The sequence below is a fragment of the Streptomyces sp. NPDC021093 genome (genome assembly GCF_044333135.1).
Classification (GTDB): domain Bacteria; phylum Actinomycetota; class Actinomycetes; order Streptomycetales; family Streptomycetaceae; genus Streptomyces.
In genome coordinates this window covers 1-57,074 of record NZ_JBIRQJ010000011.1, presented here as the reverse complement: position 1 = coordinate 57,074, position 57,074 = coordinate 1, and the positions used below count along the sequence as shown (strand labels likewise).

The window sequence follows — 57,074 nt, the reverse complement described above, 5'->3', positions numbered from 1 at the left end:
GCAGGCGCTCGGAGTCCCGGCAGGCGCCCGCGAGTTCGGTGAGGACGGCGGGGTCCACGGGGTCGGCGCGGCCGCTGTGCAGCATCGGCACGGTGAACGCGGTCAGGGCCCCGACACGGCGGCGCAGCCGGTCGGGGAGCACCTGCTCCAGCTTGGTGAGGGCACGCACCGAGGTCTCCCCGATGCCCTCGATGCCCTGCCCCGCCGCCGTGCGCAGGCCGACGGCGACGGCCACCGCCTCGTCGTCGTCGAGGAGCAGTGGCGGCAGCCGGGCGCCGACGCCCAGCTGGTAGCCGCCGCCGGTGCCGGGGCTGGCGTGGACGGGGTAGCCGAGTTCACGGAGCCGGTCGACGTCGCGCCGCACGGTGCGCGGGGTGACGCCGAGCCGGTCCGCGAGGTCGGGGCCCGTCCATTCGCGGTGGGCCTGGAGCAGCGAGAGCAGACGCAGCAGCCTGGCCGAGGTCTCCAACATGGAACGGAGTCTGCCAGGCGTTGCGGACAGCTTCGGTCCGCGGTGCGCCGCCCTCCTGAGGCGGCCTCGGGGTGCTGAGCCTCACCTCAAGAGGTGCTGATGCCTCAGGGGGTGATGCCTCAGGTGCTGATGCCTCAGGGGGTGCTGATCTGCACGGCGAGGTCGTTGTCGAGCGTGTAGTACGGGAAGGCGACGGTCTTGCCGGTGTCGCCGACGGGCAGCACCGGGTACTTGAGGACGGTCTGCTTCTCCGCGATGTCGTCGAGGAGCCTGGCCAGCCGTATCGGCGGGGTGTCGTCGGCCACGGTCAGCCACAGGTCCCAGACCCAGGTGGCACCGTCGCGGCCCTCACTGAGGGAGGCGTACGGCAGGGTGAACGCGAAGCCGTGCGCGCCGCCGTCGCTCCCGGAGGCCGTCACGGGCTCCCGGTGGACCCTGTCCCGGTCGCCGCGCAGCCGGGCCTCGACGACCGTGTCCCGGCCCGCCTCGACCCCGTACAGCCGCCCCTCGACGGTCATCGTGGCGCCGTCGGGGGCGAACGCGATGTCGCCGGCCTCGGCGTGCGGGGAGCGGCGCCAGCTGCGGACGGCGAGACGGCCGTCGGGCGTCGCGTACGGGATGCGGACGGCGACGGCCTCGGTACGCGGGTCCGGTGTGCGGTCGACCAGGGCGCGCAGGTCGCGCAGCCCCGGCCGGACGGTGAGGTCGGCCCCGCCGCCGTACACATGGGCCTCCCAGCGGCCCTCGGGGAGGTCGACGGTGCTGGGCAGCACGGCCCGCAGCCGGCCGTGCGCGACCGGCGTGAGCGGCAGCCGTACGTCGCCGCTCCCCGACCCGCCGGTGCGCCGCAGCACCAGCGCCGCGTCGGGCGCCGCGGCGGCCGCCACGTCGAAGGTGACCCCGCCCGCGGAGTCCGCGGTGCAGTCGGCGCGCGGATCCGCCGGGGTACCGGCCCCGTCGGCCTGGGCCGTCGAGGGCCGGGAGGAGGGAGAGCTGGTCATGCGGTACGCCCTTTCCGGAGCGTGGCGAGGACCTTGCGGCGCAGGGTGAAGGCTTCGTCGATGAGGACACCCGGCGCGCGGTGAAGGTTGTCCCGCAGCGGACTGCGGGTGCGGTCGTTGGTGCCGCGGGCGACGAGGTCGGCGTAGAGCGCCGCGTGCCGTTCGGCGATCTGTCCGGGGTCGAAGCGGGCGGAGTTCTCCAGCGCGGCCCTGCCCATCCGCTTGCGCAGCTCCTCGTCCGCCATGAGGGCGAGGAGGGCGCGCGCGACGGCGTCGGCGTCGCCCATGGGGACGAGGCGGCCGTCGACCCCGTCGCGGATGATCTCGCGGGGGCCGTGCGGGCAGTCGGTGGAGACCACCGGGAGGCCGCAGCGCATGGCCTCGACGATGGTCATGCCGAACGCTTCGAGGTCGGAGGTGACGGCGGCGATCGAGCCCTTGGGCCACTCCGCCTCAAGAGGGTCGGCGATGCCCATCAGGAAGACGTGGTTGTGCAGGCCCAGCTCGTGGACGAGTGCGCGCAGCGCCGGGGCGCTGACGCCGTCCCCGTAGATGCGCAGCTTCCAGTCGGGGCGGGCGGCGACGACCTGGGCGAAGGCCCGTACCAGCAGGTCGTAGCGCTTGCCCGGGGTGAGCCGTCCGGCGGCGATCACCCACTTGCTGTCGCCGTCGGCGGGCGGCAGGGAGGCCGCCGGGATGCTGTTGGCCATGGCCTCGATGCGGACGCCCGGCAGCTTCAGCCTGGTGCGGTACGACCGGGCGTCGGCCTCGGTGACGGTGGTGACCGCGTCCAGGAGCGCGTACCGGTAGCGCAGCTCGCGGCGCAGCCGGAAGCGGTGGCTGTCGAGGGTGAGGTGCTCCTGGCCGATCCGTACGGTGTCGCGCCGGGCCTGCCGGGCGATGTGCACGTTGAGGCCCGGCCGGGTGCCGACGACGACGTCGGTCTTCAGGCCCTGGAGGTGGGCGCCGATGCGCTGGTCGGTGAGCCGGCTGTACTGGTAGTGGCGGCTGTCGCCGGCCGGGAAGACACGGGCCGGGCGGGCGTGGTCGGGCAGGTCGCCGTCGTAGTCGGGGCTCTTCTTGCGCAGGTCGACGAGGTGTCCGATGCGCACTCCGGCGGGGGCGCTCATGGAGGGTTCGTCGCGGTGCCGGAACACCGATGTGATCTCCACGTCGTGGTGCTCGGCCAGGGTCTGGGCGAGGTTGAACGTGGTGCGGATCGTGCCCCCGACGGCATAGGCGTTGTGGAGCAGAAAAGAGATGTGCATGCGCCGGTACGTCCCCCTGGTCTTCGACGGCCCCGGACGGCCCCGTCACGGAGCCCTCCGCCGTTCCTTCGGTTAGGGACTGTACTTGTCCCTTCGTCGGCCGCGCATGTGCAGAGGCCCCTCACGGACGGTAGGGCAGCTGCGGGACGGTGAAGCAGTTGCGGTTCATCTCGCCCTGCGTCACCCAGCCCGTGCCGTCCCTCCAGCGTGCCACGGAAAGGCAGGTGCGGCGCTCGGCGGGCGGGGCGGGTGCGGGGGCGTACCCGACGGGGAGGAGCAGGCCGCGGGCGGTGTACGGCTCCTTGCGGTCGAGGTGGCGCTCGACACATGAGCGGGTGAGGGCGTGCGCGGGGGCGTCCCCCGAGGTGTTCCCGAGACAGGTCACGGCGGCGTCGGTGAACCACATGGCCGCGGCCCACCCTTCGAGCTGCCACTGCGACAGCGCCTGCTCGTTCCGCCCGCTCCTCTTGAGGCTGCCCTGCAGGGCGGTACGGAACTCGCGGACCTGCGGGTCGTCCTTGTCGTCGTAGTTGCGGCTGCCACCGGTCACCCACAGGGCGTTGCGGCAGCGGGGTGCGTCCTTGTAGTCGTCGGCGACGGTCGCGGACCAGTTCTGTACGTTCGTGACCTTGGCGGTGACGTCGGCGCCGACGGCGTCCATCGCCTTGCACAGCTGGGCGTTGCCGTGGGTGTCCATGGCGTCGAACACGAGGTCGGCGCCCTGCTCCTTCAGGTCGGCCGCCACGGCACGGAAATTGGGCAGCGCGAAGTCGACCTGTTCCTCGACGACGCTGTACCCCTCGGCCCGCAGCCCCTGGACGGTGAGACGGGCGTACGAGGCGGAGGACGCCTGGTTGTACGAGACGACGGCGGCGGTGCGCGCCCCGTGCGCCCTCTTGAAGTAGCGGTAGACCTCGGTGCCGCCGTAGAGGGTGCCGTTCCAGCCGGGCTTCTTGCCGGTGCGGGGGGCGAGGCTGCCGTAGATCCCGTACAGGTGGGGGTAGGTATCGTACGCGGTGCCGATGGGCTGGCCGCCGATGTCGGGGACGCCGGCGGCGGAGACCAGGGGGGCGCCCGCGTAGTCGAGGGCGGTGGTGGCGACGAGGGCGAACACCTTCTTCTCCTCGATCAGCCGGCGTACGCACTCGGTGTTGCCGATGCCGCTGCCGCCGTCGTCGCAGGTCTCCACCTGGACCTGGCGGCCGCCGATGCCGCCGCGGGAGTTGAGCACGTCGAAGTAGGCGCGGGCGCCGTCGCCGGGTCCTGTGAAGGTGTCGCCGCCGACCGGGCTGGTGGCGCTGGCGACGATGCCGACACGCAGGGGCGGGGCGGCGGCGGGGGCCGTGCTGGTGGCAGGCTGCTCGAAGTCGCTCTCGGGCAGCCGGCTGCCGCAGGCGGCGGCGCACAGCACGAGGAGCGCCGACAGGGCTGCGTACAGCGGGTGCCGGAACAGGGCCGGGGGCCGCTCGGTCTCAGCTCCGCAGGGCTGTTGGGCGGCCCGGGGCCGTTCGGCTGCCCCGAGCCGTTCAGCAGCCCCGGGCAGCCGCATTGCCGCTCAGCTTGACGAGGGCGCACAGGGACTTCACGGACACCTTCCAGATGTTGTCCTGGAGGACCGCGGTGCCCTTGGAGCCGGGGAGCACGGGGGTGCCGTCGAGGAGCAGGTCGTACGTCACCTCCGCCTGGGTGGCCGAGTTGAAGCGCACGTCCTGGACCTGCGCCGAGCTCTGGCCGCCGCGCTTGTCGTTGTTGAAGGCGGTCAGCAGCGGTACGAGGAGGGTGCCGTTCTCCAGGACCTTCGCCTTCTCCCTGGTGGGGACGGCCGGGTCGAAGAACGTCGTCCAGTTCTTCTCGACCTCCCGCTTGGCCGCCGTGGTGTCGGCGGGGCCGCTGGCGGACGCGGAGTCGGAGGGCTGGGGGTCGATGCCGCCCGTCGTCCCCGAACCGGCGCCCGGCGTCGAACTCACGCCGCTCGCGGGCGACTTGGGCGGGTCGCCGCCGCCGTCACCGCACGCGGTGGCACCGGAGGCCAGGAGCAGCACTGCTGCCGCCGCACACGCAGCGGTCCGGGAATTCCTGCCGACGAGCATTGCGCCCACCACCTTCAGGGTCGGTCCCACACAGGGCATAGTGCAAGGAATCGTCCGTGATGGACAGGGGGCGCGATGCGCAGAGCACCGTACGTGTGGGTCGCACTGGGCGCCGTCGGCTGCGGTGCGGTGCTGTGCGTGCTGGGCTGGTACGGGGTGTCCGGCGAGCGGTTCACCGCCCGGCAGGTCCCCTACCTGGCGTCCTGCACGCTGCCCGGCGCGGCACTGATCGTGGCGGGGGCGGTGCTGCTGGCCGGGCGGGACCCCGGCGGGTGGGGCCGGAACCCCGACGGGCGGGGCCGGGACGCCGTACCGGAACCGCCGGTGCCGCCCGAGGAGGGCCGACGGCCCTCCGCCAAGGGCCCGTTGCTGCATCTGCCCGGCGGCACGCTGGCCCACCGCCCGGACTGCCCGCTCGTCCTCGGCAAGCCGGAGGCCGCCCCGGCGGCGGGGGTCCGGGACCTGGCCCCGTGCCCGGTCTGCGAGCCCGAGCACCTCTTTGAGGGCGAGGGCGAGGGCGAGGACGGGAGCGAGGGCGCGGGCGAGGCCGGGGCGGGTGCGGACCGTGCGACCGGGGTCTCCGGTTCCGGGGCCGGCAGCGGGACCGGGTCCGGGACCTGACGCCCGGTGTCCTCCCTGACGTACGACCTCACCCTGGCCGGTCTGGCGATCGGCAGCGCCGCGGCCCTGTCCGGCATCGGCCTGATCGTCACGTACCGGGCGACAGGGGTGCTGAACCTGGCGCACGGGGCCGTGGCCATGCTCTGCGCCTATGTCGTGCGGCAGTTGGCGGTGGACTGGCACTGGCCGGTGCCGCTCGCCGCCGCCACCACTTTGCTGCTGGTGGCCCCGGCCGTCGGTCTTCTCCTGGACCGCGCAGTCTTCCGGCCGCTCTCCGTCCGCGGCACGGACCCCGCCCGCACCCTGGTGGCCTCGATCGGGGTGTTCGTCCTGCTGATCGGCGCGGCCGCCCTGCTGTGGGGCGAGGGCGCCCGCGCCGACGCGCCGGAACTCTTCGGCGACTCCCCCTGGCCGCCCCTGGCCGCCGTGCTGCTGCTGTCCGCCGCGGTGGGGGCCTTCACCCGCAGGACCCGCTTCGGCCGCGCGCTGCGCGCCGTGGTGGACAACCGGCGGCTGGCCGTCCTGGGCGGCATCGACGCGGACCGGGTGGCGGCGGCGGGCTGGGCGTTCGGCTCGTTCACGGCGGGCCTCACCGGTGTCCTCCTCGCGCCGTACGTACGACTCGACCCGTACGGGCTGCCCCTCCTGGTGGTGGAGGTGATCGCGGTCGCGGCCCTGGCCCGGATGCGCAGCCTGCCGGTCGCCGTCGCGGCGGCGCTGCTGATCGGCGTCGCCCAGGCCCAGCTGACCCGGCTGCATCCGGCGGGCTGGCCGGGCCCCCTGGTGCAGTCCGTCGGCGCCAACCTCTTTGTGGTGGCGCTGCTGGCGGCGGCCCTGCTGTTCCCGTCCCCGGGCCCGGGGACGCCGTCCGCCCACCCGGCGGCCGCGCCCGTGCCCGCCGGGCGGACCCGCCCCGGACAGGGAGCCCGCCCCGTACGGCAGAGCCGCCCCGGCCTGTTGTACCGAGCGGGCGGCGTCGGCCTGTTGTCCCGAGCGGGCCGCGCCGTACGGTTCCCGGCCCCGCGTCCCCTGCCCCTGCTCGCCGCGGTCCTCTTCCTGCTTCCCCTGGGCCTGGCGGGCGACGGGCTGCACACCGCCCTGCCGGTACCCGCTACGGCCGTGATCCTGTTGTCCCTGGTGGTGGTGAGCGGGCGCGGCGGGCAGATCTCGCTGGGGCAGTCGGCGTACGCGGGGCTCGGCGCGCTCTTCACCGCCCTGCTGGCGGGCGGCAGGCTCCCCGGGCTGCCTCCCCTGCCCGAACTGGCATCCCTGGCGCTCTCCGTGGCGCTGACGGCCCCTCTCGGCCTCCTCCTGGGGTGGCCCGCGATCCGCCGCCACGGGCTGGCGCTGGCGCTGACGACGCTCGCGTTCGGGGTGGCGGTGAGCCGCTTCGTGTTCGACCAGCCGTACGCGACGGCCGGCCTGACGCTCTCCCGCCCGGCGGGCTTCACTTCCGACCGGGCCTACTACGTACTGGAACTGGCCCTGCTCCTGGCCTGCCTCCTCCTGGTCTCCCGGCTCCGCAGGGGGCGTTCGGGGCGTGCGCTGGCCGCGCTGCGCGACCACGAGGAGGGTGCGGCGGCGGCAGGCGTGCGGGTGCCGGCCCTCAAGGCCTTCACCTTTGTCGCCGGAGCCGCCCTGGCCGCGCTCGGCGGCGGTCTGCTGTCCATGTCGGTTCAGACCTTCGACCCGACGGCGTACGACCCGGTCCGCGGCCTGCTGTGGTTCGCCGCGGTGCTGGTCCTGGGCGCGGACAGCCTGCTGACTGCGTGCACGGCCGCGGTCCTCCTGACGGCGCTGGAGGCGGGAACCACGGCCGGCCCTGCGGCGGTACTGATCGGCGTCCTGGCCCTGCTCCGCCCGTTCCTCCCACAGCCGCGCGGCCCGGGCGGCCCCCCTCGCCGCGGTGCGGTCCCCGAGCGCCCCGCCCTGCCCCGGGGCCGCCCCCGCCGCACGGGACCTCGCCCGCCCCAACACCCGCCCCGACACCCGCTCCGCGCCCACCGGGTCCGCCTCGCCTACGGCGCCTTCCTGGCCCTCGACTCCGTCGACCTCACCGTCCCGTACGGCAGCGTCACCGCCCTCGTCGGCGCGAACGGCGCGGGGAAGAGCACCCTCTTCCACTGCCTCTGCGGCACCCTGCGCCCGACCGGCGGCCGCGTCGAGCTGGACGGCACCGACATCACCCGCAGCGCCGCCCACGCCCGCACCCGCCTCGGCGTCGCCAGGACCTTCCAGCAGCTCGCCGTCTTCCCGTCCCTCACCGTCGAGGAGAACGTCCTCCTGGGCGCCGAACACGGCCACCGCCGCGACCTTTCCGCCGTCGAACCCGCCCTCCGGCTGCTCGCCCTCGACGGCCCGGTCCGCCACCTCCCCGCCGCCGGGCTTCCCACCGGCACCCTCCGCCGGGTCGAGCTGGCCCGGGCCCTCGCGGGCCGCCCGCACACCCTCCTCCTCGACGAGCCCGCCGCGGGACTGGACGCCGCCGAGACCGCCGCTCTCGCGCGCGTGCTGGCGGCGCTCGCCGCCGACGGCACCGCGGTCCTCGTCGTCGAGCACGACCTCGACCTGGTCGCGGACATCGCCGACACCGTCCACACCATGGCCGCCGGATCCATCGTCACCAGCACCGTCGTCACCGGCACCGTCACGGCCGGTGCCTCCCCCGCCGTCTCAAAGAGGATCCCCCGGTGACCGTCGAGATCGAACTGTGCGCCGCCCGCGTCCGCTACGGCCCCCTGGAAGCCCTCCACGGCGTCGACCTCTCCGTCCCTGCCGCCGCCCTGACCGTCCTCCTGGGCCGCAACGGATCCGGCCGTACGACCGCCCTGCGCGCCCTCGCGGGCACCGTCCCGCTCAGCGCCGGACACGTCCGGTGGCAAGGAGCGGACGTCACCCGGCTGCCCGCCCACGGCAGGGCCCGGCGCGGCCTGTGCTTCGTACCGGATCTGCGGGCGGTGTACGGGGGCCTCACGGTCGCCGACAACCTCGCCCTCAACACCCCGCCGGGCGGCGCCGCTTCACCCGCCCTGGAGGCCTACCCCGCGCTGCGCCCGCTCCTCCCCCGCCTCGCGGGCACCCTCTCCGGCGGCGAGCAGCGCATGCTCGCCGTCTCCCGGGCCCTGCTCGCCGCCGCGGCCCCCGCCACCGCCGCGCGCGCCCGCACCCGCGTGGTGCTCGTCGACGAACCCACCCTCGGCATGTCACCCGGCACGGCGGCCCGTACGTACGCGCTCCTGGCGGCCCTCAGCACGACGACAGCCGTCGTCCTCGCGGAACAACGGCTGCCGGCGCTGCCCGCCCCCGGCCCGGTGTTCGTGTCCGAACTTGACCGGGGGCGGGTCGCGTTCACAGGAGAAGCGTCGGAGAGCTCGCGGGCTCCGCGCTCTCGGGCTCCGCAAGGGCACGGCCCGGTCCCGAACCGCCCGGGAGGACCAGCCAGGTGCCGGCGTTGAGCCCGTCGGGGCGGGGCCCGATCATGTCCTTGTTGGCCTGGTAGAGGGCCTTCCAGCCACCCTTGACCTTGTACTTCGCGGCGATCGACGACAGCGTCTCGCCGGCCTTCACGATGTGGATGCGCCGGTCGCCCAGTCCGTACCGCTTCGAACAGTCCGGCCAGGCCGCCCAACCCTGCGTGGTCAGGACCACCTCGGCGACCTTGATCTGTTCCGCGCGGGTGGCGAGGTCGGCCCGGGGCGCGTATCCGAGGCCGCCGTGCTCCTCCCAGGTCGGCTGCTCGAACTGGAGGCCGCCGTAGTAGTCGTTGCCGGTGTTGGTCTTCCAGTCGCCGCCGCTCTCGCACTCGGCGATGCAGCTCCACGGCCACTGGCTCGCGGCGCACGCGTGGGGGCCGAACCCCCGGTCGCCCGGCGGTGGTTGGACGGTCGGGCAGGCGGGGGCCGCTGCGGTCGCGGCGGACACCGGGGAGAGGGCGAGCAGCGCGCCGAGCACGGCGCAGGACAGAAGACGGAATCGAGGCTTCAACACCGGGTCACCCCATCACCGTCCCGCCCACGCGCGCGCGTGCCGCGCGGGACGCCACCGGGCCCCACCCGGTCGGGCGACCGGACGGGGCCCACGCGCGGCACTCGGGAAGCGGTCCGGGCCACGGACGGCCAGGACCTCGGACGGCCGGACCAGGGAGGGCCCGGACCTCGGACGCTCGGACCTCAGATGTTGAGCCGCAGCCCCGGCACGATCAGGTCCGGGTTGCCGCCGACGACGGCCCGGTTGGCCGCGTACACCTGCTGCCAGCTCGTACGGTGCGCCAAGGCGATGCCGCCCAGGGTGTCGCCGGACCGCACCACATAGCTGCCGCCCCCGGACGCCGGGGTGCGGCTCTTGCCCCGGTCGGCCCGCTGCGGCCCCCGGTCCGCCTTCCCCGGCCCGGACTTCGCGGCCCGGGACCCGGGGAGCGCGGCAGCGCCGGGTGCGGCGCCCGCCGCACCCGCCCTGCGTGAACAGCTGGGCCAGGCGCCCCACCCCTGCGCGCGCTGGACCTTGGTGGCGACGGCGATCTGCTCGGCCCTGCTCGCCCGGTCGGCGGTGCGGGCGTACGCCCCGCCGCCGTGCGCGCGCCAGGTCCCGGCGGAGAACTGCAGCCCGCCGTAGTAGCCGTTGCCGGTGTTGATGTGCCAGTTGCCACCGCTCTCGCACCGGGCGATGCGGTCCCACACTCCGCGGTCCGCCGCTGCGGCCTGCGGGCCGGTGGCGACGATCAGGGCCAGCGGGGCCACCAGGGCGGCCCCGACGAGCGCTGCTGTCTCACGACGGCGGTTGCCGCGGCGTATCGCACTGGAACATGCGGTCATGGAATCCCTCTCGCAGGACCCGGACTCCCCCTGGGCGGTACGGCCGTGAGCGCGTCCGGCGCTCCCGTTCCGTGCCGCCCCGCCCACCGGGGTGTTGCTGGACGGTGCGTTCCGGCAGGCGTGTCCGGGCGGTGCTCGATGCACACGGCGGTGGAATCTATGGACCCGCACGCCCCGTTATCAACCAAGTCCTTGTCATTCGAGGCCAGTTGCCTACTACCCCAGGTAACAGCCAATTCCGGACACCCAATTGATTCACTCATATCATGATTTGTCGACCAACTGCCCGATGGACTTGTGACCCACCTCACGGCCCCAACTTGCGTGCAAACAGCAGGCACTGACATGGAGTGAGGGCTTCCGCCCCCCGGTTCACCCTCCGCGCCGGATGAGTCGATTCCGTTCCCCGTCGCGCGTGACCCCCGCCACAGATCGCCCGTTGTCTTCTTGAAGCTCCGGGAACCGCCCGGTGCCAGCATCCAGTTCGAGGAGCCACCCGTGTCGCGCATGCTCGACGTCAGCGACGACGTACGCGCCGAGATCGGCGACGTAGAAGCCGACCGGCTGCTCGCCGGCGAGAACGCCCCCGGCGGTTACGACTGCACCTCCTGCCGCACCCCCGGCGACTCCGCCCAGGAGGCCACCAGCACCGTGCTGTTCGTCGGCGAGGAGACCGCGGTCCTCGCCTTCGCGCACGCCACCTGCATCCCCTCCCAGGTCGTCCCGGTCTCCGAGGAGCAGCTGCAGGGCGCGGTCCGCTCCATCACCGCCAGCCAGGACGGCTCGGGCGGCGGCGCCGACGGCTCGTCCGAGCAGGCCGTGCTCGGGGTGACCAGCGGCCTGGTCCTCATCGAGGGCGAGCTGCGGCCCGCGCTCGTCGTCGAGCCGACCACGGCGATCTCCCGCCCCGGCTCGAAGAGCGGCGACGAGTTCCTGCCGCTCCTCGTCGAGCAGGGCTTCCGGCCGGTCCCGGACCTGAAGTCGGTGCCCGACCTGCTGCCCGGCTGGTCCGTGCTGCTCGCCATGGGCCAGCTGCACGCCGTGCTGCAGCCCGGCACTGCGGGCGGCAGCCCGGTCGCCTGGTGGCAGGCACACCGCCCGCTCCAGGTCACCGACTCCTGGCGGGCCGCGGCCAACAAGTCGCAGAAGGTCCTGGTACTGGCCGCCCCGACCGGCTCCATCGGCCACCAGCCGCGCGAGGACGTGCTGCGCACCGCCCTGGACAAGGCGGCGGCGAACGGCCTCCTGGTCGCGGCGACGATGCCGCTGGCCGGTACCTGACAGCCGGGGCGGGCCCCGGGTGAATCCGGACGCGGAAGTTCCGTACGCCCGCGCACCGGTCCCACCCGTACCCGCGTCACCCGCATCCGAGAGGCAGTGGGGTCGTTGGCACAGACGTGCACTCATACGACCCCACTCGCCCGTACCAGAGCCAGATCCCTGCCATGCGGCCGTCGCAGGAGGCCCCGCCGCAGTCCACGTTCACGCCGATCTACGACGCGCTCTACTCCGAGTACCGCAGGTCCTTCCGGGCCCTGCCCGGCGACCGGAGCGGCGAGGAGGACCTCGGCTTCACGGCCTTCAGAACGGGGCCGGGGATGGGCCACGGATACGGCGGCGGCTACCAGGCACACCCGCACGCTCCGCAGCAGCAGCACACGCCCTACCCGCAGCACCTCAGCACCTGGCAGAACCTGCACACCCAGCACAACCAAGGGCGGCAGTACACCGGGAACCATCTTCCCGCCGCACTGCCGCCCGGCCCCCGCAGGGGCTTCTAGCGCCCACGGGCGCCACCGTCACCTCATAGAGGCGTACTTCTCACAGAACTCACAGAGGTGTTGCAGCCACCTCATGGAGGTGCTGCCTACTTGTTCCGGCCGCGCTTCTCGCGCACCCGCACCGAGATGTGGATCGGCGTTCCCTCGAAGCCGAACTCCTCGCGCAGCCGGCGCTCCACGAAGCGCCGGTAGCCGGCCTCCAGGAAGCCCGAGGCGAACAGCACGAACCGCGGCGGCTTGGCACCGGCCTGCGTCCCGAACAGGATGCGGGGCTGCTTGCCGCCGCGGACCGGGTGCGGGTGGGAGGCGACGATCTCGCCGAGGAAGGCGTTGAGGCGGCCGGTCGGAACGCGGGTCTCCCAGCCCTCCAGCGCCGTCTCGATCGCCGGGACCAGCTTCTCCATGTGGCGCCCGGTGACGGCGGAGACGTTGACGCGCGGGGCCCAGGCGACCTGGGCCAGCTCGGTCTCGATCTCGCGCTCCAGGTAGTAGCGGCGCTCCTCGTCGAGGGTGTCCCACTTGTTGAAGGCGAGCACGATCGCACGGCCGGCCTCGACGGCCATCGTGACGATGCGCTGGTCCTGCACGGAGATGGACTCGCTGGAGTCGATCAGGATGACGGCGACCTCCGCCTTCTCCACGGCGGCGGCCGTACGGAGCGAGGCGTAGTAGTCCGCGCCCTCCTGGAGGTGCACCCGGCGGCGGATGCCCGCGGTGTCGATGAACTTCCAGGTGACGCCGCCGAGCTCGATCAGCTCGTCGACCGGGTCCCGGGTGGTGCCGGCCAGCTCGTTGACGACGACGCGGTCCTCCTTGGCCACCTTGTTCAGCAGCGAGGACTTGCCGACGTTCGGACGGCCGATGAGGGCGATCCGGCGCGGGCCGCCGAGCGCGGTGCCGCCCGCGAAGGTCTGCGCGGGAGCGTCCGGCAGGGCCTCCAGGACGGCGTCGAGCATGTCGCCCGTACCGCGGCCGTGCAGGGAGGAGACCGGGTGCGGCTCGCCGAGGCCCAGCGACCACAGAGCGGTGGCGTCGGCCTCGCCGGACAGTCCGTCGACCTTGTTGGCGCACAGCACGACCGGCTTGCCGGCCTTGCGGAGCAGCCGTACGACGGCCTCGTCGGTGTCGGTGGCGCCGACGGTGGAGTCCACGACGAAGACGACCGCGTCGGCGGTCTGGATCGCGTACTCGGCCTGGGCGGCGACCGAGGCGTCGAGCCCCAGCACGTCCTGCTCCCAGCCACCGGTGTCCATCACCTTGAAGCGGCGGCCGGCCCATTCGGCCTCGTACGAGACGCGGTCGCGGGTGACGCCGGGCTTGTCCTGCACGACGGCCTCGCGGCGGCCGATGATGCGGTTCACCAAGGTCGACTTGCCCACGTTGGGGCGGCCGACGACGGCGAGCACGGGCAGCGGTCCGGCAGCGGCTTCGCCGAGGGCGTCCTGGACCTCTTCGAGGTCGAAGCCCTCCTGCGAGGCGAGCTCCATGAACTCCGCGTACTCGGCGTCACCGAGCACGCCGTGGTCGGCGCCCTGCTCGGGTCCGTGCTCGTCGCCGGAGTGGATCTGGTCGTTCATGAAGTCCGTTCCTCGTTCATCATCGATGGGCCGCGTTTCTCCGCGACCCACTACTCAAGTCTCGCCCACCGGCGGGCGGGGCGCTAACGCCCGGTCGCCCCCGGTGGGACTCGGTCAGCGCCCGGTGAGGCGCCTGGCCCCGGCCAGGTGGGCGGTGAGCCGCTCCTGGATCCGTACCGTGGCCTCGTCCAGTGCCTTCCTCGTACGCCGCCCGCTGCCGTCTCCGGCCTGGAAGGCGTCGCCGAAGACGACGTCGACCCGGCTGCGCAGCGGCGGCAGTGCCGGTATCAGCCGGCTCTTGCGCTCCGTGCTGCCGAGTACGGCGACGGGGACGATGGGCGCCCCCGACCGTACGGCGAAGTAGGCGAGTCCGGCGCGCAGCGACGCGAAGTCGCCCTCGCCCCGGCTGCCCTCGGGGAAGATCCCCAGCACCCCGCCGCCGCTCAGCACGTCCAACGCCTCGGTGATCGCGTTCCGGTCGACGCTGTCGCGGTCGACCCTCAGCTGTCCGATGCCCCGCAGGAACGGGTCGAGCGGCCCGACGAAGGCCTCCGTCTTGATGAGGAAGTGCACCGGCCTCGGCGCGGTCCCCATCAGCATCGGTCCGTCGATGTTGTGCGCGTGGTTCACGGCGAGCACGACGGGGCCGGTGGCCGGCACCCGCCAGGCACCCAGCACCCGGGGCTTCCACAGGCCGTACATCAGCCCGATGCCGATGCCCCGCCCGACGGCGGCACCGCGCTCGCTGCCCTCCGTCACTTCCCGGCCCGCTTCTCCTCGACCAGGGTGACGACGCACTCGATGACCTGGTCGAGAGTCAGCTCGGTGGTGTCGACCTCGACCGCGTCGGCCGCCTTGGCGAGCGGGGAGGTCTTCCGGCCGGAGTCGGCCGCGTCCCGCTTGATCAGGGCTTCCTTGGTGGCGGCGACGTCGGCGCCCTTGGTCTCGCCGCTGCGGCGGGACGCGCGGGCCTCGGCCGAAGCGGTGAGGAAGACCTTCAGGTCGGCGTCGGGCAGCACGGTGGTGCCGATGTCGCGGCCCTCGACGACGATGCCGCCCTCGGCGCCGCGGGCGATGTCGCGCTGCAGCTCGGTGATCCGGGTGCGCACCTCGGGGACGGCGCTGACCGCGCTGACCCGGGAGGTGACCTCCTGGGTGCGGATCGGTCCTGCCGCGTCGACGCCGTCGACCGTGATGGTCGGGGCGGACGGGTCGGTGCCGGACACGAGGGTGGGCTTGGCCGATGCGGTGGCCACGGCTGCCGCGTCGTCGACGTCGACCCCGTTGGTCAGCATCCACCAGGTGATCGCCCGGTACTGGGCGCCGGTGTCCAGGTAGCTGAGGCCGAGCTTGGCGGCGACGGCCTTGGAGGTGCTGGACTTGCCCGTGCCGGAGGGGCCGTCGATGGCGACAATCACTGCGGCCGGGGCGGTCCGGGCGGCGGTTTCCACGGTGTCGGACACCTTCCTGGTACACGGGGCGGGAGGAGGCAGGCTGCATTGCTGCCAACCATCTACGGTACCGGCTCAATGGCGTACGCCTTACGGCCGGTGCCGCGGCGCCCCCTGCGACCGCGCTCGCCGTCGCGGACGGGGCCGCTACCGCCGCAGCGACCACCCCCGCTCCACCAGCGTCCGCGCCAGCGGGTCCGCCGCCGACGGCTCCACCATCAGCTGGACGAGGCCGGCCTGCTGCCCCGTGGCGTGCTCGATGCGTACGTCCTCGATGTTGACCCCGGCCACGCCCGCGTCGGCGAAGATCCGGGCCAGCTGTCCCGGCTGGTCGTCGATGAGGACCGCGACCACTTCGTAGGCGGTCGGCGCCGATCCGTGCTTGCCCGGCACCCGGACCCGCCCCGCGTTCCCCCGGCGCAGTATGTCCTCGATGCCTTCGGCGCCGCCGCGCCGCTTCGCCTCGTCGGCGGACTGCAGGGCGCGCAGCGACTCCACGGTCCCGTCGAGGTCGGCGGCCACCGCGGCGAGGACGTCGGCCACCGGACCGGGGTTCGCGGAGAGGATCTCCACCCACATCCGCGGGTCGGACGCCGCGATCCGCGTCACGTCCCTGATGCCCTGGCCGCAGAGCCGTACGGCCGTCTCGTCGGCCTCCTCAAGCCGCGCGGCGACCATCGAGGAGACGAGCTGCGGGGTGTGCGAGACGAGCGCGACGGCACGGTCGTGCGCGTCGGCGCCCATGACGACGGGGACCGCCCGGCACAGCGCGATCAGCTCCAGCGCCAGGTTGAAGACCTCGGTGTCGCTGTCGCGGGTGGGCGTGAGCACCCACGGGCGCCCTTCGAAGAGGTCGGCCGTCCCGGCGAGCGGCCCGGACTTCTCCTTGCCCGCCATCGGGTGCGTACCGATGTAGGAGGTGAGGTCGCAGCCCAGCGCCTCCAGCTCCCGGCGCGGGCCGCCCTTCACGCTGGCCACGTCGATGTACCCGCGGGCCGCCCCGCGCCGGATGGCGTCGGCGAGCGTGGTGGCCACGTACGCGGGCGGTACGGCGACGATCGCGAGATCCACGGGCCCCTCGGGCACCTCGTCCGTCCCGGCGCCCAGAGCGGCGGCGGTGCTCGCCCGGTCGGGGTCGTGGTCGGCGAGGTGGACGGTGACGCCGCGCGCGGCGAGGGCGAGGGCCGCGGACGTACCGATCAGGCCGGTGCCGATGACGAGTGCGGTCCTCACTGGGCGATGTCCTTGCGCAGGGCGGCGGTGGCGCCGAGGTAGACGTGCTGGATGTCCGGCTTGCCGAGGCCGGTCTCGACGTGCGCCAGGATCCGCACGACGCGCGGCATGGCGCCGTCGATGTCGAGCTCCTGGGCACAGATCAGCGGTACGTCGACGATGCCGAGGCCGCGCGCGGCGGCGGCCGGGAAGTCGCTGCGCAGATCGGGCGTGGCCGTGAACCAGATGCTGATGAGGTCGTCGCCGGTCAGTCCGTTGCGCTCCAGGACGGCTCTGAGCAGCGCGCCGACCTGCTCGCCCATGTGCCCGGCCTCGTCCCGCTCCAGCTGGACGGCTCCGCGGACCGCTCGTACCGCCACGTCGTGCTCCTCCGTGCAGTGGTGCAGTGCTCAAGTGCTGCGTGCTCAAGTGCTGCGTGTTCCAAAGATCTGTTCAGCGTAGTGGGCCCCACCGACAACGGCTCCGGCCGCCCGCTCCTTCGTACGTACGAGGGCGGGCGGCCGGAGCCGTCGCAGGTGCGTGCGGTGCTGCTCAGAGGCCCCGCTGCTCAGAGACCCTGCTGCTTGATGAGGTCCTCCAGTGAGGCGGCCTGCGGAAGCTGGCCCTCCGGGGTGAGCTTGTCGACCGCCTGCGGGAGCGCCTGCGCGAGGGTGTCGGCGGCCTCCTGCTGGGTCACGCCGGCCTGCGCCGCGGCCTGCGCCAGGGCCTCGTCGGGGAGAGCCTTGGCGACCTGCTCGCCGCTGACCGCCTGGTTGTCTCCGGTGCCGATCCAGGACTGCGCCTGGTCACCGAGGCCGGACTTCTGGAGCATCTCCATGAGGCCGCCGAGCGGATTGCTGCCGTCCTTGCCGCCACCGCCGAGTGCGCCCAGCAGGGAGCCGAGGATGTTTCCGGCACCCCCGCCTCCGGAACCGGAGTTTCCGCCGCCCAGGAGGCCGCCGAGGAGACTGCCGAGGTCGTTACCCGCCATGGTCCTGCCTTTCGAGAAGGTCGAGCCCGGTCTCAGACTCGTCAGACTCGTTCAATCTCGCCCAGATGGCGTCATGCTGCCACTCAGGCGGATCTGTCCCGCCCTGCCGTGCGCCCACCCCGTCCGTCCTGACTATGGACGGACGGGCCCCGGGTCCGCTTGCATGGTGGATCCGGCACCGCCTACCCGGTGCCGCGGGGAGGCCCTCGATGAAGCGCTCCGGTCCCCTCTACACGCTCCTCGCGGGGCTGGTCCTCGCTGTCCTCATGCTGTCGCTCAACGCGACGACGGGCACGAAGAGTTCGGGTTACGGAGGCGGAGGCGCGGCATCCGCACCGCCGGACGCGACGACTCCGCCGGGTACGACGACGCCGGCCCCACCGCCCTCGTCCGCGCCGCCCGCCGCCTCCCCCGCCCCGTCCTCGGTGCCGCCGTCCCCCACGGCCACCGGCCCCGAGACCGTCTACGCGGGGCGTACCGCCGACGACACCGCCGCCGTGTCCATCTCCGTACGGGACGGCAGGGCGGTGGCGTACTACTGCGACGGCCGCACCCAGGAGTCCTGGCTGAAGGGCACCGTCGAGGACGACGGCAGCATGCGCCTGACCGGCAAGAACGGCGCCAAGCTCGAAGCGTCGACCCGCGGCGGCAAGGTCGAGGGCGAGGTCGAAGTGGCCGACCGGAAGCACGACTTCAGCGCGGCGAAGGCGGTCCGGCCGTCCGGCCTCTACCGTGCGACGAACGAGGTGCGCGGCGCCAGGATCGACGGCGGCTGGATCGTCCTCCAGGACGGCCGCCAGGTCGGCGTCTACACCCGCGACGGCAAGCCCTCTCCCGCCCCCGAGATCGACCCGGCCACCGGAGCCGTGGCCATCGACAACGCCTGGCTCACCGCCCGCCCGGTCCTCCCGTAGAGCCGCCGGGTGACACGGGAACCGTCCCCGAGCACCGCCCAGGGAAGTGAGATCGACATGAGCAACGTCGACCCCAATGCTCCGACCGCCTCGTTCCCCTCCCCCGCCAACGGTCCCGGCCACGGCCGCCCGGGCCCGGCCCGCTGGCTCGTACCGGTGCTGGTGGCTGCGGCTGTCGCCGTCGCGCTCGGGGCGTACGGAAAGATCCACGACCCGGCCGGCACGGCGTTCAACCTGGCCGGGTTCAGCAGCACGGGCGCGGTGAAGTCCTGGCTGGCGACGGCCGCCTTCCTCCTCGCGCTCGTCCAGGTCCTCTCCGCACTGGCGATGTACGGGCGGCTGCCGGGGGTGCGTACCGCCCCCTGGATGCCGGCGGCGCACCGCTGGTCGGGCCGGATCGCGTTCCTGCTCGCCGTGCCCGTGGCCGTCCACTGTCTGTACGGCCTCGGGTTCCAGTCCTTCGGCAGCCGTGTGATGTGGCACTCTCTGGCGGGCTGCTTCTTCTTCGGTGCGTTCAGCGCCAAGATGCTGCTGCTGCGGGCCGAACGGCTGCCCGGCTGGCTGCTGCCGGTGGTCGGCGGCCTGGTCTTCACCGTGCTGACGGTGGTCTGGCTGACGTCGGCGCTGTGGTTCTTCCGTACGTTCGGCGTCACCACCTAGGCGTCCCCCCGGCCGCCCCCGCCTTCACCCTCGCCCCCACCCCCGTCCCCCTGTCCCCCGGCCTCGTAAGGGAGCCAGCCCCATGCACAAGCCCACTACCCGCCGAACGGTCCTCGCGGCGGCGGCAGGGACGGCGGCCGTACTGGCCACCGGCTGCACCAAGTACGGCGACGAGGGCGGCGGCGAAGCCCCGAAGCCCTCCGGCGAACCGGCCGCCCCGCCCTCCCCCTCCGGTGGTCAGTCGGCGGCGAAACCCGCACCGTTGGCGGCGACGTCCGACATCCCGGTGGGCGGCGGCAAGGTCTTCAAGGAGGAGAAGGTCGTCGTCACACAGCCCGTGGCGGGCAGCTTCAAGGCGTTCTCGGCTACCTGCACCCACCAGGGCTGCTCGGTGGCCGACGTGTCGGGCGGCACCATCAACTGCCCCTGCCACGGCAGCAAGTACCGGGTCGCGGACGCCTCGGTGGCGGGCGGCCCGGCACCGCAGCCGCTCCCGCCGCGCGCGATCACGGTGGAAAGTGGGTCGATCCGGCTGGCCTGACCGGCCAGAATCCCCGTATGACCACCCCCCTGTCCCTCACCACTCCTGCTACCCCTGCCACTTTGGTGCGCGACCACACCATCTACTCCTGCGTCATGGGCTCGCGCGCGTTCGGGCTGGCGACGGAGGAGAGCGACACGGACGTCCGGGGGGTCTTCGTCGCCCCCACCCCGCTCTTCTGGCGCTTCGACAAGCCGCCGACGCACGTCGACGGCCCCGCCGAAGAACACTTCTCGTGGGAGCTGGAACGCTTCTGCGACCTGGCGCTGCGTGCCAACCCCAACATCCTGGAGTGCCTGCACTCCCCGCTTCCCCTCCACACGGACGCCCGCGGCGAGGAACTCCTCGCGCTCCGCGGCGCGTTCCTCTCCCGCCAGGTGCACACCACGTTCGTCGGCTACGCGCAGAACCAGCGACGCAAGGTCGACGCTGACGTACGCCAGTACGGCGCCCCGCGCTGGAAGCACGCCATGCACCTGCTGCGCCTGCTCACCAGCTGCCTCGACCTTCTCCGTACGGGTGAATTGACGCTCGACGTGGGCGACGCCCGCGACGAGCTCCTCGCCGTCAAACGCGGCGAAGTGCCCTGGCCGGAGATCGAAAACCGCCTGAACCGCCTGGTCGCGTCCGCCTCCGAGGCCGAACCGAGCAGCCCGCTGCCGCCCCTCCCCGACCGTGCCCGGGTGGAAGACTTCCTGGTCCGTACGCGCCGCGAGTCGGCTCTCGCGTACGAGGAGTCGACGTAGGACGCCCCTGGGGAGGAACCGGCCCGTGGCCTGGAACGAGTGGGAACAGCTGAAGGCGAAGCCGCCCGTCGGCGGCAAGGCGGCAGGCGGCCCGGGCGACTTGATCGCCCACCAGGACGACCTGGGCGCGGTCGGCCACGAGGCGTACGTCCTCCACGACGCCCTGCTCAAGCGGGCCGACATCGCGGGCGCCGGCCTGAACGGATCCGGCGCCTGCACGTCGGCGCAGGCGGCGGCCGCCCTCAAGTCCCACCACTTCACGATGGGCACCGCGCTGGAGACCACCGTCTCCCTCTGGACCTCCCAGCTCCGGGCCCTCCTCCAGGCCTGCGCCCACATCTCCAACCACCTGGACCACACGAAGGCGTCGCACGCCGCGGACGACGCAAAGATCAAAACCCGGATCCGCGGCATCTCGACGCCCGAAGTACCCGTCTCCCGCCTCACCGAGTACTTCAAGTAGGGCGGGGACAACCACCCATGACCACCTCAACCACCCCAACCACCCTCACCCACGCGGACGTGGCGGAGGTCGACCTCGCCGGGCTAGGCCGCGCGGTCGCCGACTGGAAGCAGACGGCCGCCCACCTCAAGAGGCTTGCCGCGAACGCCCGTTCCGGCCTCCTCGCCAAGTCCGAGGGCGCCCGCTGGGGCGGCATCAACGCCGGTGTCACCCGGGACTTCATCCGCAGGACTACCAAGGAATTCACCGACGCCCAAGCAGAAGCGACCAGCATCACCAGGCTCCTGGAAGACGCCCACCTGGAACTCATCAAGATCCAGAAGGCCGTACGCCACATCCGCGAGGTCGAGGCCCCCCGGCTCGGCCTGCAGCTGGTCGGGCTGCCCGGTATGCCGGTCCCCTCGCTCAACCTCCGCAAGCCCGCCGAACTCGCCCTGAACCACCAACTGACCGTCCTGGTCGCGCACGCTGCCGAAATCGACGCCTCGGTGGCCCGTGCCCTGCGCAAGTCGCACGGCAACGACGCCTCGAACTTCGGTCACCGGACGTACCGCTCGCTGGACGACGCCCAGCAGGAGCGCGCGCTCGAACTGGCGAAGCTCGGCCCGATGATGACCGCTCCGCAATTCGCCGAACTCAACAACATCCTCAAGTTCAACGCCAAGGACTCCGACTTCTCCGCCGCCTTCTACCGGGGCCTGGGCGGCCCTAAGCAGGCCCTGGACTTCTACGCCCGGATGTCCCTCGACTGCACGGTCGGCGACCAGCCCGAACGCCTCGCCCTGGCCAAGGAGCTCCAGCGCGGCATGGGCACGGCCCTGGCCTCGGCCACCGACCCCGACAACCGCTCGCACCTCCCCGCGAGCTGGGCCACCGAATTCCGCAGACTCGGCACCCAGCACCTGAACGCGAACGCCCTCGGCTTCCACGACCCCTACGGCTACCAGGTCCTGGGCGGACTCCTCCGCTACGGCGACTACGACCCCCGCTTCATCAACCCCATCGCCGAGGACATCCTCAAGCTCCACAGAGAAGACCCCGAGATGTTCACGGCAAACATGCCCCGCACGAACACGGACTTCGACTTCGGCTTCAACCCCTCAGGGATCTCCGGAGCCGGATACGACCCCTTGACGAGCGTCCTGGAGGGCCTGGGCCACAGCCCGGAAGCGGCCAAACAATTCTTCGCCGACGGCAAACACCTGGACGACCTGACAAACGCCGACTTCAAGTGGCCGCCGGACACACTGGACCGGTCTGCTACGGAAACCCACGAGGGCGGCCCTGACGCATTGGGCCACGCCTTGGAGGCGGCGACGACGGGGCATCCGTGGGACGACACGAGGCCGGGCTTGCATCGCGACAAGGACACGGCCTCGATCATGAAGAAGGTCATCGACTTGTACAGCCCTACGTCGGAGGTGAAGCCGCCGGACGCGATCATGGACAGCTTGGGTCGGATGGGGGCGGCTTACATCGACGACTTGAACTACTCGACGCTGAACTTCGGCGGTGGTGGCGACGACTTGAACAGGGGCGAGCTCTTCCGCATGGGCGGAAACCCGCGCACGGACTTCGGTGAGTTCGAGGCACGGAACTTCATGAACGTGGTCGCGGGCAACGAAGAGGGCTACAAGATCCTTTCGGCGGCCCAGCAGGTGTACACGTCCAGCGCTCTGGCGTCGTTCGAGGACGACCGAGGCTCCGGTGTGGCCTTCGCGCACAACGCCGCCAAGGTGCACGGCATTCTGGACCAGTCGCGGATTACACAGGTCGAACTCGATTTCAAGGAAAAGGAGGAACAGGCGAATCTGAGCGAGGAGAAGAAGGGCGAGTGGCGCAAGTACGCCGTCGAGAGCACGGCCGCCGCAGTCGCCGGCGTCGGGAGCACGCTCATTCTCGGGCCTGCAGCCGGCGTGGCCGTGGCGACGGCTGTGCCCTTGGCGCTGGACGCTGGGGCGGGTGCTGTCGGCACCGCGTACGGGAATCACACGTTGCAGTACCTCAAGGACAACGAGGTCAAGAATGACGGCGAGGCCCTCAAGTCGATGCAGGAGATCGAGAAGTCCTGCGCGGCAGAAGCATGGCGTCCAGTAGCCAGGTACGCAGACATGGTGGGTATTTCCGAGGAGGAGCGGAGAGAGCTCTATCGGGAAATTGAGGAGTCACATTCTCTAGGCAGGTACAAAATGCAGTCAGCCCGTCAGGTCGGCTAAGGAACATGAAGAGAAACCGCGCACTCCATAGCACTCTCTTGGCATTCGCGCTCGTCGCAGGAGCCTGCTCACCCCCCTCCCGCAGCAACACACCCGCCGGACAGGAAATCTGCACTTCGCTCATTGGCGCGGGCAACGTGGAATCCGTAGCCAGATCGATGGGCATCAAGGATGTCGAATACGCCAACACCGGTATCCCGTTGAAGAGACTGCTCGCTGACCTGCCAACCGAGGGACGCGCGTGGCGGCCGGGAGACGACTATTACGCCCGTGAGTCCGCACCCTGTGTCTTCGGCCCCGCTGAATCCCGGAACTCCCTCGCCCTGGAAGTGGGCTGGTTCGGTGCGCCGCTCCGGGTACTGCAGAAGGACTGGCACAGGGCCGGCGGAGACGTCCTCTCCGGCTGGTGGCTGCACGAGGACGACTCCCGCTACGCCTTCCCCTGCAAGGTCAGCGGCTCCCACATCGATCAAGAGGAGCAGATCCCGCTCTCGGTGCGCCTCAACGCCAAGAACCTCGACGGCTTCACCCCCGAACTACGCAGCCGAGTCGCCGCAGCGCTCGCCCGCACCATGGCCGCCCAACTCCACTGCGTGAACAAGCCCAAGATCCCGGCCCGCCTGACCACCCCGCCCTACAACCCGATCCGCACCCCGTCCCACCTCTCCCCCAACCCCACCAACTCCCCCCGATACTCCACCCGCTCAACCCACTCCCCCGGCCAAGCCCCCACCCCCGCATAAGCCCCCGCGAACGCCCCCGCCAAGCAAGCGATCGAGTCCGAGTCCCCCTTTGTGCAGGCGGCCCGCCTCAGGGCCGTCACCGGTTCTTCCGGGAACATCAGGAAGCACAGCAGCGCCGTAGCCAGCGCCTCCTCCGCGACCCAGCCGTCACCCGTCACCAGACACGGATCCGTCTCCGGCGACAGCGACGGGTCGCGCAGTGCTCCCTCCAGCCGTTCCAGCACGCCCAGGCACTCGTCCCAGCCCCGCTCGATGAAGTGCTTCGGCGTCGGGTCCTGGGAGTGCGCCCACAGGTCCCCGAGCCACCGCTCCTGATAGACGCTCCGGCTCTCCAGCGCGTACGACCGCAACTGCCCGACCAGGCCGGTCGGTTCGACCCCCTGCGCGAGCAGATACACCGCCCGCGCCGTCAGATCACTCGCCGCCAGCCCCGTCGGGTGCCCGTGCGTCAGCGCCGCCTGCAACTGCGCCGCCCCCGCCCGCTCCCCCTCGCTCAGCCCCGGCACCAGCCCCACCGGCGCCACCCGCATGTTCGCCCCGCACCCCTTCGACCCGATCTGCGACGCCTTCTGCCACGGCAGATCGCTGTCGAGCAGCCGGCACGCGACCATGCACGTACGCCCGGGCGCCCGGTTGTTCTCCGGCGAGTGGTACCAGTCCACGAACTCCTCCCGGACCAGCCGCTCCATCCGCCGCGGTCCCAACGGCCCCCGCTCCATCGCGGTCCGCAGCCCGCGTCCCAGCGCCAGCGTCATCTGCGTGTCGTCCGAGACGAACGCCTTGTTGGGCAGCTCCATCTGCCGCCAGGGCCCGCACTTGGCGAGGATCGACGGCACGTCGTTGAACTCGGTCGGAAAGCCGAGCGCGTCCCCGAGGGCGAGCCCTATCAGGGATCCGGTGGCAGCCTGCTTGGCAGCAGCAGCGGCAGCAGTTGCAGCGGCAGAAGTCATGAGTGGGTTCCCTCCACGGACGGATCAGCAATCGGGTCGACGGACGAATCAGCAGCCGCATCCCCGGACGGCCGCAACAACGGCGGATGCAGCACCCTCGCCGTCCCCGCCCGATAGAGCGCCGCCGGCTTCCCCCGCCCCCCTGTACGCCTCGGCGCCCCGCCCACCGGCTCCACGAACCCCACCGTGGCCAGCACCTTCCGCCGGAAGTTGGGGCGGTCCAGGGAAACCCCCCACACGGTCTCGTACACCTGCTGCAGCTCGCCCAGCGTGAACTCCGGCGGACAGAACGCCATCGCGAGCGCCGTGTACTCCAGCTTGTCGCCGATCCGCCGCCGCGCATCGGCCAGGATCCGCCCGTGGTCGAAGGCCAGCGAGTTCTCCAGCTCTCCACCCACCTGCCCCAACGCCCCGCCGACCGGGACCCATTGGGCCTCCGCCGCGTCCCCGCCCCCGCGCGGTTCCGGCAGATCCGGTACGAGCGCGGTGAACGCCACCGACACCACCCGCATCCGCGGGTCCCGGCCCGGCTCGCTGTACGTACGCAGCTGCTCCAGGTGCAGCCCGGACGCGAGCGACTCCGACAGCCCCGTCTCCTCGGCGAGTTCGCGCAACGCGGCCCGTTCGGCGGACTCCTGCGGCAGTACGAACCCTCCGGGCAGCGCCCACGCCCCCGCGAAGGGCGCCTGCCCGCGCCGGATCAACAGCACGTGCAGCAGTGCCTCCCGCACGGTGAAGACCGCGAGATCGACCGTGACCGCGAAAGGTTCGAATTCTTTCGGGTCATAGCCCTGTGGGATGTCTCTTCCTGTCACGTTCCTGCTTCCGTACACCGCGCCCCCGCCACCCGACCGACCCACTAAATGGTCAGCTTGACTATAAATACCGAACGCCCACCCCGCAAGACAGCCCCGCAAGGCAGCAAAAAGCCCGGGGCCGGTACCCGCATGAGCGGGTACCGGCCCCGGGCTCACCTCAAGGAGCCTCAAAGAGGCGGAGAGGCGGCGAAGCCAGGCCGGTCTACAGACCGACCTCCTTCATCAGCATGCCGACCTCCGTGTTCGTGAGGCGGCGCAGCCAGCCGGACTTCTGGTCGCCCAGCGCGATCGGCCCGAAGGACGTGCGGACCAGACGCTCGACCGGGAAGCCGGCCTCGGCCAGCATCCGGCGGACGATGTGCTTGCGGCCCTCGTGAAGGGTCACCTCGACCAGGTAGTTCTTGCCGGTGTTCTCGACGACCCGGAAGTGGTCGGCGCGCGCGTACCCGTCCTCCAGCTCGATGCCGTCCTTGAGGCGCTTGCCGATGTCGCGCGGCAGCGGTCCCTGGATGGCGGCGAGGTAGGTCTTCTTCACGCCGTACTTGGGGTGGGTCAGACGGTGGGCCAGCTCGCCGTGGTTGGTGAGCAGGATGATGCCCTCGGTCTCGGTGTCGAGACGGCCGACGTGGAACAGCCGCGTCTCGCGGTTGTTCACGTAGTCGTTGAGGTTCTGGCGGCCGTCCGGGTCACCCATGGTGGCGACGACACCGGCCGGCTTGTTCAGCGCGAAGAACAGGTGGGACTGGGCGGCGACGGTGAGGCCGTCGACCTTGATCTCGTCCTTGTGCGGGTCGACCCGCATGCCCTGCTCGACCACGATCTGGCCGTTGACCTCGACGCGGGACTGCTCGATGAGCTCCTCGCACGCACGCCGCGAGCCCATGCCGGCGCGGGCGAGGATCTTCTGCAGGCGCTCGCCCTCCTGCTCGGCGCCCGGGAAGGTCTTCTCGATCTTCACGTCGGGCTTGCCCGCGTAGCGGTCCCGGTTGCGCTGCTCGATCTTGGCGTCGAGCTCGCGCGGGCGGGAGGCGCCGGCGTTGTAGTTGCCGCGACGACCCGGCTTCTGCGGGGTCTTCGGGGACTTCGGGCCGCCCTTGGCGCCGCCGCGCGCGGAGTCGCCACGGCCGCTGCGGGGGCCCTCGTGGGTGGCGGAGGGGCCTACGTCGTAGCGCCGCTCCTCGGGACGGGGACGCTTCGGCCGCTGCTCGCGGTCGTCGTCACGGAAATCGCGGGAGTCGCGTCCGCCGCCGAAGCCGCCCTCGCGCCCGCCACCGGACGTACCGCGGCCACCGCCGAAGCCCTGGCCGCCACCGGAGCCACCACGGCCACCGCCCGAGCCGCCACGGCCGCCGCCGAAGCCCTGCCCGCCGCCCGAGCCACCGCGGCCGCCGCCGGAGGCACCACGGCCGCCGCCCGCCGAGCCCGCGCCCGCGCCTCGTCCGCCGCTGCCCGCGCCGCCGCGCCCGCCGCCAGCGGGGCCGCGTCCGCTACCCGCACCCCGCTGGTTCCGGTCGTTGCCGCCGCTGCTGCCGCTGTTCCTGCCGTTGCTTCGCATCAAAAATCCGTCTTGTCGTCGTCTGCTGCATGAGTGCCCGGGGCGTACGGTGCGTCCGGATCGAACGACGGCACACCCTCCAGCGTCTCAGCCTCGATCGCATCTGCCTCGGGGAGGAAGGGCGCGAGTTCCGGGAGCTCGTCCAGGCCCCGCAGGCCCATCCGCTCCAGAAAGTAGTTCGTCGTCCTGTACAGGATCGCACCTGTTTCGGGTTCCGTGCCCGCCTCCCCGACCAGACCCCGCTGGAGGAGGGTCCGCATGACCCCGTCACAGTTCACTCCTCGTACGGCCGAGACCCGCGAACGGGAGACGGGCTGGCGGTACGCGACGACCGCCAGGGTCTCCAGGGCCGCCTGGGTGAGCCGGGCCTGCTGCCCGTCCAGTACGAACGCCTCGACCGCCTCCGCGTACCGCGCACGCGAGTAGAACCGCCAGCCGCCCGCCACCAGCCGCAGCTCGAATCCGCGCCCCTGGACGGTGTACTCGTCGGCCAGCTCGCGCAGCGCGTCCGTGACGTCCCGCTCCTCGACGTCGAGGACCTTGGCGAGGTGCTCGGCCGTCGCGGGCTCGTCGACGACCATCAGCACGGCCTCCAGCGCGCCCCTGAGGTGCTGCTCGCTCACTCCTTCTCCTCCACCACGAGATCGAATTCCCCGCTCACCAGAGACGTCACCAGGGACGTCACCGGTGTCTCGCCGGACTCGCCCGGTCCGCCGGGCTCCCCGCCCACCCAGGTCACCGTCAGCTCCCCCAGCGCCTGCTCCTGGTCCAGCTCGACGGCCTTCTCCCGGTAGAGCTCCAGGAGCGCGAGGAAGCGGGCGACGACGGTCAGGGTGTCCGGTGCGTCCCCGATCAGCTCCCGGAAGCTCGCCGCGCCCCGTGCCCGCAGCAGCTCCACCACCACCCCCGCCTGCTCCTGCACGGACACCAGGGGCGCGTGGATGTGGTCGACGTACACCTCGGGCCTGGGCTTCGGCCGCATGGCCTTCACGGCGAGCTTGGCGAAGCCTTCCGCGCCGATGCTGATGACGACCTCGGGAAGCAGTTCGGCCAGCTGCTCCTCAAGCCCCACGGTGCGCGGGTAGCGCCGCCCCTCGGCCTCCCAGCGCTCCTCGAAGATGCTCGCGACCTTCTTGTACGCCCGGTACTGCAGCAGCCGCGCGAACAGCAGGTCACGTGCTTCGAGGAGCGCCAGATCGGCCTCGTCCTCGATCTCGGCGGCGGGCAGCAGCCGGGCGGCCTTGAGGTCGAGCAGGGTGGCGGCGACGACCAGGAACTCCGTCGTCTGGTCGAGGTCCCAGTCGGCGCCCATGGCACGGATGTGCGCCATGAAGTCGTCGGTGACCCGGGAGAGAGCGACCTCGGTGACGTCCAGCTTGTGCTTGGCGATCAGCTGGAGAAGGAGGTCGAAGGGCCCCTCGAAGTTCGCCAGCCGCACGGTGAACCGCCCACCGGGAGCCCCGGCCTCCGATTCCACCGCCACCTCTTTGAGAAGCGGTTCCGGCACAGCTTCCGCTTCCACGCGGAGCGGTTCCAGCACAGCTTCGGGGGCGCCGTCCGGAACAGAAACGCCGTCCGCCCCCGGCCCCCGCCCCAGCGGGCGGCGGCGCGAGGGGCGGTCGGAACGGTCGTCAGGAAGGTCGGGCGGCATCAAAGAGGGTCCTGGTACGGGCGAAGAAACACAGTGAAGGGGCAGCCGCGAGGCTACCTCCGCACCGGTCAGCGCCCGCGCAGGCGCCGTACGAGGATGCTCGCGTCGCCCCGTGACTCCAGGTCGGCGAGGACGACGGCGACCGCCTCGCGGACGATCCGTCCGCGATCCACGGCAAGACCGTGCTCGCCGCGCAGGACGAGGCGGGCGTGCTCCAGGTCCATGAGCTCCTCGGCGGAGACGTAGACCGTGATCTTCTCGTCGTGGCGCTCCCGGCCGCTGGGCCGCCGGTTGGCGCCCCGGCCGCCCCGCCGGCGGGGCTGGGCCCCGGTTCCGGCCGGTGCGGCGTTACGCGGCGCTCCAGGAGCCTCCTGGGGCCGGTTGGCGCCGGCCTTGGGAGCCGCGGAAGCAGCCGGAGCCGCTTCCGCGCCCCGGGTCCGCTGCTGCTGCCCGGCCGCATCGGCGGCGGCGCCGTGCTCGGAGCCCTCGCCGTTGCCCGCGGCAGCGGGGTCGGCGGCCGCGGGGGCCGGCTCCCCCGCCGGTGCCGGTACCCGGGCCGCCTCGCCGTTGGCGCCGGACCTCCGGGCGGGCGACTGCAGCCCCATGCCCCCGGTCGTACGGAACAGTTCGTCGGCCCCCGGCAGACTCACTCGGCGTGACACCGGGCGAGCACCTCCCTGGCGAGCTGGCGATAGGCGGCGGCGCCGACGGAGTTCGATGCGTACGTGGTGATGGGCTCACCGGCGACAGTGGTCTCCGGGAAGCGCACCGTCCGGCCGATCACCGTGTGGTAGACGTGATCGTCGAACGCCTCCACCACGCGCGCGAGGACCTCGCGGCTGTGCACCGTACGGGAGTCGTACATGGTGGCGAGGATGCCGTCGAGCTCCAGGTCCGGGTTGAGCCGCTCCTGGACCTTCTCGATGGTCTCGGTCAGCAGGGCCACACCGCGCAGCGCGAAGAACTCGCACTCCAGCGGCACGATCACCTTGTGAGCGGCCGTCAGGGCGTTCACGGTGAGCAGACCGAGCGAGGGCTGACAGTCGATCACGATGTAGTCGTAGTCGTTCATCAGCGGCTTGAGCGCCCGCTGAAGTGTCGACTCGCGCGCCACCTCGCTGACCAGCTGCACCTCTGCGGCTGACAGGTCGATGTTGCTGGGCAGCAGGTCCATGTTCGGAACGGCTGTCTTCAGCAGCACCTCGTCGGCCGCCATGCCCCGCTCCATGAGCAGGTTGTAGACCGTGAGGTCGAGCTCCATCGGGTTCACACCGAGACCGACCGACAGGGCTCCCTGCGGGTCGAAGTCGACGAGCAGGACGCGGCGTCCGTACTCGGCGAGCGCGGCACCCAGGTTGATGGTCGAGGTCGTCTTGCCGACCCCGCCCTTCTGGTTGCACATCGCGATGATCTTGGCCGGACCGTGATCGGTCAGCGGTCCGGGGATCGGGAAGTACGGCAGCGGCCGTCCGGTCGGGCCGATCCGCTCGCGGCGCTGCCGGGCAGCGTCGGGGGCGAGGGTGGCCGCGTATTCGGGGTCGGGCTCGTACTCGGCGTCGGGATCGTAGAAGTGCCCCTGGGGGACCTCGTCGAAGTCGGCGAAGCCGGTGGTGGACTTATCGCCACTCTGGTCGCCGGCCATGGCGTTCACGTGTAGGCCGTCCATGCTCTGGTGGGATGTCGTCATGTGCTGATGGGTGGCGAAGGTGCGGACCGCGACCGAGCCGACAGCTTCGAGCCCTGTAGGGCTCTGGCCCTGCGCAGGCGTTCCCGATCGACCACCCCCGGGAGTAAATGTCGACTCATTCACAAGTCGTCTTACCTCCTTGGGACGTGACCAGGAAACATATCGATAGGTCAGCGTGGCACCATGCCGACGGTCGCCGACTCTATGGCGTGTCACCGCTCCGCAGCAACACAATCCACCGGACCCGGGTCGATGTGTCGGCAACCGAACACCTCTCTGTCAAGGGTGCGCAGGGGTGCACGCGAAGCACGCGGGCCGGGTTTCACGGGTGCGCGAAACGGTTAAAGGGTTACGTTCACGACGAGTTGAGCGAGCGGGGCAAAGTGACCGGATACACGTCCGGCCGGACCTCGCGGAGGCAAGGTCCGGCCGGGCGCGCGATGTTGACGACGCCTGTTGACGTGTCAGCCGAGAAGGGTGCTCAGCTCAAGGTGCGGAAGGTCGTGCGCCTCCGCCACCTCGCGGTAAACGACCTGGCCGTCATGGGTGTTGAGGCCCTTGGCGAGGGCGGCGTCGCGACGCAGCGCCTCGACCCAGCCGCGGTTCGCCAGCTCCACGATGTACGGCAGCGTGGCGTTGGTCAGCGCGTACGTCGAGGTGTTCGGGACGGCGCCCGGCATGTTGGCCACGCAGTAGAAGACCGAGTCGTGGACGTTGAACGTCGGCTCGGCGTGCGTGGTCGCGTGCGAGTCCTCGAAGCAACCGCCCTGATCAATTGCAATGTCGACAAGTACACTTCCGGGCTTCATCTTGGCGACGAGCTCGTTGGTGACCAGCTTCGGGGCCTTGGCGCCCGGGATCAGCACGGCACCGATGACGAGGTCGGCCTCGACGACGGCCTTCTCCAGCTCGAAGGCGTTGGAGACGATCGTCTGCACCTTGGTACCGAAGACCTTGTCGGCCTCGCGCAGCTTGTTGATGTCACGGTCGAGCAGGGTCACGTGGAAGCCCATGCCCACCGCGATCTGGGTGGCGTTCCAGCCGGAGACACCGCCGCCGATGACGACGGCCTTGCCGGCCGCCGTGCCCGGGACGCCGCCCGGGAGCACGCCGCGGCCGCCGACCTGGCGCATCAGGTGGTACGCGCCGACCTGCGGGGCGATCCGGCCCGCGACCTCGGACATCGGGGCGAGCAGCGGCAGGGCGCGGTTCGCGGTCTCCACCGTCTCGTACGCGATGGCGGTGGTGCCGGACTCCAGGAGCGCGTCCGTGCACTCGCGGGAGGCGGCGAGGTGCAGGTAGGTGAAGAGCGTCTGGTCCTTGCGGAGGCGGTGGTACTCCTCGGCGATCGGCTCCTTGACCTTCAGCAGCAGGTCGGCCGTGGCCCAGACCTCGTCCGCGGTGTCGAGGATGCTGGCGCCGGCGGAGACGTACTCGCCGTCCGTGATCGAGGAGCCGAGACCGGCGTCCTTCTCGATGACGACCTGGTGGCCGTGGCGCACGAGCTCGTGCACGCCGGCGGGGGTGATGGCCACCCGGAACTCGTTGTTCTTGACCTCGCGGGGGATGCCGACCTTCACGTCGATCACGGTCCTTGACTCTGGGGGGATGAAACGGGCAGTGCCTTGCATGACCAGGCGCCTGACCAGGCATGGAAGGCACACCTGGGGAACACCGCAGCTTGACGCGGCAGAGCCAGTCTAATGAAGGATTTCCAGCTGTCTAGCCTTACAAAGCATCAACCTCGCGCGGATGCGCTACGGATTTCGTAGGCTGGAACCTCTTCTTCCATTAGTCTCTCCGCCGCACCCCTGTGCAGCCGGGCCGCAGTCGGGTCGCCGAGCCGGTCGAGGGTGTCGGCAAGTCGCAGCCCCAGCGCGGCCTGAAGTCGCACCTCACCCGCCTGACGTGCCCATTCGACCGCTTCCTGGCAGGTCCGCAGCGATTCCTCGGGGCGTCCCGCGTACTCCTGGACGCGGGCCATCTCGCTCAACGCCCTCGCGTGGCCCGGGAGATCACCGAGCCGGCGCAGCCCGGACGCCGCGGCCCGCCAGTCGCGCAGCGCCTCGCCGTACCGGCCCGCGTAGGTGTGCACCGCGCCGAGCCGTCCGTACAGCCGCGCCCCGTCCTCGTCCTCGCCGCGCGTGAGGCGCAGGGCGAGTGCCCGCCCGTACCAGTCGGAGGCACGTGAGAAATCCCCCATTTCCTGATAGGTCCCGCCTACGGATTCCATTGCACGGGCCGTGGCGTAGGGGTCACCCGCTGTGCGCCCCGCGTCCAGAGCTGCCCGATACCGGGTCAAAGCCTCCGTCGTACGTCCGGTCTGCGCGTCCAGGTCCGCCAGATTGAGCAGGGCGGCGGCCTTCTCGCGGTGCAGGTTCCGCCGCTCGGCCACGTCGAGCACGAGGCGGTGCAGCCCGTAGAGCTCGGGGGCGGCGGCCTCGGTGCCCCGGTGTGCGGCCAGCGCCCGTACGAGAGCGGCGACCAGCCTGCGCGCGAGCGTGTCGAGCTCGCCGTCACCGACCGCCGCGCGGGCCGCGGCGAGCAGTGCGGGCTGCCGCTCGCGCAGCCACACGGCGGCCGCTGCCGGACTGGTGAAGCGCAGGGCGCGAGGCAGCCCGGCGAGCTTCTTGCGGGCCGGGGAGCCCTCGGGGTCGGTGACCGCCCGGCACGACTGGAGCTGCCGCACGGTCCGCTCCAGCATCCGGGCCCGCGCCAACTGCCGCTCCGCGGGCCGGTCCTGAGCTTCCGTCAGGGCAAGCAGCAGCGGCGCGAGACAGCCCGGCACCAGGTACTGCGGAACGGATCCGTCCACCGGGTGCAGCAGCCCCTGGACCGCGAAGTCGTCGAGCGTGGTCTGCGCCGCCGACACCGAGCATCCGGCGAGCGCGGACGCCGTGTGCGCGTCCGCGAGACCGGCGGGGGCGAGGGCGAGGAGTCGCAGTATCCGCGCCGCGGGCTGCGGCAGCGACTCGTACACAAGTCGCAGCGCACGCGCCAACGGGCCTGTGCCCTGCGGCTGTTCGGGGTCGTCGGGCAGCTCGCGGAGATGTTTGGTGACATCGGCGACCGAGGACTTCGGACGGTTCGAGAGCCAGCCGCCGACCAGTACCAGTGCGGCGGGCTGCCCGCCGCACTCCTCGGCGAGCGCGTCGGCGGCGGTCGGGTCGACGGTGATACGGACCTTGCCTGTGTAGTGCGCGAGGAGGGCCACGGCGGAAGCCGTGTCGAGCCCGCCGAGCGTGCACGGCCGTACGTCCGGGATGCCGGTCAGCGGCCCCTGGGCGGTGGCCACGACCAGGCAGTCCGGGTTGTCCGGAAGCAGCGGGTCGACCTGCTCGGCGTCGGCCGCGTCGTCCAGGACCAGCAGCACCCGGCGCACGGCGAGCGCCTCGCGCACCATCTCGGACAGGGTGTCGGCGTCGGCTCCCGCCGGAGCGGCGATCCCCAGGTCGTCCAGGAGTCCGCGCGCGGTCTCCTCGGTGGGGACGCGTTCGCCGCCGGGTGCGGTGAGCCGGGCCCGCAGTGCGCCGCCCGGGTAGTCGTCCGCGAGGGAGCGGGCCAGCTCCTCGGCGAGGGCGGTCCGCCCGGAGCCGGGGCGGCCGGCGACCAGCAGCACCCGGGCCCTGGGCACCTTGCGGCCGGTGAGGGTGTCCAGTCCCGTGCGCTCGATGTCGGCGCGCAGTTCCTTCAACTCCCGTTTCCGGCCGAGGAATTCGCCACTCCCCCAGTCATGGGCCGAACCCGCCGCCGAGCCCGCCGCGGTGGCGGTCGCAGTGACCGTCGCCGCGCCGCTGTTGTCCACCGCCTGGTCCGTCACGGGCCACGCTCCCGTCCGCCTGCGCACAATCCCCGCCGCGACCGCGGTCGGGGATTCGAGCCTAGTTCACGCTCTGCTACTGATCCGGGGGAGCGCGGCGGACAGGTCCCCCGATCGGATCAGCAGTTTTTACGACCGGGGTCGGTCCGGGGTCGTCCGTCTCAGAACGGGCGGGCCGGCCACGGCGCCTCCGCGGGCCGCAGCGCGTCGAGCCCCTCCCCGGCGAGGGCCGCGCTCAGCGCCAGTACCCCGATCACCAAGCAGTTGTTGTGCAGATCTCCGGCGAGCACCCCGCGTGTCAGCTCCGCCAGCGGTACGCGCGCGTGCTCCATGTCGGCCTCCTCGTCGGACACCGCGTACCGCTCGCCCTCCGCCTCCGAAAGGTCCCGGGCGAGGAAGATCCGCACCGCTTCGTCGGAACCGCCGGGCGAGGTGTAGACGTCGGTGAGCACCCGCCAGTCCCCCGCCTTGATGTGCGCCTCCTCATAGAGCTCGCGCTGGGCGGCGTGCAGCGGGTTCTCGCCGGGGACGTCGAGGAGCCCGGCCGGGATCTCCCACAGCTTGTGGTGCACCGGGTGGCGGTACTGGCTGAGCACCGCCACGCGCCCGGCGTCGTCCAGCGCGAGGACGGCCACCGAGCCGGGGTGCACCTGGTAGTCGCGGCCCGCCACACCTCCGTCGGGCATGACCACGTGGTCGGTGCGGACGCTGGTCTTCGCCCCCTCGAACCGGACCACGGACTCGGTGACCTGCCACTCCTGGGGGGTGTCCTCGATCGCCACGTACTTCCTCCTGAACGCAAAGAAACCGGGGTGAGGACCCGTGAAGATCCTCACCCCGGCAACGTTAACGCGTACGTACTACTTGCCCTGCTGGCGCTCCACGGCGGCCTTCACCAGACCCGCGAAGAGCGGGTGCGGGCGGGTCGGGCGCGAGCGCAGCTCCGGGTGCGCCTGGGTGGCGACCAGGTAGGGGTGGACCTCGCGCGGGTACTCGACGTACTCGACGAGCTTGTTGTCCGGGGAGGTGCCCGAGAAGACGATGCCCGCCTTCTTCTCCAGCTCCGCGCGGTAGGCGTTGTTGACCTCGTAGCGGTGGCGGTGGCGCTCGTCGACGTACTGCTCGTCGCCGTAGACCTCGCGCACGATGGAGCCCTCGGCGAGCTTCGCCGGGTAGAGGCCGAGGCGCATGGTGCCGCCCAGGTCGCCGGCGCCCTCGACGTACGCCAGCTGCTCCTCCATGGTGGAGATCACCGGGTGGGCGGTGGCGGCGTCGAACTCGGTGGAGTTGGCGTCCTCGATGCCGGCCAGGTTGCGGGCCGCCTCGACGACGATGCACTGCAGGCCGAGGCAGATGCCGAGCAGCGGCACCTTGTTCTCGCGGGCGTACTGGATGGCGCCGACCTTGCCGTTGACACCGCGCTCGCCGAAGCCGCCGGGGATCAGGATGGCGTCGCAGTCGCCGAGCTGCTTGTGGGCGCCGGCCTGGGTCTTGCAGTCGTCGGACGTGACCCACTTGACCTTGACGCGGGCCTTGTTGGCGAAGCCGCCGGCCCGCATGGCCTCGGTGACCGAGAGGTAGGCGTCGGGCAGGTCGATGTACTTGCCGACGAGCGCGACGGTGACCTCGTGCTCCGGGTTGTGGACACGCTCCAGGAGGTCCTCCCAGACGGTCCAGTCCACGTCGCGGAACGGCAGGTCCAGCTTGCGGACGACGTAGGCGTCCAGGCCCTCGGTGTGCAGCACCTTGGGGATGTCGTAGATCGACTTGGCGTCCACGCAGGCCACCACGGCGTCCTCGTCGACGTCGCACATCAGCGAGATCTTGCGCTTGATGGCGGTCGGGACCTCGCGGTCGGCGCGCAGCACGATCGCGTCGGGCTGGATGCCGATGTTGCGCAGGGCGGCGACCGAGTGCTGGGTCGGCTTGGTCTTCAGCTCGCCCGAGGGGCCGATGTAGGGGAGCAGCGAGATGTGCACGACGAAGACGTTGTCGCGGCCGACCTCGTGGCGGACCTGGCGGACGGTCTCCAGGAACGGCAGCGACTCGATGTCGCCGACCGTGCCGCCGACCTCGGTGATGACGACGTCGACGTCGTCGGTGGCCATGCGGCGGATGCGGTGCTTGATCTCGTTGGTGATGTGCGGGATGACCTGCACGGTGTCACCGAGGTACTCGCCGCGGCGCTCCTTGGCGATGACGGTGTTGTAGACCTGACCGGTGGTGACGTTGGCCGAACCGTCGAGGTCGACGTCGAGGAAGCGCTCGTAGTGGCCGATGTCCAGGTCGGTCTCGGCGCCGTCGTTGGTGACGAACACCTCGCCGTGCTGGAAGGGGTTCATCGTGCCGGGGTCGACGTTCAGGTACGGGTCGAGCTTCTGCATGGTGACGCGAAGTCCGCGCGCCTTCAGGAGCGCACCCAGGCTGGAGGCAGTCAGACCCTTGCCGAGGGATGAGGCGACACCCCCGGTGACGAAGATGTGCTTGGTCGTCGTGGATTTGGTCTGCATGGCCAAGACGGGGCTCCCGTGGTCGCGAGGTGAGGGTGCGTTTCCGGCCTCCCCGCCGCACACATCGGTGGATTCACCGGTGATTTCGGGGGGTGCCGTCGCTGCGGTTCGGGGGGTTTTGCTCCCACCGCCCACGGGCTACCAGGGTAACAGTGACTCCGGGAGGCTGCTTCCGGCCTCCGCCGCCGCCAGTGAGGGGGCCTGGGTTCCGCAGGGGTTCCCGGCCGTCCTCGCGGGCGCCTCCCGTGGATCCCCCGGGCGTCTCGCGGGACGTCTTTGCGGGCGTACCTGTGAAGACGCTCCTGGGCCTGCGGACCCCCTGAGGGCAGTGGCCCGACCGCCCGTTCGAGCCACCTTCACCATACGGTCACGGCGGCACCACCTGCGCCTCACCCGTTCGGCCCACTCACGTTGCAGCGACCTCACGCAGATGAGCTTGTCGCGTCGTATCCTGCTCGGACACATCGCTGCGAGCCGGCCGGCGAAGGCATCCATCACCGCCGCTCCCGGTCCCTGAAGCTCGTCGTCGAAGATCCCCTGACCGCAGATGTCCCCGCGAGGGGGCGGATGTGGCCGTTCGACTGGAGATTGCACGTGGCCGGGCGCATCGAGGACTACGCACTCATCGGAGACATGCAGACAGCGGCGCTGGTCTGCCGGGACGGCTCAGTCGACTGGCTGTGCCTCCCCCGCTTCGATTCCCATGCCGTTTTCGCCGGACTCCTCGGTACCGAGGAGCACGGCTTCTGGCGGATCGGACCCTCCTACCCGGACGGCAGTGAAGCGCCACCGGCTTCGCGGCGCCGCTACCGCGGGGACTCCCTCATCCTGGAACAGGAGTGGGACACCCCGCGGGGCACGGTCCGGGTGACGGACTTCATGCCGCCGCGCGACGGCGCACCACAGCTGACCAGGATCGTGGAGGGGGTCAGCGGCCGGGTGCCGATGCACTCGGCGCTGCGCATGCGGTTCAGTTACGGCCGGGTGACGCCCTGGGTGCACCGGGTGGACAACCGTACGGTCGCGGTCGCGGGACCCGACTCGGTCTGGCTGGACACGGACGTCGAGACGCACGGCCAGGACCTCACCACGCACTCCGACTTCACGGTCGCGCCCGGTGAGCGGCTCGCGTTCACCATCCAGTGGCAGCCCTCGCACAAGGAGGCGCCGCCGCTGCCCGACCCCGAGGGCGCACTGGAGCTCTCGGTCGACTTCTGGCGGGAGTGGGTCGAGCACTGTACGTACCACGGGCCCTACCGCGAGGCCGTGGTCCGCTCACTGATCACGCTCAAGGCACTGACGTACGCACCCACCGGCGGCATCGTCGCGGCCCCCACGACCTCCCTCCCCGAGGACATCGGCGGCTCCCGCAACTGGGACTACCGCTACACCTGGCTGCGCGACGCCGCGATCACGCTCTCCTCGCTGCTGCGCACCGGATACCGCGAGGAGGCCCGCGCCTGGCGCGAGTGGCTGCTGCGGGCGGTCGCCGGTGACCCGGAGAACCTCCAGATCATGTACGGGATCGCCGGCGAGCGGGAGCTGGGCGAGGCCGAGCTGGACTGGCTGCCCGGCTACGAGAACTCGGGGCCGGTCCGGGTCGGCAACGGCGCCGCCCACCAGCTCCAGCTCGACGTGTACGGCGAGGTCACCGAGGCCCTGCACCTCGCCCACATGACGGGCCTGGCCCGCAACGACTACGCCTCCCTCCTCCAGCTCAAGCTGATCCACTACCTGGAGGACCACTGGAACCAGCCGGACGAGGGCATCTGGGAGGTGCGCGGCCCGCGCCGCCACTTCGTGCACTCCAAGGTGATGGCCTGGGTCGCCGTCGACCGCACGATCAAGCTGATCGAGGCGGGCGACGCGGACGGCCCGCTGGAGCGCTGGCGCGAACTGCGCGAGGAGATCCACGCGGACGTGTGCGAGAAGGGCTACGACCCGGAGCGCAACACCTTCACGCAGTCGTACGGCTCCAAGGAGCTGGACGCCTCCCTGCTGCTCATCCCGCAGATGGGCTTCCTGCCGCCCGACGACAAGCGCGTCATCGGCACCATCGAGGCCATCCAGCGCGAACTGTCCACCCCGGACGGCTTCGTGCTGCGCTACCCCACCGACGGGGACAACGCGGGCGTGGACGGTCTGGAGGGCGACGAGGGCGCGTTCCTGGCCTGCTCGTTCTGGCTGGCGGACGACCTGGCGATGATCGGCCGGGTCGACGAGGCCCGCCGCCTCTTCGAGAAGCTCCTGTCGCTCCGCAACGACCTGGGGCTGCTCGCCGAGGAGTGGGACTCGCACCTGCAGCGCCAGGTCGGCAACTTCCCGCAGGCCTTCAGCCACGTACCGCTGATCGACACGGCCCTGCGGCTGACGGCTTCGGGGGCGTACGGCGGCTGACGGCGGTCCCCCGCGCACCGAACGCCCCGGAGGCCGTCGCCCCCGGGGCGTTCCGGTACCGTCCCCAGGCATGGACACGCAGGGCGGAATCACCGTGCAAAGGGCGCTCGAACTGCCGGGACTCCGCAGCGGGCTCCCCGAGGTGGTGGCGGGCGCCGACCGGCTCAACAGGACCGTGCGCTGGGTCCACGCCGGGGAGGTCCCCAACATCGCGTCGCTCCTCAAGGGCGGCGAGCTGCTGCTGACGACGGGGCTGGGGCTCGGCACCCGCCCCGCGGAGCAGCGCGCCTTCGTCCGCAGGCTGGCCGAGCGGGGCATCGCCGCGCTCGTCGTCGAACTGGGGCCGCGCTTCAGCCGGTTGCCCGCGACGCTGGTGGAGACCGCGCGGGCGGCCGGGCTGCCGCTGGTGCAGCTGCACCGCGAGGTGCCCTTCGTGTCCGTCACCGAAGAGGTCCACACGGAGATCGTCAACGGGCACTACACCTTGCTGCGGCGCGCGGAAGAGGTGCACCGCCGCTGTACGGAGGCGCTGCTGGGCGGCGGCGGGGTGCCGCAGGTGCTGGGCATCCTGGCGGACTTCACCTCCAATCCCGTCTTCCTGGAGACCGCCGACGGACAGCTGCTGTACGCGGCCGGGCCCACGGCCGAGGACCCCGGCGCCGACCCGCTCCAGGTGTGGGAGGGGCTGCGCGGGCAGCGCGAGGCGCGCGAGGCGGGGCCGCCCGCCAACGGGGTGCTGGTGGACGTGCCCGGCGGCGGCCACGGGACGGGCTCGGTGCGGGCCAGGCTGGTGCTGCTCGGGGTGGCCCGGCCACTGCTTCCGGTGCACCGGATGGCGGCCGAGCGGGCGGCGGGCATCCTGGCCGTCGTACTGATGCAGGCGCGTCAGGAGGAGGAGCTGGCGGCGCGCGGGCGCGGCGACTTCCTGACCGACCTCGCGCAGGGCCGCATCTCGGCGGACGACGCGCCCGCGCAGGCCCGGGTGCTGGGCTTCAGGCCGGGCGAAGGACCGCTGCTGCCGGTGGTCATGCGGCTCGCCGCCGAACTGTCGCCGTCCGGGAACTGGGCGGTTCTGGCGCGGGCCGTGCTGGAGGAGCTGGCGTCGGTGGGAGTGCCGGTACTGCTCGGCGTACGACCGGTGGAGGGGCGGGTTCCGCTGCTGCTCGGGCTGCGTACGGAGTCGGAGCGCACGGCGGTCGCCGACCGGGTCGCGGCGGCGCTGCGGGCCGGTGTGGAGCGGGCCGGGCTCGGCCGGGCCGGCGCGCACCCGCCGGTCGTGGTGGTCGGTGTCGCGGGCGGCTGGGCGGCGGCATCGGCGGGGCTGCGGCACGCGGCGGAGACGGCGACGGCCGCGCAGGGGCTGCACGACCGGCCCTGGTACGACGCGCGGCGCCTCGACATCGACCTGCTGCTGTGGCGGCTGCGGGACCATCCGGACCTGGCGGCGTTCGTGGACCGGGCGATCGGCCCGCTGCGCGACCACGACCGGACGTCCCGGCCGCCGCTGCTGCCCACGCTGGAGACGTATCTGGCACACGCGGGACGCAAGGCGGAGACGGCGCGCGAGCTGCACCTCAACCGGCAGACGCTCTACAACCGCCTCGCCCGGATCTCGGAGCTGCTCGGCACCGACCTGGACGACCCGCAGACGGTGCTGGCACTGAGCCTGGCGCTACGGGCGCGGCGGCACGCCTCATAGAGGTGCCCCATTGGGGCGCGGGCCTGTGTGGGACATGCGGCTCCGCCGCGTGGGCGCGACCGGCCACAACGCACCCGCGGGAATCTGACGGCTCCTATCCCTGCCCCGTCAACTCGTCGTAGACGCTGAGCACCTGGGCGACCGTCTCGTCCTCCGTCGGCCAGGTGGCCGCCTGCCGCAGCCCCGCCCCGGCGAGCTCCGCGCGGCGCTCCGGGGCGTCGAGCAGCCCGATGACCGTACGCGCGAGGGCGTCGGCGTCTCCGTACGGTACGAACTCGGCGGCGTCACCGACCAGTTCGGGGATCCCCCCGACGTCGGTGGCGACGAGCGGCACCCCGGCACGCAGTGCCTCCTGGGCGAGCACCGAGCGCGCCTCCCACCGGCTGGGCAGAACGGCGACGTCGGCGGCGGCGAGCAGCTCGGAGACGTCGTCGCGCCGCCCGAGCAGCTGCACCGGCAGGTCCTCGGCCTCGATGCGGCGCTGGAGCGCGGCCCGCTCGCCGCCCTCTCCGGCGATGGCGAGCATCGGGGCGGGGTCCAGGTCGCGCCAGGCGCGGGAGGCGTCCAGGAGGACGTCGTAGCCCCGGTACGGGACAAGGCTGCCGACCGCCATGAGCAACGGGCGTGCCACGGCGCCCAGTTCGGCCCTGGCCTTGCTCTCGTGGAAGTCGTCCGACGGACGGGGCGGGGGCATCGTGACGGGTGCGAGGCGGGCGTCGCGGGCACCCCGGCTGCGCGCCCGGTCGACGAGCTCGGACGACGTGCCGAGGACCACGGAGGCGGACCGGGCGGCCCGGCGCTCCATCAGCCGTACGACGTGGCCGCGCGCTCCCTCGGCATGGGTCCGGGTGTGCCAGGTGACGACGAGCGGGACACGCCCTGCGGACCGGTCCGCGGACCGGACGCCGAGCCGCCCCGCGAACCGCCCTCCGGCCGGCATCCCGCTCACGGCGAACGCGGTGCGCACGGCGGCGTGCAGCCCGTGCGCGTGGACGATGTCCGCTCCCGCGCAGGCGGCCCGCAAAGCCGCGACGGAGACGGGGTCGCTGCGCCGGGCGACGGTCACCACGTCGGCGCCCACCCCGGCGAAGTCGTAGGTGTGCTCCAGCTCGGCGGGGGCGCACACGGTCACCCGCACGCCCCGCGCGACGAGCCCCGCGGTCAGCGACCTGACGTGGGCGCTGCTGCCCGCGCTGCCGCCGCCGAGCACCTGGACGGCGCGGAGCGGCGACTGTCCGTACGACGGGGGCGGGGTGCTGCTCACGGTGGTGGGTGCTCCTGAGTGGATGTCTCCGCTGCGCTCCTGGTGCAACTTCTGCTGCACTTGTGCGCATTACGGCGCCAAGGATGCCAGTCCTCCGGCCTGCCGGGGCACCACAAGTGCCCCGGCCCGGTCACTTCATGCCTGCTACCACCCGCACGAGTGATCGCCCGTTCAGGAAGCTCCCGCCGCACGGCTGACCCGGTCACCGTACGCGGCCGCGACGGCCAGCGCGGCGGCGTGCAGGGCGAGTCCGGTCCGGCCGTTGCCCGCGACGATCGCCGCGCCGAGTCCGGCGCCCAGCGCGTGGGCCCCGGTGTCGCCGAGCATCGAGCGCCTCTTGAGGTCGTCGTCCAGGACGGCCGCGGCGGCTCCCACCGGCGCGGCTGCGAGCACTCCCGCCGCACCGCCCTTCAGCAGGCCGGGAGCCCCGAGGGCGAGGACCGTCCCGACCGCCCTGCCCGGCCGTACGTCCACCAGGTTCACGAAGTGCGCGGTGCCCGCGACGACCACCCCCGCCAGCACCTTGTCGACCGCGTTCTCCTTGAGGAGCGAGCCCGCCACGAGGCCTGCCGCGCCGATGCCCAGGAGCTTGACCGCACCGCTGGTGACCTCGCCCTGCCGCAGGGCGCCCAGGTGTGCGCGGAAACCGCGCCTGGGGTCGTTCCGCCCCACCATGTCGTCGTACGCCCCACAGCCCCCGGCGGCGAGCACGGCGAGCGCCGTGGCCGCCCTCGCCCGCGCGGGCAGCGCCGGGGCGGCGACGACCGCGGCAGCGGTACCGAGAGCGGTGGCCGGACCCGCGTACAGGTCGACCACCCCACCCTCGAAGTTCTTCCGCTCCCACAGGGCCGCCTCACCCGGCGGCCACCGCCGCATCCCCTGCCGTACACACAGGGTGGCCCCGACTGCCCCCAAAATCCCGGACACCCGACCACGCAGCGCACTGCGACCTGTACTCATGCGCCTCTCCCTACGCGTCCGCACGCGCCGTCGCGAGCAGTTCCTCCGCGTGTGCGCGGGCGGTCTCGGAGTCCTCCTGGCCGGCCAGCATCCGGGACAGCTCGCGCACCCGGTCCTCGCCCTCCAGGACGGTGACACCGCTCCTGGTCACCGAACCGTCGTGGGTCTTCTCCACCAGCAGCTGCCGGTCCGCGAACGCCGCCACCTGCGGCAGGTGCGTCACGACGACCACCTGCGCCGACTTCGCGAGCTTCGCGAGCCGCCTGCCGACCTCGACGGCCGCCTTGCCGCCGACGCCCGCGTCGACCTCGTCGAAGAGGTACGTGGGAACGGGGTCGGACCCGGCGAAGACGACCTCGACGGCGAGCATCACGCGCGACAGCTCACCGCCGGAGGCACCCTTGCCGATCGGCCGCGGGTGCGCGCCGGGGTGCGGGGCGAGCAGCAGCTCGACCTCGTCGGCGCCCGAGGAGCCGTACGTGACGAGGCGGCCGCCGACCTCGATGCCCCGCTCGGGGTCCTCGGTCTGCCGGATGTCGATCGTCACGCGGGCGTGCGGCATGGCGAGGGAGGCCAGTTCGGCGGTCACCGCGTCGGCGAACCGTGCCGCGGCCTCCGTACGGGCGTCGGTCAACACCTGGGCCAGGGTGGAGAGTTCACCGCGCAGGACGTCGCGCTCGGCCGTCAGCTCGCCGAGCCGGTCGTCGTCGCCGTCCAGCTCGGTGAGGCGGGCCGCGCCCTCCTGGGCCCAGGCGAGCACGGCGTCGATGTCCGAACCGTACTTGCGGGTGAGCTGGGTGAGCGCGGCCCGGCGCTCCTCGACCTCGGAGAGCCGCAGCGGGTCGGCGTCCAGGTTGTCGGCGTATCCGGCGAGCTCGCCCGCCACGTCGCCGAGCAGGATGCCGATCTCGCCGATGCGCTCGGCGAGGGCCGCCAGTGCCGGGTCGTGCGAGCGCACGGCGTCGACCGCCCGCTGGGCGCCGGCGACCAGGGTGTTCGCGTCGACGCCCTCGGGGTCCTCGGGGTTGCCCGCCAGCGCGGCGTGCGCGAGGGCCGCGGCGGAGGCCAGCGACTCGGCGTGCCCGAGCCGTTCGGCCTCGGCGGCGAGCTCGGTGTCCTCCCCCTCCAGGGGTTCGACGGCGGCGATCTCCTCCAGGCCGAAGCGCAGCAGATCGGCTTCCTGGGCGCGCTCGCGGGCCCGCGTGGTGATCTCGTCGAGCTCGGCCGAGACGGCTTTGAGGCGGCGGTAGGCGGTCGCGTACTTGGCGTGCGGCACGGCGACGGCGTCGCCCGCGTACCGGTCGAGGGCCTTGCGCTGCCGGGACGGCCGCAGCAGCCCCTGCTGGTCGGTCTGCCCGTGCACGGCCACGAGGTCGTCGGCCAGTTCGGCGAGCAGCCCCACCGGGACCGACCGACCGCCGAGGTGGGCGCGCGAACGCCCCTCGGCAGAAACCGTCCTGCTGACGAGCAGCGTTCCGTCGTCGAGTTCCGCGCCCGCCTCCTCGGCCCGTACGGCGGCGGGGTCGCCGGGGCGCATCGTGAGCCGCCCCTCCACCACTGCCGCCTTGGCCCCGAGCCGTACCAGGGCAGGGTCGGCCCGGCCTCCGAGCAGCAGCCCGAGACTGGTGACGACCATGGTCTTGCCCGCTCCGGTCTCGCCGGTCACCGCCGTGAAACCGGGTGACAGCTCGACGACAGCGTCGTCGATGACTCCGAGCGACCGTATCCGCATCTCCTCCAACACGGACACGACCTTACGAGGTCCTGAGCCCGGTGTGCGACGGCCCCCGCCCGGCGCCGCCCCGTCGGGCCACCCGGACCCTGCGGAAAACCCCACCTTGAAATCTGAAGCCTGCTTCATGGTGCGCACCTGCCCCGCCCGGCCAGTCTTGACCCATGGGAACAGGACTCGCACGATCCGCACTTCGCGGCCACCGCCCGGCCTTCGCGGGCACGACGGTGGCGGCGCTCTTCGCGGCGACGGTGGTGAGCGCGGCGACGACGATGCGGTCGGTGACGGGCGCCGGGGGAGTTTCCGTCGAGGTGGGTGACATGGCGGTCGTCCTGTTGATCGGATCCATCTACATGTCGATTTTCGTGGTGGCGTCGACGATGGGCACGGCCGTGGCCCAGCAGCACCGGGAGCTCGCCCTGGTCCGTACGATCGGCGCCCGCCCGCGTCAGGTGCGCCGCGCGGTCGTCGTGCAGGCGGTGGCGGCGGCCGTCCCCGCGGCGCTGGCCGGATGCGCGCTGGGGGCGCTCCTTGCCCGCCCCTGGTTCGCCGGGATGCAGGCGTACGGGCTGATACCAGGCGGGACGGTGCTGCGCTTCAGCTGGGTCGCGCTGCCGGTCTGCCTGGGCGTGGCCGTGGTGACCTCGGCGGCGGCCGCTCTCCTCTCCTCCGTCCGGTTCTCGCTGCTCCGCCCCGCGCGGGCGCTGGGCGAGTCCGTGGCGGGCCGCAGGGGCCTCGGGTGGTTGCGGACCGTGCTGGGGCTGGTCGCGGTGGTGGGCGGCTCCGTGCTCTCCGTACTGCTGACGAGGGCGGAGTCCGACAAGGCCGGGCAGGCGTCGTTCCTGGTCCTGCTGCTGTTCTGCGTCGGGGTGGGGCTGCTGGGACCGCGGATCGTGGGTCCGGCGGCACGGCTGGTGTCCGCGCCCGTCCGGCGGCTCGGTGGCAGCGCACGGCTGGCGATGCTCAATGTGCGCGCACAGCCGCGCCGGTTCGCCGCCGCCGTGGTCCCGCTCGTCCTGATGACCGGCTTCGGCCTCACCAAGATCGGCATGCGGACGACGGCCGAGCACCACGTGGGCAGTGCGGGCTCCGCGGGCGAGATCTGGCTCGACTACGTCGGCACGGGGCTGTACGCGGGCTTCGCCGCCATCGCCGCGGCGAACACCCTCGCGATGATCTCCTTCGAGCGCCGCCGGGAGATCGCCCTGCTGCGGGTCGTCGGCACCCTGCCGGGCCAGATTCGGGCGATGGCCCGCTGGGAGGCGGTGATCGTGGCGGGGACGGCGCTGGTCCTGGGCGGGCTGATATCCCTGGCCACGATGGCCCCGATGCTCGCCCAGGCCTTCGGCTCGCCCGTTCCGTACCTGCCGTGGCCGGTCCTGGTGGCCGTCGTCGGCGCCACCGTGCTGCTGGCCGTACTGGCCACCGGGCTGCCGGTCCGCTCGGCGCTGCGCCGTCGCGCGGTCACCGTGCTCGGCGCGACGGCGTAACGGGGCATGGGCCGGGGGACGGGTCAGTGCGGCGCGCCGCGCCAACCCGCCACCGGCAGCGCGAACTTGGCGACCAGCCGGTCGGTGAACGACGCGTGGTGCAGCCGCGCCAGCCGTACGGGCACGGCCCCCCGCCTGACCTCCACCCGTGCCCCCGAAGGCAGTTCGACGGTCCGCCGCCCGTCGCACCACAGCACCCCGTGAGGGGTGTGCGGCTGGACCTCGACGGCGAGCACCGAGTTCGGCGACGTCACGAGCGGCTTCGCGAACAGGGCGTGCGCACTGATCGGCACCATCAGCAGCGCCTCCACCTCGGGCCAGACCACGGGCCCGCCGGCCGAGAAGGCGTACGCGGTGGAGCCGGTCGGCGTCGCGCACACGATGCCGTCGCAGCCGAAGCCGGTGACCGGACGCCCGTCGATCTCCAGGACGACTTCGAGCATCCGCTCGGGCGAGACCTTCTGGACGGCGGCCTCGTTGAGCGCCCAGTCCCGGTGGACGACGTTCCCGTTGTTGTGCACGAGGACGTCGAGCGTCATCCGCTCCTCGACCTCGTACGCCCGCGTGACGACCCGGTCCACGACCTTGTCCAGGTCGTCGCGCTCGGCCTCGGCGAGGAAGCCGACCCGGCCGAGGTTGACGCCGAGCATCGGCACCCCGGACGCACGGGCGATCTCCGCACCGCGCAGCAACGTACCGTCGCCGCCCAGCACGATCAGCAGCTCACAGCCGTCGAGCACGTCGGGGGTCGCCTCGACGACCGTCTCCACGGACGACGGCAGCGGCAGATCGACCGCCTCCGACTCCAGCAGACGTACGCCGAGACCACTCTTGAGCAGCCCCTCGACAACCAGTTCGGCGCTGCGGATCGCCGCGGGCCGCCCGGTGTGCGCGAGCAGGAACACGGTGCGTTCCGCGGCCGGTTCGAGCACCCGCGCCGCTTCCGTCGCACCCGACGTTCCGGTCGTCCCCGATCCGGTCGTCCCCGATCCGGTCGTCCCTGTCGCGGTCGTCCCCGCACTGGTCGTCGCTGTTCCGGTCACCGAGGCCCCTCCGCCACTGCACGGTCAACATCCGCCGGGTCGAGCTCAGGAGCACCGGCCCTCAGCCACAGAAAGTACTCGACATTCCCGGAAGGACCGGGCAGCGGACTGGCCGTCACACCCTGCACGCCGAGGCCGAGCCCCCACGCCTGCCGGGCCACGTTCCGTACGGCGTCGGCCCGCAGCTCCGGGCTGCGCACCACTCCCCCGCTGCCGAGCCGCTCCTTGCCCACCTCGAACTGCGGCTTCACCATCAGCACCAGGTCGGCGTCCGGCGCCGCACAGCGCGCCAGCGCGGGCAGCACGAGACCCAGCGGAATGAACGACAGATCACCCACCACCACGTCGACCGGCACCCCGTCGATCATCTCCAGGGTCATCTCGCGCACGTTCGTACGGTCCTTGACGGTGACCCGGTCGTCCGACTGCAGCGACCACGCCAGCTGCCCGTACCCGACGTCCACCGCGACCACGTGCCCAACGCCCGCCCGCAGCAGTACGTCCGTGAACCCGCCGGTGGAGGCGCCCGCGTCCAGCGCCCGCCGCCCCTCGACCTTCAGCCCCAGCGGGGTGAAGGCGGCCAGCGCCCCGGCCAGCTTGTGCCCGCCGCGCGAGACGTAGTCGGGGTCGTCGTCGTCCTGGAGCACCACCACGGCCGCGGCCGTCTCGACCTGCGTCGCGGCCTTGCTCGCCACCGCCCCGCCGACCTTGACCCGCCCGGCGGCGATCAGCTGGCTCGCGTGCTCCCGCGAGCGGGCGAGCTTCCGGCGGACCAGCTCGGCATCCAGGCGGCGGCGTGCCACTCCTGCCACTCTCGTTCAGCTCCTGATGTCGTACGGGGAAGCGGGGGGCGCCGGAGGTCCCGGGCGTGCGTCGAGTGCGGTCAGCGTCTCGCGCAGCCCCCGGTGTACATCCTCGTACACCTCGATGTGTCCGTCCGCCGTGAGGTGGTCGACGTCCGAAAGACGCTCCAGCCGGGCGTCCACCTCGGCGTTCCCCGTCGCGCCGCGTACGACCCCGAGCGGCGCCGGGGCGGCCGGGTCGTACGCCACCATGCCTTCGGCCTCGCCCGGCCCGCCCGGCCCGGCCTGCCCTCCAGGCCCTGCTGCCTCGCCGTCCGCGGCGACGGCAGCACCTGTGTCCTCTGCGTCCATGGTCACGACGCTACCCCGAAGCCCCGCCGCGCGGCCTGAGGTACGGTCGGCGGTGATGGCGACCATGGAGGAGTGCCGCGCCGCACTCGACAAGCTCTCGGACAACCTCAGCGGGTCCGACAACGCGGGCGTGCGCAGCGTCGCCTCGTTCGACCGCTCGCTCAGCTGTCACCTGACCGACCTCGACCAGACCTTTACGGGCCGCTTCTCGGACGGCCGGATCGACGTCGAGGACAGCTGGCCCGGCCCGCCCCGCGAGCGCGCGCAGATCCGCCTCGCGATGACCGGCGACGACCTGGTCGCGATGGTCGACGGCGAACTGAACTTCGCGAAGTCCTGGGCCACGGGCCGGGTGAAGCTGGAGGCCGGTTTCCGCGACCTCCTGCACCTCAGGAAGCTGCTTTAGCCACAGCGTCCGCAGGAGCGGCCACCGCAGGAGGGGCGTCCGCAGAAGGGGCCGCTGCAGAAGGGGACTCTGCCGCACGGGCCTTCCGCGCCGCCGGGACCACCAGCGGAGTCCCCGTCTCCGGGTCCGCGATGACCTGGCACTTCAGCCCGAAGACCCGCTCCACCAGGTCTGCCGTGACGACGTCCGACGGCGCCCCCTCGGCGACGACCTTCCCGTCCCGCATCGCGATCAGGTGCGTGGCGTACCGCGCCGCGTGGTTCAGGTCGTGCAGTACGGCGACGAGCATGCGCCCCTGCGTCTCGTGCAGCTCCGCGCACAGGTCGAGCACGTCGATCTGGTGCTGGATGTCGAGGAAGGTGGTCGGCTCGTCAAGGAGCAGCAGCGGCGTCTGCTGGGCGAGCGCCATCGCGATCCACACCCGCTGGCGCTGACCGCCGGACAGCTCGTCCACGTACCGCTCGGCGAGTTCGGCGACACCCGTGGCTGCCATCGACTCGTCGACAATCCGTTCGTCCTCGGGCGACCACTGCCGCAGCAGCCCCTGGTGCGGGTAGCGGCCACGGGCCACGAGGTCGGCGACGGTGATGCCGTCGGGCGCCACCGACGACTGGGGCAGCAGCCCGAGCGTCCTGGCGACCTTCTTCGCAGGTATCGATCCGATGGCCTGCCCGTCGAGCAGCACCCGTCCCTGTGACGGCTTCAGCATCCGCGACAGGGCGCGCAGCAGCGTCGACTTGCCGCAGGCGTTGGGGCCGACGATGACCGTGAAGGAGTGGTCCGGGATCTCGACCGAGAGGTCCTCGGCGATGACCCGCTCGTCGTAGCCGAGGGTCACCGATTCCGTGACGAGGCGCTGCATGGACGTCGTACTCCTCTGGTTGTTCCCGCTCGTGTCCGCACTGCCGGGCGTCATGTCGGTCCCGGCCCGTGTCACATCCCTGCCGGCCCGCGTCGTATCCGTCCCGGCCCGCGTCATATCCCTGCCGGCCCGCGTCATATCCGCCCCGCCTTGCGCTCGGTCACCAGCAGCCACAGCAGATAGCAGCCGCCGACCACTCCGGTCACCACACCCACCGGCAACTGCCGCTCGCCGAACGCCGACTGGGCCACCCAGTCCGCGACCACCAGCAGCCCCGCACCCATCAGCGCGGAAGGCACCAGGTTCGGCCCCGGCGCCCCGGTCAGCCGCCGCGCGAGCTGCGGTGCGCTCAGCGCCACGAAGGTGATGGGTCCTGCCGCCGACGTGGCCACGCCCATGAGCAGCACGGCGCAGAGGATCAGCACGATCCTCGCCCGCTCCACGGGCACGCCCAGCGCGTACGCCGAGTCGTCGCCCATCTCCATCATCCGCAGCGCCCGCCCGTGCCCGAGCACCAGCGGAATCAGTACGAGGCAGGCGACGGCCAGTGGTACGACCTGCTCCCAGCCGCGCCCGTCCAGCGTGCCGGTGATCCACAGCACCGCCCGGGTGGCGTCCATCAGGTTGGCCTTGGTCAGCAGGTACTGCATGACGGCGGTCAGCATGGCGGCCGCGCCGATGCCGACGAGCACCAGCCGGTAGCCGTGCACTCCCCGCTTCCACGCGAGCAGGTACACGAGTACGCCCGTCAGCAGACAGCCGACCAGCGCTCCGCCGGCCACGGCCCAGCTGTCCCCCTGGAACAGCACGATGACCACGAGCGCCCCGACCGTCGCACCCTGGCCGAAGCCGAGCACGTCGGGGCTGCCCAGCGGGTTCCTGGAGATCGACTGGAAGATCGCCCCGGACAGTCCGAGCGCCGTCCCGACCAGCAGTGCGGTCAGCACCCGAGGCAGCCGCAGGTCGATGACGATGAACTCCTGGGCCATCGCGCCGTTCCCGAGCAGCGTCTGCACGACGTCGCCCGGCGTCATCGGGAAGTCTCCGCTGCCCACGAGGACCAGCAGGACGGCGACCGCGAGCGCCACCACGCCGATCGCGAGCGCCGCCCCGACCGCGCGTGCGTGGAACCGCATCGACAGCCCGCTGCCGAAACGTATCGCCGCGGGCTTCCTGGACCGTTCCCGCCTGACCTTGGTCCGTTCCACGGTGCTCACAGCTGCCCCATCCTCCGACGGCGTACGAGGTGGATGAAGACGGGTCCGCCGATCAGCGCGGTCACGATCCCCACCTGAAGCTCCGACGGGCGCGCCACGACCCGGCCCACCACGTCGGAGCCCAGCAGGAGTACGGGCGCGAGCACGGCCGCGTACGGCAGGATCCACCGCATGTCCGGCCCGGTGATGGCCCGTACGAGGTGCGGCACCATCAGCCCGATGAAGACGATCGGCCCGCACGCGGCGGTCGCGGCGCCGCACAGCAGCGTCACGGCGACCATGGCCAGCACGCGCGTACGGGTCAGGTGCACGCCCAGCGAGCGCGCGCTGTCCTCACCCATCTCCATCGCGTTCAGCGGCCGTGCGATCGACACCGCCAGCACGAGCCCGGCCACGATGAACGGCCACACCTTCCCCACGACGGACATGTCCGCCGACGCGAGGGAGCCCACGGTCCAGAACCGCAGCCGCTCCAGGGCCGCCGAGTCCAGCAGCTGTACGGCGTTGACGTAGCCGAAGAGGGCGGCGGTGGCGGCGGTCCCAGCGAGCGCGAGCCGCACGGGCGTCGCCCCACGGCTGCCCCCGAGGACGTAGACCAGCGCGGACACCGCCCCCGCACCGAGGAACGCGAACCACACGTACCCGGTCAAAGACGTCACACCGAGAAAACTGATCGCGGACACCACGGCCGCCGAAGCTCCCGCGTTCACGCCCAGGATCCCCGGCTCGGCCAGCGGGTTACGGGTCAGCCCCTGCATCACCGCACCGGCCGTGCCGAGCGCGGCGCCGACGAGCACGCCGAGGATCGTGCGCGGAATCCGCACCTCCCTGACGATCACGTCGTCACCGGTACCGGAGTGGTCCACGAGGCCGTGCCACACGTCGCCGAGCGGGATCACCTTGGCGCCGACGGCGATGCTCGCAAGCACCACCAGCACCAGGACGCCGAGGGAAACGAGCAGCCCGACGGCGCGCACGACATTCCGCTGCCGGACGGTACGGGAAGCGGACGGAGCGGAGCCGAGCTCCACGCTCTGTTCAGGGGGCCTGTCAACCAACACCCAAGTAAGGCTAGCCTACCCTCCCCTCCCCCTAAGCCCCCCGCCGCCCCCTTGGGCAGCGGGGCCGCCCCCGGGGGCGGAACGGGTGGGCAAGGGGGCGGCCCCACGCGGAGCGCCCCCTCCCCCGACCGCACGCCCTCGCGACCGCACGCCACCCCACCCCACCCCGAACAATCCCCCCTGCACCGAAGAACCACTCCCGCCCTACTCCAACCCCGCCACCTTCAACGCCTCCCCGACCTCCAACCCACAAGCCCCGCCCCCCGCCCCGGTCCACGCCACCGCGCACAACGCCCGCAGTGCGTCCATCGGTTCGCCCTCCCCCTCCACCACAAGCGCATCCCCACGCACCGAAGCACTCCACCCACCACAGGTGAACACCCCGTCCCCCTGCGCCACTTCCGGCTGCCCCCTCAGCAACCCCCGCAGATCCGCGTCCACATACGTCGGCCGGTACTTCGCCTCCGCCGCCAGCAGCTGGGCCGCGTCCGTCACCCCGGTCAGCACCAGCAGCGAGTCGACGCCCCCCGCGTTCGCCCCCTCGATGTCCGTGTCCAGCCGGTCCCCGACGACCAACCCCCGCTTCGCGCCGGTCCGCAGGATCGTCTCCCGGTGCATCGGCGGCAACGGCTTGCCGGCCACCTGCGGCTCAGCACCCGTGGCGATCCGTACGACCTCCACCGCGGCACCGTTCCCCGGCGCGATCCCCCGATCACTCGGAATCGTCAGGTCCGTGTTCGACGCGAACCACGGCACACCCCGGCGGATCGCGTACGAAGCCTCCGCGAACCGGCTCCACGCCAGATCCGGACCGCCGTACCCCTGCGCCACCGCCACGGGCGAGTCGTCAGCGGAATCCACCGGCACCAGCCCCCGCTCCCGCAGCGCGACCTTCAGCCCTTCCCCGCCGATCACCAACACCCTTGAGCCGTCCGGGACCTGATCGGCAATCAGACGGGCCACGGCCTGCGCGGACGTGACGACGTCGGACGCCTCCGCGGGCACTCCGAGCTCCGTCAGATGAGCGGCCACCGCGTCCGGCGTCCGCAGCGCGTTGTTGGTCACGTACGCGAGACGCATCCCGCCGTCCCGCGCCACACCCAGTGCGTCAGCCGCGTGAGCGATGGCCTCACCACCCGCGTAGACCACCCCGTCGAGGTCCAACAGCGCCGTGTCGTAGGCCTCGTTCAGCGCGGTCCCGCTGCTGCCCGGACGGGTCCTGCTCTGCTGGTGGCTCATTCTGGTCCGCTCCTCGGTCCGCTGGTTCTCCCCCGATCATCACCCATCTCACCACCCGACTTACGATGCACCAATGAGCACACCAGGGCTGCCCGGGGACCACGGCCTGCGAATGGTCCCCCTGCGAGGACTTCGCTATGTCCCGGAAGAGATCGGCAGCCTGGCCGCCGTGACTTCTCCGCCGTACGACGTCGTGGTCCGCCCGGACGGCCTGCTGCATCTGGAGTCCGCGGATCCGCACAACATCGTCCGGCTGATCCTTCCGCAGGCCGACACCGCACCGGCCCGCCACCAGCAGGCCGCGGAGACCCTCCGCAGCTGGCTCGCCGAAGGCATCCTCGCCCCCGACAGCGAACCGGCCCTCTACCTGTACGAGCAGTCCCGCGACGGTCTCCTCCAGCGCGGCATCATCGGCGCGCTCGCCCTGTCCTCCCCCGGAGAGGGCGTCGTCCTCCCCCACGAGGACGTCATGCCGCACGTCGTCGAGGACCGGGCCGCTCTGATGCGCGCCACCGCCGCCAATCTGGAGCCCCTCCTCCTCACCTACCGCAGCGGCCCCGGCGCCTCCGGCACCGCGGACACCATCGACCGCACCGCCGCTCGCCCCCCTCTCCTCTCCACCACCACCGAGGACGGCTTCCACCACCGCCTGTGGTCGATCACCGACCCGGCCGAGGTCGCCACCGTCACCACAGACCTCTCCCACCACCAGGCCCTCATCGCCGACGGCCACCACCGCTGGGCGACGTACCTGCGCCTCAAAGAGGAGCACACCGGCGGCCCCAGCCCCTGGGACTACGGTCTGGTCCTCCTCGTCGACACCGCCCACTACCCCCTCCAGGTCCGCGCGATCCACCGGCTGCTGCACCGCCTGCCCGTCTCCGAAGCCCTCGCCGCGGTGGGCGACTCCTTCCGCATACGACGCCTGGACACGCCTCTCGCCGAGGCCCTCGCCGCACTCGCCGAGGCAGCCGCCGACGGCAACGCCTTCCTGCTGGCCGGCGACGGCGCGTACCACCTCCTCGACCGCCCGGACCCGGACCTGCTCTCCCGTACGGTCCGCGGGGACCGGCCGGAGGCCTGGCGCACCCTCGACGCGGCCGTCCTGCACGAGACGCTTCTCGCCCACGTCTGGCACGTCCCGGACGCCCCGGAGGACATCGCGTACATCCACGACACGGAAGCAGCCGTCGAGCAGGCCGAACGCCACGACGCCACGGCCGTCCTCATGCACCCCGTCCGCGAGGAAGTAGTCCGCGACCTGGCCCGCCAGGGCGTCACGATGCCCCGCAAGTCAACGTCCTTCGGCCCGAAACCGGCCACCGGCCTGGTCCTGCGCAGTCTCGACGTCGGCTGACCTGCCGCGCACGGCGCCGACAAACAAAAGAGGGCGGCACCCCGGAAACCCGGGGTGCCGCCCTCTTCAGCACACTCAGCCCTTGTCGGCCTCACGCTCGGCCTCGACCGGAACCTCGGCGTCGGCCTCAGCCGGAACCTCGGCCTCAGCCTCGGCGTCGACGTCAGCGGCGGCGGCGGTCCTGTCCTCAGCCGGAGCCTCGACCTTGACCTCGCTCCCGACCTCAGCCACCTCTACGACCGCGGACTCCTCGACCAGGACCTCTTCCACGGAAGAAACCCCTTCGGTCTCGTCGCCCTCGTCATCGACGAGCGCGTCGACGAACTCGACACCGTCAAGCTCGGCGAGCCGGTCGGAGGCGTCCGTGCTGCCGTCCTTGTCCGCCTCGACCGCCTTGGCGAACCACTCGCGTGCCTCGTCCTTGCGCTCCGCCGTCAGCAGAGCGTCGGCGTACGCGTACCGCAGCCGAGCCGTCCAGGGCTGTACGGAGTTGGACGCGAGCTCGGGACCCTGCAGCGTCACGATGGCCGCGTCGATCTGCCCCATGTCACGCCGCGCACCGGCCGCGACCAGCCGCATCTCGACCTGACCGGCCTTGTCCAGCTTCTGCACCTCGGGCTCACCGGCCATGGCCATCGCCCGCTCGGGTCGGCCAAGGCCACGCTCGCAGTCCGCCATGACGGGCCACAGCTCGACGGTGCCGGTCATCCGACGCGTCGCGCGGAACTCGGCGAGCGCCTCGGTGTACCGCTGGGTCGCGTACGCGGCGAAACCGGCGGCCTCGCGCACGGCAGCCACCCGCGAGGCGAGCCGCAGCGCGATGCGCGAGTACTCGTACGCCTCCTCGGGCTCGTCGTCGATCAGCTTGGCCACCATCACCAGGTTCCTGGCGACGTCCTCGGCCAGCGTCTTCGGCAGGCTCATCAGCTCCTGGCGCACGTCCGGGTCGATCTCGTGGCCCGTGACGTCGTCCGGAATCGGCAGCCGCTTGATCGGCTCCCGGTCACGGTCGTCCCGCCCGCGGAACCCGCCACGGTCGCCACCCCGCTCGTCACGCGAGCCACGGAAGCCACCACGGTCACCGCCCCGGTCGTCACGCCCACGGAAGCCCCCGCGGTCGCCGCCCCGGTCACCGCTCGGCCGGTCGTCGCGGCGGAAGCCGCCACGGTCGCCACCGGAGGGCCGGTCATCGCGACGGAACCCACCGCGGTCACCGCTCGGCCGGTCGTCCCGACGCGGCCCGCTGCTGGGACGGTCGTCCCGACGGAAGCCCCCGCCACGGTTGTCATCGCGCCGCTCGAAGCCACCACCGCTGGGACGACCACCACGGTCGTCACGCCCACGGAAGCCACCACGGTCGCCGCCGCGGTCATCACGCCGGTCGTCACGACGCTCGAACCCACCACGGTCACCGCTCGGGCGCTCGTCGCGACGGAAGCCGCCACGGTCGCCACCGGTCGGCCGGTCGTCCCGACGGAACCCGCCGCTGCGGTTGTCGTCACGACGCTCGAAGCCACCACCGCTGGGACGACCACCACGGTCATCACGCCCACGGAACCCACCACGGTCACCACCGCGGTCATCACGCCGGTCGTCACGACGCTCGAAACCGCCACCGCTGGGACGACCACCACGGTCATCACGCCCACGGAAGCCACCACGGTCGCCACCAGAGGGACGGTCGTCGCGGCGGAACCCGCCACGGTCACCGCCACCACGGTTGTCATCGCGCCGCTCGAAGCCACCGCCGGCCGGACGACCACCACGGTCGTCACGACGGAAGCCACCACGGTCACCACCGCGGTCATCACGACGCTCGGACCCTCCGCCGGAACGCTCGTCCCGACGGAAGCCACCACCACGGTTGTCGTCGCGGCGGAAACCGCCACGGTCCCCGCTGGGCCGGTCGTCACGGCGCGGGCCGCTGCTGGGACGGTCGTCCCGACGGAACCCACCACGGTCGTCACGGCGGTCGCCGCCGCTGGGGCGGTCATCGCGACGGAAACCCCCGCCGCGGTTGTCGTCACGACGCTCGAAACCGCCACCGCTGGGACGACCGCCACGGTCGTCACGCCCACGGAAGCCACCACGGTCGCCACCAGAGGGACGGTCGTCGCGGCGGAACCCGCCACGGTCACCGCCACCACCACGGTTGTCATCGCGGCGGAAGCCGCCCCCACCGCCGCCGGCCGGGCGTCCGCCACGGTCGTCACGGCGGTCACCACCGGTGGGGCGGTCGTCACGGCGGAAGCCACCACGGTCGCCGCCGGTGGGCCGGTCGTCGCGACGGAAGCCACCACGGTCGTTGTCACGGCGAGGTCCGCGGTCGTTGTCACGACCACCGCGGTATCCGCCCCGGTCACCGCTGTCACGGTGACGCGGCTCGCGCTCCGGACGATCGTCAGGAGAGTTGGTGGACATGGGTGACTCCTAGTCTTCGGGCAACGCAGTCATTCTCGCGCAGTCGGCCATCCGACGCGCTTCGGGCAGAAAAACAAAAAGGACCCTTGGTCCCAGCATGAACGCTGGGACCAAGGGTCCTTTTGAAAGATTGTTCGGCGGCGTCCTACTCTCCCACAGGGTCCCCCCTGCAGTACCATCGGCGCGGAAAGGCTTAGCTTCCGGGTTCGGAATGTAACCGGGC

Annotated in this window: 51 protein-coding genes, 1 rRNA gene and 2 pseudogenes (1 of these 54 running past the window's edge); 17 read left to right on the top strand and 37 right to left on the bottom strand. The window is 72.1% G+C overall.

Going from position 1 to position 57,074, the window contains the following annotated elements; all coding sequences use genetic code 11:
* The 5 genes from ACH4SP_RS31540 to ACH4SP_RS31520 all read right to left on the bottom strand — a co-directional run.
* Positions 1–472, bottom strand: the start of a protein-coding gene (locus tag ACH4SP_RS31540; RefSeq protein ID WP_398419878.1) for a helix-turn-helix transcriptional regulator. 500 nt of this gene lie to the left of the window's left edge; the window shows 472 of its 972 coding nt (coding positions 1–472); the start codon lies at positions 470–472; its stop codon lies beyond the left edge, outside the window.
* 134 nt (positions 473–606) lie between these two features.
* Positions 607–1,473: a transferase gene (locus ACH4SP_RS31535; protein WP_398419876.1), complete on the bottom strand. Its 867-nt coding sequence runs from the start codon at positions 1,471–1,473 to the stop codon at positions 607–609.
* Positions 1,470–2,741: a glycosyltransferase family 4 protein gene (locus ACH4SP_RS31530; protein ID WP_398419874.1), complete on the bottom strand. Its 1,272-nt coding sequence runs from the start codon at positions 2,739–2,741 to the stop codon at positions 1,470–1,472. Before ACH4SP_RS31530 ends, ACH4SP_RS31535 begins: the two co-directional genes overlap by 4 nt.
* 121 nt (positions 2,742–2,862) lie before the next feature.
* On the bottom strand, positions 2,863–4,290 hold the full coding sequence (locus ACH4SP_RS31525; protein ID WP_398419872.1) for an ABC transporter substrate-binding protein: 1,428 nt from the start codon (positions 4,288–4,290) through the stop codon (positions 2,863–2,865).
* Positions 4,268–4,861, bottom strand: a complete 594-nt coding sequence (locus tag ACH4SP_RS31520; protein ID WP_398419871.1) for a hypothetical protein — start codon at positions 4,859–4,861, stop codon at positions 4,268–4,270. Before ACH4SP_RS31520 ends, ACH4SP_RS31525 begins: the two co-directional genes overlap by 23 nt.
* A 45-nt stretch (positions 4,862–4,906) precedes the next feature.
* Between ACH4SP_RS31520 and ACH4SP_RS31515 the strand changes: the two are divergent.
* The 3 genes and pseudogenes from ACH4SP_RS31515 to ACH4SP_RS31505 form a co-directional block, all read left to right on the top strand.
* Positions 4,907–5,320 (top strand): annotated as a pseudogene (locus ACH4SP_RS31515) (hypothetical protein); the annotation flags it as partial.
* A 138-nt stretch (positions 5,321–5,458) separates the two neighbouring features.
* Positions 5,459–8,146 carry an ATP-binding cassette domain-containing protein gene (locus ACH4SP_RS31510; protein ID WP_398419869.1) on the top strand — a complete coding sequence of 896 codons (2,688 nt, stop codon included), beginning with the start codon at positions 5,459–5,461 and terminating at the stop codon, positions 8,144–8,146.
* The gene (locus ACH4SP_RS31505; protein ID WP_398419867.1) at positions 8,143–8,907 is read left to right on the top strand and encodes an ATP-binding cassette domain-containing protein; all 765 of its coding nucleotides are present in this window, start codon (positions 8,143–8,145) and stop codon (positions 8,905–8,907) included. The genes ACH4SP_RS31510 and ACH4SP_RS31505 overlap by 4 nt, the downstream gene beginning before the upstream one ends.
* On the opposite strand, the gene ACH4SP_RS31500 is transcribed toward ACH4SP_RS31505, so the two are convergent.
* Together ACH4SP_RS31500 and ACH4SP_RS31495 are read right to left on the bottom strand one after the other, a co-directional pair.
* Positions 8,801–9,439 carry a transglycosylase family protein gene (locus ACH4SP_RS31500; protein ID WP_398419864.1) on the bottom strand — a complete coding sequence of 213 codons (639 nt, stop codon included), beginning with the start codon at positions 9,437–9,439 and terminating at the stop codon, positions 8,801–8,803. The genes ACH4SP_RS31505 and ACH4SP_RS31500 overlap by 107 nt on opposite strands.
* A 182-nt stretch (positions 9,440–9,621) precedes the next feature.
* Positions 9,622–10,263, bottom strand: a complete 642-nt coding sequence (locus ACH4SP_RS31495; protein WP_398419862.1) for a transglycosylase family protein — start codon at positions 10,261–10,263, stop codon at positions 9,622–9,624.
* Between the two features lie 498 nt (positions 10,264–10,761).
* Between ACH4SP_RS31495 and ACH4SP_RS31490 the strand changes: the two genes are divergently transcribed.
* Positions 10,762–11,544 carry a hypothetical protein gene (locus ACH4SP_RS31490; protein WP_398419861.1) on the top strand — a complete coding sequence of 261 codons (783 nt, stop codon included), beginning with the start codon at positions 10,762–10,764 and terminating at the stop codon, positions 11,542–11,544.
* Positions 11,545–11,708: 164 nt separating this feature from the next.
* A complete protein-coding gene (locus tag ACH4SP_RS31485) occupies positions 11,709–12,044 on the top strand; it encodes a hypothetical protein (protein WP_398419860.1) in 336 nt (111 codons plus the stop codon).
* 86 nt (positions 12,045–12,130) lie between these two features.
* Here the strand turns inward: ACH4SP_RS31485 and der are convergent, their stop codons facing one another.
* From der to ACH4SP_RS31455, 6 genes are all read right to left on the bottom strand, one after another.
* Positions 12,131–13,621 carry a ribosome biogenesis GTPase Der gene (gene der, locus ACH4SP_RS31480; protein ID WP_398419858.1) on the bottom strand — a complete coding sequence of 497 codons (1,491 nt, stop codon included), beginning with the start codon at positions 13,619–13,621 and terminating at the stop codon, positions 12,131–12,133.
* Positions 13,622–13,735: 114 nt separating this feature from the next.
* The gene (locus tag ACH4SP_RS31475; protein ID WP_398420287.1) at positions 13,736–14,323 is read right to left on the bottom strand and encodes a lysophospholipid acyltransferase family protein; all 588 of its coding nucleotides are present in this window, start codon (positions 14,321–14,323) and stop codon (positions 13,736–13,738) included.
* A gap of 53 nt (positions 14,324–14,376) precedes the next feature.
* The gene (gene cmk / locus ACH4SP_RS31470) at positions 14,377–15,084 is read right to left on the bottom strand and encodes a (d)CMP kinase (protein WP_398419856.1); all 708 of its coding nucleotides are present in this window, start codon (positions 15,082–15,084) and stop codon (positions 14,377–14,379) included.
* Positions 15,085–15,219: 135 nt separating this feature from the next.
* The gene (locus ACH4SP_RS31465; RefSeq protein ID WP_398419854.1) at positions 15,220–16,305 is read right to left on the bottom strand and encodes a prephenate dehydrogenase; all 1,086 of its coding nucleotides are present in this window, start codon (positions 16,303–16,305) and stop codon (positions 15,220–15,222) included.
* Positions 16,302–16,664 carry a chorismate mutase gene (gene aroH, locus ACH4SP_RS31460; RefSeq protein WP_398419852.1) on the bottom strand — a complete coding sequence of 121 codons (363 nt, stop codon included), beginning with the start codon at positions 16,662–16,664 and terminating at the stop codon, positions 16,302–16,304. Before aroH ends, ACH4SP_RS31465 begins: the two co-directional genes overlap by 4 nt.
* Before the next feature lie 188 nt (positions 16,665–16,852).
* Positions 16,853–17,275 (bottom strand): YidB family protein, encoded by a 423-nt coding sequence (locus tag ACH4SP_RS31455; RefSeq protein WP_398419850.1) that lies wholly within the window; start codon positions 17,273–17,275, stop codon positions 16,853–16,855.
* A 209-nt stretch (positions 17,276–17,484) separates the two neighbouring features.
* Between ACH4SP_RS31455 and ACH4SP_RS31450 the strand changes: the two genes are divergently transcribed.
* The 7 genes from ACH4SP_RS31450 (at position 17,485) to ACH4SP_RS31420 (ending at position 23,558) form a co-directional block, all read left to right on the top strand.
* Complete coding sequence (locus ACH4SP_RS31450) at positions 17,485–18,189, top strand: hypothetical protein (RefSeq protein WP_398419849.1); 705 nt, start codon at positions 17,485–17,487, stop codon at positions 18,187–18,189.
* Between the two features lie 57 nt (positions 18,190–18,246).
* Complete coding sequence (locus tag ACH4SP_RS31445) at positions 18,247–18,849, top strand: DUF6529 family protein (protein WP_398419847.1); 603 nt, start codon at positions 18,247–18,249, stop codon at positions 18,847–18,849.
* Positions 18,850–18,931: 82 nt separating this feature from the next.
* Complete coding sequence (locus ACH4SP_RS31440) at positions 18,932–19,390, top strand: Rieske (2Fe-2S) protein (RefSeq protein ID WP_398419845.1); 459 nt, start codon at positions 18,932–18,934, stop codon at positions 19,388–19,390.
* Positions 19,391–19,407: 17 nt separating this feature from the next.
* The gene (locus tag ACH4SP_RS31435) at positions 19,408–20,136 is read left to right on the top strand and encodes a DNA polymerase beta superfamily protein (RefSeq protein WP_398419843.1); all 729 of its coding nucleotides are present in this window, start codon (positions 19,408–19,410) and stop codon (positions 20,134–20,136) included.
* Between the two features lie 25 nt (positions 20,137–20,161).
* Positions 20,162–20,599, top strand: a complete 438-nt coding sequence (locus tag ACH4SP_RS31430; protein WP_398419841.1) for a hypothetical protein — start codon at positions 20,162–20,164, stop codon at positions 20,597–20,599.
* A gap of 17 nt (positions 20,600–20,616) precedes the next feature.
* Positions 20,617–22,815 carry a hypothetical protein gene (locus ACH4SP_RS31425; RefSeq protein ID WP_398419839.1) on the top strand — a complete coding sequence of 733 codons (2,199 nt, stop codon included), beginning with the start codon at positions 20,617–20,619 and terminating at the stop codon, positions 22,813–22,815.
* Between the two features lie 158 nt (positions 22,816–22,973).
* Positions 22,974–23,558 carry a hypothetical protein gene (locus ACH4SP_RS31420; protein ID WP_398419838.1) on the top strand — a complete coding sequence of 195 codons (585 nt, stop codon included), beginning with the start codon at positions 22,974–22,976 and terminating at the stop codon, positions 23,556–23,558.
* Here the strand turns inward: ACH4SP_RS31420 and ACH4SP_RS31415 are convergent.
* From ACH4SP_RS31415 to ACH4SP_RS31365, 11 genes are all read right to left on the bottom strand, one after another.
* Entirely contained in the window at positions 23,450–24,508 is a 1,059-nt protein-coding gene (locus tag ACH4SP_RS31415) for an ADP-ribosylglycohydrolase family protein (protein WP_398419836.1), read from the bottom strand. The genes ACH4SP_RS31420 and ACH4SP_RS31415 overlap by 109 nt on opposite strands.
* Complete coding sequence (locus ACH4SP_RS31410; RefSeq protein ID WP_398419834.1) at positions 24,505–25,323, bottom strand: NUDIX hydrolase; 819 nt, start codon at positions 25,321–25,323, stop codon at positions 24,505–24,507. The genes ACH4SP_RS31415 and ACH4SP_RS31410 overlap by 4 nt, the downstream gene beginning before the upstream one ends.
* Positions 25,324–25,528: 205 nt before the next feature.
* A complete protein-coding gene (locus ACH4SP_RS31405; RefSeq protein ID WP_398419832.1) occupies positions 25,529–26,881 on the bottom strand; it encodes a pseudouridine synthase in 1,353 nt (450 codons plus the stop codon).
* On the bottom strand, positions 26,881–27,531 hold the full coding sequence (scpB, locus tag ACH4SP_RS31400) for an SMC-Scp complex subunit ScpB (protein WP_398420285.1): 651 nt from the start codon (positions 27,529–27,531) through the stop codon (positions 26,881–26,883). Before scpB ends, ACH4SP_RS31405 begins: the two co-directional genes overlap by 1 nt.
* On the bottom strand, positions 27,501–28,532 hold the full coding sequence (locus tag ACH4SP_RS31395; RefSeq protein ID WP_398419831.1) for a segregation and condensation protein A: 1,032 nt from the start codon (positions 28,530–28,532) through the stop codon (positions 27,501–27,503). The genes scpB and ACH4SP_RS31395 overlap by 31 nt, the downstream gene beginning before the upstream one ends.
* Positions 28,533–28,600: 68 nt before the next feature.
* Positions 28,601–29,194, bottom strand: coding sequence for a hypothetical protein (locus ACH4SP_RS31390; RefSeq protein WP_398419829.1), 594 nt, complete (start codon positions 29,192–29,194; stop codon positions 28,601–28,603).
* Positions 29,179–30,342, bottom strand: coding sequence for a ParA family protein (locus tag ACH4SP_RS31385; protein WP_398419828.1), 1,164 nt, complete (start codon positions 30,340–30,342; stop codon positions 29,179–29,181). Before ACH4SP_RS31385 ends, ACH4SP_RS31390 begins: the two co-directional genes overlap by 16 nt.
* A gap of 341 nt (positions 30,343–30,683) precedes the next feature.
* A complete protein-coding gene (gene ald / locus ACH4SP_RS31380) occupies positions 30,684–31,799 on the bottom strand; it encodes an alanine dehydrogenase (protein ID WP_398420283.1) in 1,116 nt (371 codons plus the stop codon).
* 158 nt (positions 31,800–31,957) lie between these two features.
* A complete protein-coding gene (locus ACH4SP_RS31375; protein ID WP_398419826.1) occupies positions 31,958–34,039 on the bottom strand; it encodes a tetratricopeptide repeat protein in 2,082 nt (693 codons plus the stop codon).
* Between the two features lie 161 nt (positions 34,040–34,200).
* Positions 34,201–34,821 carry an NUDIX domain-containing protein gene (locus tag ACH4SP_RS31370; RefSeq protein WP_398419825.1) on the bottom strand — a complete coding sequence of 207 codons (621 nt, stop codon included), beginning with the start codon at positions 34,819–34,821 and terminating at the stop codon, positions 34,201–34,203.
* A gap of 78 nt (positions 34,822–34,899) precedes the next feature.
* Positions 34,900–36,549: a CTP synthase gene (locus ACH4SP_RS31365; RefSeq protein ID WP_398419823.1), complete on the bottom strand. Its 1,650-nt coding sequence runs from the start codon at positions 36,547–36,549 to the stop codon at positions 34,900–34,902.
* A 594-nt stretch (positions 36,550–37,143) separates the two neighbouring features.
* Here ACH4SP_RS31365 and ACH4SP_RS31360 point away from each other — a divergent pair.
* Positions 37,144–38,946 carry a glycoside hydrolase family 15 protein gene (locus tag ACH4SP_RS31360; protein ID WP_398419821.1) on the top strand — a complete coding sequence of 601 codons (1,803 nt, stop codon included), beginning with the start codon at positions 37,144–37,146 and terminating at the stop codon, positions 38,944–38,946.
* A gap of 70 nt (positions 38,947–39,016) precedes the next feature.
* Positions 39,017–40,645, top strand: coding sequence for a PucR family transcriptional regulator (locus tag ACH4SP_RS31355; RefSeq protein ID WP_398419819.1), 1,629 nt, complete (start codon positions 39,017–39,019; stop codon positions 40,643–40,645).
* A gap of 94 nt (positions 40,646–40,739) precedes the next feature.
* Here the strand turns inward: ACH4SP_RS31355 and ACH4SP_RS31350 are convergent, their stop codons facing one another.
* The 3 genes from ACH4SP_RS31350 to recN form a co-directional block, all read right to left on the bottom strand.
* Positions 40,740–41,909 (bottom strand): glycosyltransferase family 4 protein, encoded by a 1,170-nt coding sequence (locus ACH4SP_RS31350; protein WP_398419817.1) that lies wholly within the window; start codon positions 41,907–41,909, stop codon positions 40,740–40,742.
* 171 nt (positions 41,910–42,080) lie between these two features.
* Entirely contained in the window at positions 42,081–42,869 is a 789-nt protein-coding gene (locus tag ACH4SP_RS31345; RefSeq protein WP_398419814.1) for a hypothetical protein, read from the bottom strand.
* A 10-nt stretch (positions 42,870–42,879) separates the two neighbouring features.
* The gene (recN, locus tag ACH4SP_RS31340; protein WP_398419813.1) at positions 42,880–44,619 is read right to left on the bottom strand and encodes a DNA repair protein RecN; all 1,740 of its coding nucleotides are present in this window, start codon (positions 44,617–44,619) and stop codon (positions 42,880–42,882) included.
* Between the two features lie 146 nt (positions 44,620–44,765).
* Here recN and ACH4SP_RS31335 point away from each other — a divergent pair, with 146 nt between their 5' ends.
* Positions 44,766–46,091: an FtsX-like permease family protein gene (locus ACH4SP_RS31335; RefSeq protein WP_398419811.1), complete on the top strand. Its 1,326-nt coding sequence runs from the start codon at positions 44,766–44,768 to the stop codon at positions 46,089–46,091.
* Positions 46,092–46,114: 23 nt separating this feature from the next.
* Here ACH4SP_RS31335 and ACH4SP_RS31330 read toward each other — a convergent pair whose 3' ends face one another.
* The 3 genes from ACH4SP_RS31330 to ACH4SP_RS31320 form a co-directional block, all read right to left on the bottom strand.
* On the bottom strand, positions 46,115–47,023 hold the full coding sequence (locus ACH4SP_RS31330; RefSeq protein ID WP_398420281.1) for an NAD kinase: 909 nt from the start codon (positions 47,021–47,023) through the stop codon (positions 46,115–46,117).
* Positions 47,024–47,130: 107 nt separating this feature from the next.
* Positions 47,131–47,946: a TlyA family RNA methyltransferase gene (locus ACH4SP_RS31325; RefSeq protein WP_398419810.1), complete on the bottom strand. Its 816-nt coding sequence runs from the start codon at positions 47,944–47,946 to the stop codon at positions 47,131–47,133.
* Between the two features lie 6 nt (positions 47,947–47,952).
* Positions 47,953–48,288 (bottom strand): hypothetical protein, encoded by a 336-nt coding sequence (locus ACH4SP_RS31320; protein WP_398419809.1) that lies wholly within the window; start codon positions 48,286–48,288, stop codon positions 47,953–47,955.
* A gap of 55 nt (positions 48,289–48,343) precedes the next feature.
* On the opposite strand from ACH4SP_RS31320, the gene ACH4SP_RS31315 reads away from it, so the two are divergent.
* On the top strand, positions 48,344–48,694 hold the full coding sequence (locus tag ACH4SP_RS31315; protein ID WP_398419808.1) for an SCP2 sterol-binding domain-containing protein: 351 nt from the start codon (positions 48,344–48,346) through the stop codon (positions 48,692–48,694).
* Here the strand turns inward: ACH4SP_RS31315 and ACH4SP_RS31310 are convergent.
* From ACH4SP_RS31310 to ACH4SP_RS31295, 4 genes are all read right to left on the bottom strand, one after another.
* Positions 48,678–49,556: an ABC transporter ATP-binding protein gene (locus ACH4SP_RS31310; protein WP_398419806.1), complete on the bottom strand. Its 879-nt coding sequence runs from the start codon at positions 49,554–49,556 to the stop codon at positions 48,678–48,680. The genes ACH4SP_RS31315 and ACH4SP_RS31310 overlap by 17 nt on opposite strands.
* 134 nt (positions 49,557–49,690) lie before the next feature.
* Positions 49,691–50,692, bottom strand: coding sequence for a FecCD family ABC transporter permease (locus tag ACH4SP_RS31305; RefSeq protein ID WP_398420279.1), 1,002 nt, complete (start codon positions 50,690–50,692; stop codon positions 49,691–49,693).
* Positions 50,693–50,769: 77 nt separating this feature from the next.
* Positions 50,770–51,834, bottom strand: a complete 1,065-nt coding sequence (locus ACH4SP_RS31300; protein WP_398419804.1) for a FecCD family ABC transporter permease — start codon at positions 51,832–51,834, stop codon at positions 50,770–50,772.
* Between the two features lie 204 nt (positions 51,835–52,038).
* The gene (locus tag ACH4SP_RS31295; protein WP_398419803.1) at positions 52,039–53,073 is read right to left on the bottom strand and encodes an HAD-IIA family hydrolase; all 1,035 of its coding nucleotides are present in this window, start codon (positions 53,071–53,073) and stop codon (positions 52,039–52,041) included.
* Between the two features lie 73 nt (positions 53,074–53,146).
* Between ACH4SP_RS31295 and ACH4SP_RS31290 the strand changes: the two genes are divergently transcribed.
* Complete coding sequence (locus ACH4SP_RS31290; protein WP_398419802.1) at positions 53,147–54,430, top strand: DUF1015 domain-containing protein; 1,284 nt, start codon at positions 53,147–53,149, stop codon at positions 54,428–54,430.
* 75 nt (positions 54,431–54,505) lie between these two features.
* Here ACH4SP_RS31290 and ACH4SP_RS31285 read toward each other — a convergent pair whose 3' ends face one another.
* The 3 genes and pseudogenes from ACH4SP_RS31285 to rrf all read right to left on the bottom strand — a co-directional run.
* Complete coding sequence (locus ACH4SP_RS31285; protein WP_398420277.1) at positions 54,506–55,369, bottom strand: hypothetical protein; 864 nt, start codon at positions 55,367–55,369, stop codon at positions 54,506–54,508.
* Between the two features lie 261 nt (positions 55,370–55,630).
* Positions 55,631–56,743: pseudogene (locus tag ACH4SP_RS31280) on the bottom strand (hypothetical protein); the annotation flags it as partial.
* Between the two features lie 240 nt (positions 56,744–56,983).
* Positions 56,984–57,074 (bottom strand): 5S ribosomal RNA (rrf, locus tag ACH4SP_RS31275); the annotation flags it as partial.

Bases quoted from the DNA above. Each gene is read 5' to 3' on its own strand.
- ACH4SP_RS31405 (WP_398419832.1), bottom strand. From the start codon at position 26,881: ATGCGAAGCAACGGCAGGAACAGCGGCAGCAGCGGCGGCAACGACCGG.
- ACH4SP_RS31305 (WP_398420279.1), bottom strand. From the start codon at position 50,692: ATGCGGTTCCACGCACGCGCGGTCGGGGCGGCGCTCGCGATCGGCGTG.
- ACH4SP_RS31450 (WP_398419849.1), top strand. From the start codon at position 17,485: ATGAAGCGCTCCGGTCCCCTCTACACGCTCCTCGCGGGGCTGGTCCTC.
- ACH4SP_RS31295 (WP_398419803.1), bottom strand. From the start codon at position 53,073: ATGAGCCACCAGCAGAGCAGGACCCGTCCGGGCAGCAGCGGGACCGCG.
- ACH4SP_RS31440 (WP_398419845.1), top strand. From the start codon at position 18,932: ATGCACAAGCCCACTACCCGCCGAACGGTCCTCGCGGCGGCGGCAGGG.
- ACH4SP_RS31455 (WP_398419850.1), bottom strand. From the start codon at position 17,275: ATGGCGGGTAACGACCTCGGCAGTCTCCTCGGCGGCCTCCTGGGCGGC.
- ACH4SP_RS31395 (WP_398419831.1), bottom strand. From the start codon at position 28,532: ATGCCGCCCGACCTTCCTGACGACCGTTCCGACCGCCCCTCGCGCCGC.
- ACH4SP_RS31290 (WP_398419802.1), top strand. From the start codon at position 53,147: ATGAGCACACCAGGGCTGCCCGGGGACCACGGCCTGCGAATGGTCCCC.
- ACH4SP_RS31495 (WP_398419862.1), bottom strand. From the start codon at position 10,263: ATGACCGCATGTTCCAGTGCGATACGCCGCGGCAACCGCCGTCGTGAG.
- ACH4SP_RS31445 (WP_398419847.1), top strand. From the start codon at position 18,247: ATGAGCAACGTCGACCCCAATGCTCCGACCGCCTCGTTCCCCTCCCCC.
- ACH4SP_RS31415 (WP_398419836.1), bottom strand. From the start codon at position 24,508: ATGACTTCTGCCGCTGCAACTGCTGCCGCTGCTGCTGCCAAGCAGGCT.
- ACH4SP_RS31525 (WP_398419872.1), bottom strand. From the start codon at position 4,290: ATGCGGCTGCCCGGGGCTGCTGAACGGCTCGGGGCAGCCGAACGGCCC.
- ACH4SP_RS31365 (WP_398419823.1), bottom strand. From the start codon at position 36,549: ATGCAGACCAAATCCACGACGACCAAGCACATCTTCGTCACCGGGGGT.
- ACH4SP_RS31535 (WP_398419876.1), bottom strand. From the start codon at position 1,473: ATGACCAGCTCTCCCTCCTCCCGGCCCTCGACGGCCCAGGCCGACGGG.
- ACH4SP_RS31335 (WP_398419811.1), top strand. From the start codon at position 44,766: ATGGGAACAGGACTCGCACGATCCGCACTTCGCGGCCACCGCCCGGCC.
- ACH4SP_RS31420 (WP_398419838.1), top strand. From the start codon at position 22,974: ATGGGCATCAAGGATGTCGAATACGCCAACACCGGTATCCCGTTGAAG.
- ACH4SP_RS31315 (WP_398419808.1), top strand. From the start codon at position 48,344: ATGGCGACCATGGAGGAGTGCCGCGCCGCACTCGACAAGCTCTCGGAC.
- ACH4SP_RS31425 (WP_398419839.1), top strand. From the start codon at position 20,617: ATGACCACCTCAACCACCCCAACCACCCTCACCCACGCGGACGTGGCG.
- der (WP_398419858.1), bottom strand. From the start codon at position 13,621: ATGAACGACCAGATCCACTCCGGCGACGAGCACGGACCCGAGCAGGGC.
- ACH4SP_RS31355 (WP_398419819.1), top strand. From the start codon at position 39,017: ATGGACACGCAGGGCGGAATCACCGTGCAAAGGGCGCTCGAACTGCCG.
- ACH4SP_RS31310 (WP_398419806.1), bottom strand. From the start codon at position 49,556: ATGCAGCGCCTCGTCACGGAATCGGTGACCCTCGGCTACGACGAGCGG.
- ACH4SP_RS31530 (WP_398419874.1), bottom strand. From the start codon at position 2,741: ATGCACATCTCTTTTCTGCTCCACAACGCCTATGCCGTCGGGGGCACG.
- ACH4SP_RS31435 (WP_398419843.1), top strand. From the start codon at position 19,408: ATGACCACCCCCCTGTCCCTCACCACTCCTGCTACCCCTGCCACTTTG.
- ACH4SP_RS31485 (WP_398419860.1), top strand. From the start codon at position 11,709: ATGCGGCCGTCGCAGGAGGCCCCGCCGCAGTCCACGTTCACGCCGATC.
- ACH4SP_RS31345 (WP_398419814.1), bottom strand. From the start codon at position 42,869: ATGAGTACAGGTCGCAGTGCGCTGCGTGGTCGGGTGTCCGGGATTTTG.
- ACH4SP_RS31320 (WP_398419809.1), bottom strand. From the start codon at position 48,288: ATGGACGCAGAGGACACAGGTGCTGCCGTCGCCGCGGACGGCGAGGCA.
- ACH4SP_RS31475 (WP_398420287.1), bottom strand. From the start codon at position 14,323: ATGTACGGCCTGTGGAAGCCCCGGGTGCTGGGTGCCTGGCGGGTGCCG.